Genomic DNA, 57,671 nt, shown 5'->3' on the forward strand with positions numbered 1-57,671 from the left:
ACCGGTCAGAAGACTGGCCCGCGTTGGGCAGCATCGACCACAATTGTAAAACTGGGTAAACCTCAGCCCTTCGGAGGCAAGCTTGTCGATTGTTGGTGTGTCGATCTCTCCACCGTAACACCCGATGTCCGAAAACCCCATATCATCAACTAAAATAACAATGATATTAGGCCTGGAGTCTTGGGGCGCTTTTGTCTGGGCTGGTATAGCTCCGGTGCTTAGAAGCATTACCGCAAGCATGAGAGCTGGAGATGGAAGAGAAAGGTTCATGGGAATGGTGAGGTGGATGGTCCGATCTTCGTGAGGGACTGGCTACGACGATTGAACGTCATCCTAGCTAACTCAGGTGGATTGTATAGCTTGTGGTGGAGGTATTCTTTCTCTACCAGCTGTTTCCTGATCCTTACATGAACGAAATATCGTTATCGGACTCGATGACCGTTCCATCAAATAGACAGAGATGATTTTTGCGAAGATTGGTCACATTCTCTTCGGGGTGATGGGCACTTAGAATCATTCTGCTTTGATAGCCTTCTTGAATGAGTCCGAATTTTTCATGGAAGTCCAGTCTCTTTGAGCTGTTTCCGGTCGCGGTGTTGATGACATTGATCGGGGGCAATCCTGCCTCCTGCATCAACTCCAGTTCGTAAAGCAAACCTTCGCCGTGGGGGACTCCGTAGGATCCGGCGTCACTGCCTGCGATGATCGTCACTCCGATTTGATGTGCATAGCGTAGGCTGTCCTTATGGTTTTCGATGATTTTTTTCAAGTTTGCGAGACAATCCTCATCCCAGGCCATGATCTCCGCGTGATCGATTTGTTTTTGAACGGGTGCAAATGTGGGAACCCAAGCGATGTTTTTTTCAAGCATCCGGTCGAGCTGGTCAAAACGGATGAAGAACCCGTGTTCGACGGTATCCACTCCGGCGGCGATGACGTGATCGATGCCGACATCGCCGGATGCATGGGCGAAGCTTTGCTTGCCATGCTCGCGTGCGGCCTTGGTGAAAGCGCTGAGCTCCTCCGTGTCCATTTGGGGTTTGGCCGTGACCATGCCCTTTTTGAAGTTGATGATGCTGGTTGGGATGAGTTTAATGCGATCGGCTCCTTCGGCGACCCGAGCGGCCACACAATCTGCAGCGTCAGCATGTTGCTCGAGCGGGCTCCCCATGAAACTTCCGTATCGCCCCTGATGATGAATCGCAGCACCGGGGCTGTCAATGTAGGCCGACGCCCGAGCCGCTTTATGGTGTGAGCGATAGCTTTTACTTAAAGCCAGGCCGACACCATCTTTGTCTCCGGCATCGCGCACGGCAATGACTCCAAACCGGGGAAGCATGGCAAGTCGAGGTGTTGCTTGAGAGAGCAATGCCTCGGGGCTCTGGATGAGGTGTTGTTTTCGTTTTTCGGCATCGAGTTCTGCTCCTTGAAGAAAGAGGTGGGCATGGGCTTCAATGAGGCCGGGAAGCAGCGTGTGATCCGGCATGGTGAGGTCGGGCCGATGCTTTTCTTGAACGATCGCTGCGGGGGGGGCTTCTTTTCCTGCGTAGAGGATGGATTCTGCATTATAGACCACATGCCCCATCGTGATCGCTTGAGGTGCATGGCCGGTGAGAAGGTGGCCGACCCGAATCCACCTGACGGCTTTCCCTGAACTGGTAAGTTTCTGATAGAAATGATGATCGCTGGTGTTCATGGCTTTGATCGTGTTAGGCTTGTTCGAGGTCGTCGCAAATGTCCATGATGGCTTCGGCCTGATCATATCCGGCTTCTTCCTGGGTAACTCCCTGGCTGGGTCGTCCTTCTTCAAGCGCAGCTCGTAGTTTGGCTACAAGGTTAGAGGTGGCTTCCAGTGGGCGGGGTGCTTTTTCCGGGTTGGCCAAGGCATAATCGAGGCCGTTTTCCATCGCGAGGGTGAGATAAGCATTTTCCAATTGGTGTCGGGCATGTTTGGGGGTTCCCCAGGCGAAGTTTGATAAGCCGACCATCATGTGGCAGCCATGTAGTTCGGCATCTTGACGGATCAATTGCATGCCGTCGAGACCTACGTTGATCAGGCCGTAGGTATCTGCACCAACAGGGGCGAGACCGGGGTCGATGATGATGTCATCGTTGGTTCTTGCTGCTTCACTTTTTAATCGATCCACAAAATAAGCGGCAGTTTGATGGACGTCTTCAGCTTTCAGGCATGCCTCGCTGCCCCCATGCTCTGTAAATTTTTCTGAAGCAATCACAATGACCCGGGTATCGAACTCTCTGACCAAATCAATCATTTCATCCAGTTGGTCGCGTGAAGCTGCCAGAGAATTGAGAATCGGAGCCGGGCTTTTTGTCCGGTCGTAATGGCTGAGGCCTACGCGGTGGAACTCAACGGCTGGGTTATCGAAGCTGATCGGGGTGCTGGTAGCTTGTTGGAGTGCCGGGACCAGCGTCGGGAGGAAATCGAGCATTTCCTCTTGTTTGACCTGCATGGTGGAGGTTCCATCAATATTGAGTGTCAGGTATCGGGCTCCGAGATTGGTCTGAACTTTAGCCAAGTTTTGGAACCCTTCGAGGTTACGATCTGCCCATGCACGGCGGGCCCGGGCATAGGCGTTATTGATGAGTTCACCGATGATGTTAAGTTGTTTGGACATGGTAGTTAGGGTTCTTGTTTGAAAGCTTGTGGTGTTATGGATGTTGGGTGATTCACTTTTTCTTGGCTGCAATATGATCTCTTTCGAGCCAGCAATTGGCCCATCCTGACGTGCCGCGCAGCGACTGGTCTTGTAGCGTGGGGACGTGTTTCAGGAGCTGGAGCTCTTCTGCGTCGGGCTTGAGTCGGTCATAGGCGCGTGCCCAGATGCATGCTTTGTCGGCTACTTCGCAAAGTCCGTCTCGGGTGCCGCCGCAGGGGCCGTTGCGTTGATTTTTGGCGCATTGGGACTCCGGGCAGAGAAAGGCTGTTTCGGGGAGTGAACAGTCCCCGCAGTCTTTGCATGAAAATAGCAGGTTTTTACTGAGTCGCTCGACAGCTCGCATCCAGGCAGGCCCTTGTGATGGATCCTTGGCGTTCTGACAGATGCGGGTGCATAAGGGGGCCAAGCCCTTGCCCGGCGTGAACATGAGACTGTGAAATTGTTTGGATAAACTGTAGCTGAGATCTCTCCCAGACCGATTTTCCAATGACTTGAGATAGCTGGGGTTCAGTTCGTTGGAGGACAGGCCACTTGTCTCGTCCTGATCAAAAAGATAGAATTCCTCTGGATGGGAAAATGAAAACTCACGGGCAAACTGCTTCCAGTCGTCCCCGCTGAAACTTTGTTCAATGTTCAGGATTTGATCGACCGCATTGTAGTTGTGTACACCACCGAGGTATCCGGCGTGGTAGCCAAGTCCGCGGTAAATGGCCAGTTGTTTGGCTGCGAATTCGTAAAAAAACGCACGTCCTTTGTCGGCTGATTGTTGCTGTTTCTCGGCAATGTGCAAGAGTTGGTCGTTTACGTAGACTCCGGGGATTTTGCGGGTATGAAAAATTTGAGCCACAAAGGGGTTGAGCACGTAGACGTTGCCAACGAGTGGAACCTGCTGATGACCTTGTCGCTGCATGTAGCGGAGGAGTTCGTCCATCTTGCGGGCATCGTAACCGATTTGGTTGATGATATATCTGGCCCCGTTTTCAATTTTTTTATCGAGCTTCAGGTACTGGGGGATGACTTCGCTTTCGTGTCGCTTAAAATTATTGACGACGGTACCTGTGAAAAAGCGAGTCATGCCGAGTTGGCGGGTGGTGTTGCCGGGGGCTTTGACCTTGAGCCCCTGGTTCATTTCCCGGAGCATGGTGATCAGCCCTACGGAATCGATATCAAATACGGGTTTTGCCTGCCCGTCATGACCGTCGATCGGAGAGTCGCCACTCAGAGCCAGGATGTTATGGAACCCTTCGGAATTAAGCTGCCAAGCGACACTTTCCAGCCCGTTCCGATTGAAGTCTTTACAGGAAAGGTGGATCGCCACCTCCTTGTTGTTTTCGAGCAAAGGCTTACCCAATGCTGCGGGTGCTAACATTGGATTGCCTCCGGCATTGTCCGTGATGGATACCCAGTCGATACGATCCGTTGCGGCCAGTTCCATGGCAAACTCCCGGGCCTTGACGGCTTTGATTTCCTCCATGGTTCCCCGGGTCGACACCAATTCCATCCCGATCGGAAACGAGGAGCCGGGATGTTCGGCAGAGGTGGTCAGGATCTCGCGCATTGATTGCATGGGGTGATTAAATTGTGGGTGAGGGGCAAAGAAACCGGGGGCGTTGAGAGGGGGGGCTTGGCACAGTACCCCCTAGCTCCGGGGATGCGGAGTGCTTGGACTGGTTTGGTTCGGGCCTAGATCGAGCGGACGGCGTCGATGAAATACCGGTAGTTTTCCAGTGGGACGTCTGGTGGGACGTGGTGGTCACAGAACGCAACATATCCACCTTCCTTGATTAAAGGGGCTAAGCGCTCAACTTCGGCATCGATTTCCTCTTTTCCTTTTGCCAGAATACGTTTGTCAAACCCTCCCATCATGCGGAGATCCTTACCGAAGGTTTTGCGTAGCTCCAGAACATCACTGCCGCAGGTTCCGATTTCCACCGGATAGATGATGTTAATACCACCCTCGAGCCAGACTGGGATCAGGTGGTCGAGACGCCCATCCGAATCCAAGGCAAAGAGATCCATTCCGTGCTGCTTGCAGAAATCGGTGATGCGTTTGTAATGAGGTAGAAGAAACTCACGGGCTGAATCCGGATCGATCATCGGCCCTGAATTGAAACAGATATCTTCCCAGAAATAGAGGATGTCGGGCTTGATGCCCATTTCAAAAAGCTTGCCGAGGGTTGCAATAGCGCAGTCGGCGATCGTGGTGACTATTTCTTCAAGTAGATCGGGGTCCTCATACTTAAGCATCACAGCTTCTTCGAATCCCATCCAGTTGCGTAACCACCCGAACATGCTGGTTGGTCCGACAACCAGAGGTGATTGTTTGCCATTGTCGATCCATTGTTGATAGACCTCCATGCAGTTGTCGGCAACGCGACCGGGGATCTCCGGGTCGAATTTGGGTTTGTAGTGCTTTTCCCAACTTTCCTGATCGGTTAACACAAAACGTTCAGGGTGGGGGATCGACCCCATTCGCTTTGATTGCACCACCTGAACTCCGTCGTATTGCTGAACCAGTTCGGTTTCACCACGGTCCTCCAGCTGTTGCACCTCGAAGGCTGGGAAAAGATCCAGGCAAACAGGCAGATAGGTTCGATACGAATCGTGGCCGAAGTAAGCATCGGTGGTGTTGTCGTCACTGCTGTTCCAGTGCAAGTCGGCCGGAGCCCCTTCCTCGACCCAGCGTTCGATGGTTTCGGGCCAGTAGCCCCATTCGGTCACGAAGGGTTTGTCCACGCTCTGGTAACGCATGGTGGCGAGGTAACGTTCTCTATCAGTCATAGTGGGTGTGGATTTGTCGTTTGTTTGGATGCGGTGGCGGATGTGATGGGTAGGGGGGAGACCTAGGCCTTGAGCAAGCTCAGTGCGAGGTCGGCGGCTGTCCCCGCGTCCTGGGCGTAGCCGTCAGCTCCAACCTCATCGGCAAAATCCTGGGTTACAGGAGCACCTCCGATGACGATTTTGACCGGATGTCCGGTTTCCTTGATGGCATCAATGGCATCGCGCATGGCCGGCATGGTGGTCGTGAGAAGAGCGGAGAGGCCGACGATGTTGGGTTTGTGCTCTGCAACGGCTTCGGCGAATTTGGCGGCTGGAATGTTCACTCCAAGATCAATGACCTCGATATTAGCGCCTTTCCACATCATGGATACCAGGTTTTTACCAATGTCGTGAAGGTCACCTTCGACGGTTGCAATGATGGCTTTGAAGTCGGGCTTAAATCCATCATGCACGAGGATGGGCTCGAGGATAGCCAGAGCGGATTTCATGGCTCGGGCGGCAATCAGCATTTCAGGAACGAAGATTTCGTTGTTTTTGAATCGTTCCCCAACGACCATCATCCCAGGGACGAGTCGTTCTTCGACGACGAACTGGGCTGTTTCTCCGGCATCCAGGCATTCTTGGACGAGGTCGGGAACGAGTTTGCGTTTTCCGTTGATAATGGCTTGTGATAGAGGATGTATGTGGTCCATGGCTTGTAAGATGGATGAATGGGTTGATTAAGTCTTGTGGTCTCAGATCATTCTATTGTGCTCTGGTGCTTATTGCCGGTTGCTCTTTTGACTCGTGGTTGGGGTAGCTGGCTGGGTGCGGCTTGACGGTTTCGCGATACTGACCGGGAGTGAGCCCTTTACTGTCTTGGAAGACGTTGGTGAAATAACTTTGGTCACAGAAGCCACAGCGAGATGCGATGTCAGCCAGGGTGAGTTGGCGGTCGGCCAGAAGCTCAATGGCCATGTCCACCCGGCACTGGCGAAGGAGTTGGGTAAACGAACGACCGGTGCGTTTTTTCAGGAGTCGCGAAAAATGACTGGGAGAAATACCGGCATGGCGGGCGACTTCATCACGGGAAAGCTCCTCGCTGATATGGTGGCGCATATAGTCCAGAGCCTTGGTGATCAGGATGGGGGGAGTAAAGTCGTTTTGTTTGCCAATGGTGGCCATGATGTGTTCGATACTATCGGTAAGCCATTTGGATAGTTGTTCATCGTCATCGATAGAGGCTAGGCGGGTGATGGAGCGGAAGTTCATGCCGAGCACATCGGACTGACTGGCTCCAGCCTCGATGGCTGCACGTGACATCATCACGACGAGTTCGAGCAGGAGACCTTTGAGCAGGTCGTTGCGTTCTTCTCCAGCGCTGTAGATTTGGACCAGAACTTGATTGATGATTCCCCGGGCTTCCGAGGTGTTGCCCTGGCGGATGGCTCCCAGCAGGGATGGCTCCAGATAGAGATAGAGTTCGCGGACCCTGTCGTAGGGTTGATGCTCAAGCAGAGGGATCGATGGAAAGTGGTTCATGGTAGCATGAGGTGGTTGATGTAACAGTCTTCAAAGTTGGCTTGTTGATTCAGTTCGATTGTTGTTGTTTTTTCGCGAATGGCTTCCATTTCATCCAAGGATGATTTGTCGATCAATGTGAGCATGGCACCCGCGAGGGAGGTGTTTCCTACAACCTCGATTTGTTTTGGTGAAAAGCCGGGCAATAATCCCATGTCAATGGCGTTGGCGACGTTGAGGTGCATGCCAAAGCCTCCGGCTAGATAGACCTTGCCAATTTCATCTGCTGTGAGGCCGGATACTTCAAGCAAGGTTTCAATGCCGGCTCCGATGGCCGCTTTGGCTTGAAGAATGACCGCAATATCGACCTCGCTGATTATCATGCTTCCGCGGCCTTTTGTGTCAGCCAGACATAGGGCTCGACCGTCTTCATGAACCGACCGATATGGTTCCGGCAGGGACTCCCATGCGGATGGGAGGATCCGTCCGGATGGTGAAATCAAGCCAGATCGACGGCCGTCAGCCAGAAAATCAATATAGGCGGATCCACAAATACCGCTTGCTCGTGCGAGTGGGACATTGCCGATGACTTTGGCTTCCAAGCGAGAGGCGGGGAGTGAATAGGCAAGATCGCTGATGGCACCGTGGCGGGCGCGTGTTCCACAGGATAGACCTCCTCCTTCGAATGCAGGGCCGGCCGCTGTGGCACATGCGATCAGTTGGCCCTGATGGTGAAGCACTATTTCTCCATTGGTTCCAATATCGACCAGCAGGCTGGGAGCGGAGTCATAAAGCATGCCCGTGGCATAGATGCCGGCGACAATATCAGCTCCGATAAAGGTGGCGATGCCAGGTAAAAGTTGCAAGGGTGTGTCCGCTGGAAGGTTGTTGATTCCGATCTGGCCGTTACGCATCAATTTCCCTTCGATAAATCGAGGGGTGAATGGATACACTCCGAGGGAACTTGGGTTCTCCCCTGTTAGCAAGTGCAGCATGGTGGTGTTTCCTGCAATGACACCACCCGCCAGTTGGGCCGTGGATTTTCCAGCTCGCTCACATGCTGAGTGAATCAGTTCCGGAAAGGTGGTTTCGGTTAGTGCTTGCTGTAACGCACGTAGAGTATCCGGATCACCTGAGGCCTGAATTCGGGTCAGGACATTGTCTCCCCATTGGATTTGGGCATTAAAGCCACTTGCCCGAGAGAGGATGTCACCTGTCGATAAGTCGATGATGAGCACAGCAACGGTAGTGGTTCCGAGGTCGATGGCGAACCCGATATCTTTGCCGTGGTTACACTTGTCAAAATCGAGTGAGGGCATCGGAAAAATAGGCTGATGGGCGTAGGGGATATCAATGCGAAAGCTGTCGCTGACTTGTGCCCGGTGTTCCATGCGTGAGCGCTCGGGGAGTTGGATTTGATCAAGTTTTCCAGCTTTGATCTGGCATGACTTGACGGTTGAGCCATCGCTTAATCTGACTTCACAGCCATTGCAAAGTCCACGTTTGCCACAGCGAGTATTGAGAGGAAACCCATGCGCTTCAAGATGGTCGGCAAGGGTTTGTTCCGATGACGGGTCACACGAATCGATCCGGTGGTCGTGTCCATCATCAAGATTGATTACGAGCTGACGCATGATTCAGTGGATGGTTAGGAGAGTGGGATTAGGATTTGGCACCGTGGGGGAGCGACTTCATGACTGAGAGGTCAGCTGAGTGGGCGAGTTGGTGGCCGGGCAGGATCGTTTGAAAGCGGTCTTCTGGCCACGGGCCGGTGAGCAAGTCGCGCAATAAGCCGGGGTCTCCTTGGAGTCGTTCGAATTTCCAGCCTAACCACTGAGCACAGTTTTCTGCATATTGTGCCTCATCATCCGCATCGTTGGTGCCGAGGTCAATGTATGTGGCGGTGTCGTGCATTGACCATGCTTGCTGCTCGCTTTCGATGAGAAAATCGACATCCTCTGCATCGAATTTCGGGCTTAATTCCCGACGCATGGCCTTGAGTTTGTCTGGCCCGGGAACTCGGCGTCCACGGTTCCATCCGGGAGTGTAATACATACAACCGGGGCAGCGGGATTGATGTTCGGAAAAACGGTTTTTACTGCCGAGGAAAACGGTGATGCAATCGTGAGCTCGAGGGATAATCAGTGTGTGCTTTTTCGAGTGGAGACCTGTTGTGCCGCAGCCACAGAGACCGTAGGCAAGGACGATGGCTCCGATACCGTCAAGCTCATCCAGCGCATCGATTTCGTCTTGTAAGGTTTGGCGTAGAATATCCGGTTGATCATGTAAGCCCATTTCAAAGAACCGGGTGTGCACCCGCTCGAGCGAACCATGATGTTTGATGACCAAGGGGATTTCTTTTTCAAAAACCGAACAGGCGAGCAGAGCAATGCGAGCTTGTGAACTGGATTCCATATGGCCTGGTGAGTGAAGCGTTGCGATATCCGGACGAAGGATAATCCCATCTTAAGCTCCAAGCATTCGTCCGCAATTTTTCCTATGCGGCCTTTTTATAAGTCCACCTGGCAAAAGGCTGGATGAATGCTTATGTGAGCGTTTGTTTGCGAGTTTCCTCGAAGATTTCCTGGGCTCGTTGCCGGGCCCACTTGTATTGTTCGTATTTCACGCCGAAGGGAATGGAATGATCGGAGTGCATAATGAATCCGCCGTTGACAGCTTGAGGGATTTTTTCCAGCAGTTCCTGTTCGAGATCGTTACGAGATCCCAGAAGATTGGAGACACTGATGTTGCCGTAGCAAGCCATCGTATCGGGGTGGCGTTTACGTAGTTCATTGATATCCATGCTCGCCGCGCATTCGAGAGGGTTGAGGGCTTCAACCCCAACATCGATCAATCTGGGAATCAGATCCCAGATGCAACCGTCGCTGTGCATCAGGAAACGGATTCCGTGTTGTTGTAAAAAAGCACTGATTCGTTTGTAGCACGGTTTGAGCAACGCATCCCAGGTGTTCGGGCTGATGAGCAGGGAGGTCTTAAATCCCATGTCTTCCGGAATGTAAAGTCCGTCAGGTTTCATGCCTTCATCCAGACCTCGTTGTAAAACCTCGAGTAGGAGGTCGGTGTAGGTATTGAACATATCGGCACACCACTCGGGCTCTTCCAGAACATCCATCAGAAGCTCATCCATGGCATAATGCCTCCAAGTGGCTTCCCAAGGCCCGTAGGCTGTGAAGAGGACAAAACGGTCCTGGGCATAGATCCGGTCGTATTTTTCTTTGGCCTCTTCCCATGTTGGATACTCGTCGATATGGCAGAAATAACTGGCGGAATCGATTCGGGCCGTGCCAGAGGGGTCATTCAAAATCATCTTAGGTTTGGTCTTCTGATACCAATCCTCTTCGGATTTGGTTTTGTGGTCGATGAAGTCGAGGGTTCCTCCGATACCATCTGTTTTGGTGACGGTATAGCCGGCACGGTCTTCGAAGGTGATCATGCCATCTTTTCGTGAGTGAATAATGGTTTCGAAGCGTGGTGAGGCATCAATGAACATGGATGTGATATCCCAGTCAAAGTGGTCGGCCGCAGAAACATCTGCAGGCATGCCTTCATTGATCCAAACCTCCTGTAAACCATCCCAGAGTGCGTCACTGACAGGTAGACGGTCAGGGCATTCAAAATTGAGAGCTGCGTGGATGCGTTCGCGTGATGTCATCATGATGGTTTTTTTGGTTGATCGTTTTGTCGGGCCGTTGTGGCAACAGGATTAAGGATGTTAGAGGACTGCGGTGGGTTGTGGTGGGGCTATCGAAGGGGGGCTTTTCTTGGTTAAAGCGTTTTCGGGTTTGCAGGGCTATACATTATTATTCATGATATGGTCTTTTTATTCATCTATTCGTGCGAGTGGTGGCGCGCGATCGGTGCGTGCAGGCATGTTGAGTGGGGAGATTTTGTGAACGATTAAATCATGCCTTTTGCTTGGAGTTGGCTGTCGAGAGCTGCTTGGTAGGCTTTTTTTGAAGCTTCATTTTCGACACAACTGTCAGCATAATAGATGGCTCCCATGGCTTGTCGGGATTTTGTTTTTGATCGATTGCCGTCCGCCCAGTGGGTGGTGAGTGAGTGGTGGGCGATAAGGTGACCGGCCTTGCAGGGGAAGGACATGGTATTGGCGCGATCGTAGGGAATGCCAAAATCAAGAATGGCTTGTGAAAACCCGAGAACCCCACTGGCACCGTGGGCTCGCATGCCATATTTGTGGGAACCTTGCACATAGTTAACACATCCCTGTTCCGGTTCGACATCTTCGAGGGCAAACCAAATCGTAATGGCGTGGTTTGGTGTCAGGTGAAAAAAGTATCCGTCTTGATGAGGCGGGGTTGCTTGTCCTCCTCCGGCGTGTTTGTTAAAATATTGCATATTGATCGGTCGGGATTTTTCTCCCAGGCAGATCGATGAGAGCAACGAGAGTTTGCTGTTCTCAGCCATCAGGTCGCCGAAAAATTTGTCGTGTTTCCAGACTTGCTGCAGTTGTTTCAAGGTGCTGGTATCGTTCGGGTCTTCATAATACACCTCGTTTTCCGGCATGTTTGGAACCACTTCCCGGATGAACCGCTCTTTGTTTTTATGGATGGCATCTAACTCCTGAGTATTAAAAAATCCAGGAATGGAAACATAGCCATTTAGATTGAACTCATGGTGAATTCGCTTGCTGTGTTTGTTTAATTGTTCGGTGCTTAGTAGATCAGTCATATTCGTTAATGTTTAGGGTTTCTGTTTAGGGGGGCATCCGGATTGGCCGGATAGAGGGGGCAGGTTTTTCGGACGGGGGAAACCCCGCCTAGTAGAATGAATGTTTCCAAGTGTGTTGGCGCAGTTGTTTGACGAGCTCGTTTGGAAACTTGGCTCCGTCACTGTGGTGGATGTTGAGGTCAACTTCGTGACCGTTGCGCATACCTGGAATGGTGAGCGATACGGCTTTGTGATGGAGGACAAATCGAAGTGCAGCCTCGGCCAGGCCAGTATAATAAGGAGTGCAGGTATCTTTGATCTTCTCGATTCGTTCGAGTGTGTGCTCAAAGTTGCCATCCTTGGCATACATTTGGTGACGTTTATCGTCGCCGGGCCATTGTTCGATGGTTTCTTTTGTCCAGGTTCCGGTGAGTGAACCGGAGTCGAGAGGAACCCGGGCAATGATCGCCGTGTTGGATTCACAAGCGGCGGGGAAGAGTTCTAACATGGGTTCCTGTTCGAAAATATTGAACAAAACCTGGATGGAATCGACCAGTCCGAGCTTGGCCAACATCACTCCCTGGTCTGGACGGGCATCGTGCAGGGAGACCCCGATGTGTTGAACCTTACCTTCCGATTTGAGTGTGTTCAGAGCTTCAAGCCAGTCGAGTTCGTAACACCCCTTGTGATACCATCCATGGAGCTGAATCAGATCGAGACAATCAATGTTGAGACGGCGCAGGCAGGACTCAACTTGCTCTTTGGCATAGACGAGAGGATATCGACCGCGCATGGGCGCGTCGATGTCCATTTGTTGGTTCCAGACGGCGGGGGGGATTTTGCTTGCTATATAAATCGGGTCCTTACTGTGTTGTTGCCATTGGCGAAGGGCTTTGCCGACGACTTCTTCCGAGCGACCGGCACCATAGAGAGCCGCCGTATCAACAAAGTTGATTCCTTGGGAAAAGGCGTAAAGCAGCGTATCGATCGATTCCTGATCGTCCACCTTGCCCCATGTTCCTCCGAGTTGCCAGGCTCCGAAACCGATTTCGGAGACCTGCCAGTTCGTTTTTCCAAAAGGTCTGTATTGCATGTGTTTGAATATTGGGTTGAGCTGTCGTGATGTTGTGTATTCCCGAATCATAGGCATATGAATCACTGCGTGAATTTTATATTCTTTACTATATTGTGATATAGTTAACTTTATCGTGCGTGATCCGGTTTTTGTTGCATAGTTATGGTGAGTTTTCTTCGGCGATGGCGATGAAGCCTTCGGTTTGGCCTCATTTTGATTTACTTTTCATTCACTCTGGCAGGATGGAGATGCGTATTGAAGGCCGGGGTCGGGTGAGTTTGGGGGAAGGAGAAGGAGTCTTGTTGTTTCCCCATACGGCTTTTGCTCCTTACGGTCAGCAGTATCGGGCCAAAGCCTCGGTGCAGCATTTTTCCTTGGATGAGGATTCCGTTCTACCGGCACCGTTTGATGTATTGGCGGGGCGGTCCGAGGCTGCGATCATTCGACAGGGGCCGAGGAATCTTCAACTTGAGGCTGATATTGAGCGGGCTATGACTCTGGCTGTTGCAGAGCCGAGTCCGATGCTGTCATTGATGCGAGAAGCACTGCTGACATTGATCTTGGGAGAGTTTCTAACCAAGCCGTTGCCTGACCCTTCATCTGATCGGCGGGTGGCAACCTTGATGAAATGGGCTGAGGCTCAGAGCCTCGAGAGCTTGAATGTGCACCGTTTGGCCGAGAAGGTTCATTTGACTCCGAGCGGCTTGCGCCGTCGCTTCATCAACGAGGTCCAATTGACCCCGAGCCAATTTCTTTTGAATTTAAAAATGAACGAAGCCAGCCGGCTGTTGCGTGAGACGTCGTTACCGGTCAAAGAAATTGCCCGGCGCCTAGGCTATGGCAGTTCGGTGGCCTTTCATGCTGCTTTTCGCAAGGGTAAGGGGGAGACCCCCTCGAGCTATAGAAAAGGGCACCGGACTGTCGGTTAAGGAGCCAAACGATGGGGTTTGCCAATGGCGAGGTTTAACCCTTTATCTCCGACTATATGAAAAGTTAGAATTGGCCTTTAATTTTTCATTCTGGTAATTAGCTTCCGGTAAAGACTGATGGATTCTCTTCCCCCACGTAACAATCGAGCACTTCAGGCGGTGGACCTCCTGAAGAACGAAATATTATCCGGCCAGCTCAAAGGTTTTCTACCAGGTGAACGTGAGCTGGCGAAACGCATCCGGGTAAGCCGTATTACGCTTCGTAAGGCGATGCAGATTCTCGAGAATCAAAAATGGGTCAGCCCGACAAAAGCCGGTTGCCGGAGAAAAACCCTTAAACGGCCACACTCAAAAAACAAAAAAGCCGGAGGAGGGGGACAGGGCGAAAGTGCTCATCTGGAGCTAGGGAAAACCATTGTGGTTCTGGCTCCTGTGAAATTAGATCAGATGCCGTCCAAGGAACTGTTTGATCATACACGGTTAAATTCCTATTGCTCACGGGTCGGGATCACCTTGTTGCATCGGGTTGCCGATCTTTCCCATTTAAAAAGGCCCGGCCATAGGCTCCGGGAGTTTATTAAGCAGAACCCGGCAGATTTGTATCTTTTGCAGTTAGCAACGGAGCAAACCCAGAAATGGTTTTACCAGCATGACGTGCCCAGCATTGTTCTGGGAAGCACCTGGGAGGAGGCAAATCTGCCATCGGCGGATATGCATCAGCAAGCTCTTGGTGTTCATGTGGCCCATTTGTTGACCAGAATGGGGCATCGAAGGGTTGGGATGCTGTTTCCTGATCCTGTTAAAGCGGGGATGCAGAATTTTTTGATGAACCTGCGTCAGGCAGCTCCCGAGATGGATGTTGTTTTGGCCAATGAAGATGACTCTCAGGAATCCGTTACCCGTGCACTGCAGAAACTTGTGTCCGATCCGGAGCGTCGGCCTTCGGCCATCATCTTACCCCGTGTTGCATATGCTTCGCTAGCGACGGGTTTTTTGCCCTCCCTTGGTTTGAGAATCCCCGAAGACATTTCTTTGATTTGTCTGGTTTATGATGAAGTTCTGGCCTTTTTGTATCCTCAGGTAGCAGGCTACCGCATTCCTGTGGATGCCTACCCGAAGGCCATTTTTGACCTTGCTGTTAAGTGCTTGCGGCACCCGGAAATGCGAAATGTTGAACATGCCCTCATCATCCCCGATTTTGTTCCCGGAGGGAGCTTGTCAAAGCACCCCGGTTAAAAGAAAAGGCTTGCCCTTAGAAAGTTTGCAGCTGTAGGTTGACGTAGGTTGAATGATCAAATCGGCTGATTGAGATTGATTGAGTCGGAGCATCATTCAAATAGTAAGATTATTCTAACATGATTTTGGATATGAAAATAAGATATACAATAGCGACTCTAGCTGCGTCATCATTAGTGACGCATGCGACTACCCTAATACAGTATGGATTTGATTTCACCTCTGGGACTGTAGCCTCACAAAATGGAGGTGTCGTTACTGACGATTCTGGCAATGCCCATCATGGCGGCGTTAAATTTAACACTCCCGTTTATAGCAGCAACATCCCAACAGGTACACAAAATGTCACCGGTGTTGGTTCTCTTGATGTTTCCGGTGGCCATCACACCATTGCATCCACTCAAAATGACTCGGATATTTTTAGTATTTCCGAAATGGTTGCAAACGGGGGGCTTACCGTGGAGGTTTGGGCAAACCAATCAAATAGCGGCAATGGCGGGAACGCTAAAATTATTGCCATAGGTGGTGCTTTTGATATTGAAATGGATTCAACCGGAATTTCAACCTTTGTAAATAGTTCAGGTAATGGCGTAGCATCGTTTACGAACGCACTGGCTGACCGGGCGGGCACTTGGATGCACGTCGCCGCCGTTATCGATAATTTTGTTGTGGACGGAGGTTCTCATGATTTTGACCTGAAGTTATACATCAACGGAACATTACAAGATTCTGTGGCATACAATGACGTAACGCCATCATTTGCTCTTGGCCGCCAGATAGGTATAGGCTCACAGGCGCATTCAGGGAGTGGTGACTTCAGATACGACGGCCTCATTTATGAGCCCCGTATCAGCTATGGCGCGGTAGCTCCTGCTGATTTTACGATTGTTGTTCCTGAACCGGCTTCTTCCGTTTTCCTAGGCCTCGGTGGTTTGGCGCTGATTTTACGCCGCCGCAAGTAAGGCATTGAACGAAGTTATCTTGTCTTTGAGAGGTGGTCGTTCTGACCACCTCTTTTTTTCATGGTGCGCCCGGCAGGACGCACTGGCTTATCCGGAAGTTTCTAAGAAGGTTTTTTGTTGAATGTGTTAGGTCTTTGTTTGCATCGAAGACATTTTCACTCCACCCAAGGTTTTTATTGATGTCTCCATGTAGGCAAATGAGTCGATAAAGAGTGCCTGTGTCACATCGATAAACCTAAAGTGGACTGGTAGGTTGAAAAGACCATGAGGTTTGCCGCTGAGAGGGGGTGGAGTGTGGTATAAAGGATTAGTTGTAAGAATGCTTATGACGTTGAATCATTAGATATAATATGGATATGAAATGGAAATACACAATGGCGGCTGTGGCCGCCACCACACTGACTGCCAGCGCTGCACAGGTAACCATCGGGGGAGCGAGCTCAACAGATGTTGATAACTGGACAACCAATGATACTGCGTTTGTCGACCCTTCCCCTGGACCAAGCAATGGAGGTTTAGCCTTTGATTGGGCTGATGTTACCACCAATACGGTTACCGTTGATTCTGCAAATAATGAGTTTGATTATGATTATCAGGCATCATCCGGGCATACGATTGGTCATGGTTTTTTACTCAATCAGACTTTTGACCTGAGTTTGACGACGAATGGTATCGAAGGGATGACGATTGATTTTGATTTTGAGTCGACGACACACCGGAACTGGTCTCCCTTGATTGTTGTTGATGGTGTGATGTATCGTTGGAATCACAGTAATAATTCATTCAACGGGGCATCAGCTATTACCATCGGAAATGCGACCCTTAATGCGGCAAACACTACTTGGGGCCAATTGGTTGATAGCGTTACGAACTCAAATTGGGGTGGAACACGCTTGAATGCAACCAATCCCGACATCACGGCCACTAGCGGTATTGTGCAGTTCGGATTTATTCAGTGGGGCGCTTCTAGTTCTGGTTCAGCCAATGCCCAGGGTTCCCTGACTGTAGATAATGTTGCATACGGAATCACCTACACTGCGGTTCCCGAGCCCTCTTCGGCAGCCCTTGTCGGTCTCGGTGGACTTGCCTTGATCCTTCGCCGTCGCAAGTAATTGCAAGATGATTGGTTCATTTTTATATTTAGATCGCTCCCTTGAATAGGGGGGGCTGTTTTTATTCTGAAAACTGGTTGGGGGTGAAAACCTTTAAAAAAAACTAGGATTCTCTAAAGAAAAGAGTATAAGTGAGATGCTCAATTTTGGTGAGCGATCATTGGTAACTTAAACAACATGCATAACGATGAAGATTAAATACACGATAGCGGCACTGGCCGCGACAACAATGGTGGTGAATGCGGCAAGTTATACCCTGCTCACGAAGAAAGAAGTTCTCGCGAATGTGATGTTAGGGAGTGATGTCACGAGCGGCAACGGGTGGACCATCAATGGATCTGCCACAATTACGCCAACTGCTGGGGTTGCTGGTTCTATTCATTTGACGACTACAGGGACGTCGCATTCGACTCTGGTAGGAACAACCGCTACAGCTCCGGGTGCGGCGGTTGATTGGGATTCAACGGTTTCACCCAATACGTTTACATTGGAGGTGAGTATGCGAGTGAACGATTTAACCGATGGGTTCAAATTTTGGGCTGGTACCGGTGATCGAATTTACATGCTTGATATCTACAATGATAAAGTTACCACCACCAACTCGGGAGGAGGTCTAAAAGACGTTGCCATGACCTTAAATGATGGAGAGTTTCACACTTTCCGCTTGGTCGCAGATAACACAAACCCTGGAGCTCACGTTTGGGTTGACGGTGTTCATATAGGTGATGAAGTAGGAGGTGTATTCAACTCAGGGACGAACGATAGTCGTTTTATCCTTGGTGATACCACCAGTGGTAGTTTCGGTGATGATATTGATGTAGATATTGCTTATATTTCTTACGACGCGGGTGCATTTGCTCCTGTCCCAGAGCCCTCTTCGGCTGCCCTTGTAGGTCTCGGTGGACTTGCTTTGATTCTTCGACGTCGCAAGTAATTGCACGCTGAATAGAATTTTACATTTCATGTTTTACCCGTCCTCTTCATTGAGGGCGGGTTTTTTGTGTTGGCTGGTGGGTAAAACAAACCATGAAATAATTTCTCTATGTGTGGCTGAGGGGTGTATAAATGACTAAGCACTTGTTCAGATCGCTTTTAGATAAGTGTTGCTCAATAATATGTAAAACGATGATATGAAACTAACCTATACAATAGCGGCGATAGCCGCAACGACATTGGCAGCCAATGCTGCACTCGTAGACACCTCCTGGAACGGATTATCTGGTGGAGATGGAGCAGGGGTTCAACAAGACTTCCACGGTGCGATCACTGGATTCAGTGATGTCAATAGAGCTGAAACTACTCGATCATCTGATTCAGGTGTGCAGATAGCCCAATGGGAAAACCCCGGTGTAACCAGCACGAACATGGCCGATATTGCCATGGAAGGCGGCGGTTTCCTTACTGACCTAAACTTGCAAATTGGCGACTACATTCTTCAGGACGGATCGGGTGGCAATATTCATGCCCCACAACAGACATTGAATGTAGATTCCCTAATTGGGACAGGAACAGTCGGTTTTTCTTACACTGTTGATGTCAGGTTTGGCACAACGACTTACGCTGCCGATTCATTGATTAACTTTGATCTCTGGGTGGATGGTGCGAGTGTCAATCTTCAGCAAATTGCGGCAACAGACGGAAGTACCCTCGTTTCATTTGATGTCACAGGGTTAGATGCTACATCTGCTCATACAGCAGAACTTCGTATGAAAATTCATACTACCGGCGCATTCAACAATGAAGAAGAGTGGTTTACAGCACAGGGAAACCTTGCTGTGACAGCCGTGCCAGAGCCATCATCCGCAGCCCTTGTAGGTCTCGGTGGTCTTGCTTTGATTCTTCGCCGTCGCAAGTAATTGCACGCTGAATAGAATTTTACATTTCATGTTTTACCCGTCCTCTTCATTGAGGGCGGGTTTTTTATGGTGTGCCCGGCAGGGCACACCGACTTTGCTGTGTCTTGTTTTTTTTGAGGTGAAGTCGAAATAATTTGGCCTGTAAAAAAGTCCAGTTTGTTAATTCGATATGGGGTTGTGTTTGTGCTTGTGTAACCGTATGGCGGCGCTGTCCCGAGGAAGGGGCTTGAGAAGTGATGATAGATACACGAAAGCAATTCACAGGGTTGATCGCAGCGCCATTGGCTCCAATGGACAGGCATGGACAACTTCGCCCGGAGGTCGTGGGGAAGTATGCTCGTTTTTTACACCGGCAGGGGGTCAAGGGGGTTTTTCTCAATGGCACCAGTGGCGAGGGTGTTTCACTTCGTAGAGCGGAGCGTAAAGAACTCACCCAAGCATGGGTGGAAGAATCGCCCGCGGATTTCAGCGTTGTCGTGAATGTAAGTCATACCAGCATATATCGTAGTCAGGAGTTGGCTTCGTTTGCAGCTGAAGTGGGGGCTGACGGGGTTTCGACGATGTCGGCATTTTTTTATCGTCCTGCCAGCCTTGAGCGTTTGGTTGATTATTGTAAGGGCATTGCCGAGGTTGTTCCGAACACCCCATTTTACTATTATCACATTCCCGTGATGACGAGTGTGGATTATCCAATGGTCGATTTCCTTAAGTTGGCAGGAGAGCAGATTCCTAGTTTGGCCGGGGTGAAATATACCAAAGAAAACAGAGTGGATTTTGAAGCGTGCCGTCTTGTGAATCAGGGGCAATACAATATTCTCTCAGGTTGTGATGATATGTTGGTGAGCTCCTATGCGACCGGGTGTCGTGGTTTTATTGGGAGCACCTATAATTTTGCCGCTCCGTTGTATGTGGAAATGATGCGCTTGTTTGACAACGGACAGGTCGGTGAAGCGAATCAGCTCCAAAACTATTTTGTCGAGGTGATCCAGGTGATGGCGAAATCCGGCGATTATTTTGCTGCAGCCAAACGTGTGATGCGAGAGCTTGGGGTGGAATGTGGTGGTGTGAGACAGCCTTTGACTCCTATTCCGGACTCGGAGTTTGATTCGATGATGAAAGAGCTTGAGGGCTTGGCGTTTTTTGAGAAATTGGAACAATTAAGTAAATAAGACGATGACAACAGCACAAACAGGATTGTTGATAGGAGGTGTATTGCCGGCTTTTATTTTTGGCGTCGCTGGTTTGTTCCAGAAATGGGGGAGTTCTCAGGGCTTAGGTTTGGGGGGGTATGTGGTCAGTGTCGGGATCGGTTGTTTGACGGTGGGGGCTCTGTTATGGTGCTTCACGGGAGAGCAGAACTTTTCGCTGAAAGCCGCCATTCCTTCATTCCTGCTGGGTGTTTTTTGGGCATTGGGAGTGACAGCCGTATCCTTCAGCTTGTCACGATATGGAGCTTCCTTGGCTAAAATCACTCCCTTATACAATATGAACACCTTGGTCACGGTGCTGGGAGCCTTGTTGATTTTCTCAGAGTGGAAAGATGTACATTTGCTTCGCTTGGTGCTGGGCTCTGCTCTGATTGTAGCAGGAGGGGTGCTGGTGAGTAGCTGATCAGGAGGGAGCTAAAGAAAATCAGACTCCAATTGTGGCAGCATCGCTCGCGGTGATGCTCTTTGGACGTCCGGGCTAATCGAACGGGTTCGATGCTGCTTTGGTGATGATCTGGATGATCAAGGAAAAGAAGTAGATGAAATCGGCAGGTTGAGGAGTGGTTCTGTTAAGGACCAGATGAAAGGGGCTGCACATGCTCTGTAGTCAGAGTAGCTTACCATTTGTAGATCAAACGAACTTATGAAAAAACTAGTCATGACATTCGCGCTTGTGCTGTTTGGGCTCGGAGCACTTCAGGCACAATTAAAAACGGAGGCCTTTATTAAAGATGGTAAGGCGGTACAGCTGGCCACAACAGAAGGATACCAGGAAAAAGACGGGCGCGTTTGGATCCTTTCTAAAAAGGATAAGCAAGCCGACCCTGTTTGGTCCAAACTTTCATTAGGGCGCGGCAACAATATTGTGGAGGCCCAGCTGCAATTTCACCGGCGCAGTGACCTTTATGGCAAGGGGGTGCCGTCACAAGCGTCCATACACTTTGGCTCCCGTGTCATCGTGCTCGATGGTGGTAAGGAAGGGGATATCCTACTCAAGGAAGAAGGGAAGGAGGATGTGGTCCTCGGTAAAACCGCTGATTTTATCAAAATGAAAAAGCTGTTTAAGCTGAAGGTGGCGCGTATCAACGGAGAAATCATCATCAAGATTAACAACAAGCTTGTAGGTAAGCATGACGTTAAATCTGACAAAGGTTCTGCGATTGGCAAGGTGGGTTTGGCTTGTAATCAATCGGTCATGCAGGTGATTTCATTTACAGCTCGTAGTCAGAGCTTTGAAGGAGGCGAAGTGGCTAAATAATGAACGAAAATCACTTTGTGTAGTCTGGTTCTCTATGGGGCCGGAACGAGAGGGTTGTATGAGATGTGAGATATCTATAAAAGGCACGTTATCGCAACATTTTGCTACTACAGGTGACTTGAAACGATGACGGTTTAGCTAACCAATATTACGAACAAGTCAGATCAATTAATTGAAACAACGAATAGAATAATATGAAAATGAAATATGTAATGACAACATTTGCCGCTACAACGCTGGCTGCAAATGCTGCGACAGTGATATCACTTTATGATGCCGGAACAGGAGCTTCGGCGGATGACCCACGAAACCAAGGGTGGATATTCCGTGAAGTGACAGCTATTGGCTCTGACAGTTCTGGCGATGGCATTATTGATAATTCAGTAACTCAGGGTAATGCTAACCATGGCCCTGTAATTACAGAAGGAGGTCCGAATGCTGGCGTTGGAGAAAATGCCTGGCAGCTAAGGGATCGAAATGGTGGAGGATCCTATAACCTTCCACAATTTGCGTATCAATTGGACGCTGATACAACAACTTCCATGAACGATAATGGGTTTACATTAACCGTTGCGATTGAGAACGTTGGCTCAGGAGGAGGGGTGTGGTTTGGTGTTCGGGATCCTCAGGAAAATGCCGGAGCATCTGGGATGTTTGGTAGAACTGCAAGTAGTCGAACAGCTTTCACAAGTGGAGCAAGCAATGATGATAGTATACATACGTTGACTCTCACATGGGATCCTCACGCAGGCACCATGACTCGCGCCATTGATGGTGGGGTTGGAGTAGCGACTACTTGGGGTGGATCTACTTCAAGTAATTATATTGGCTCTGTTGATGGAGGCTCCCAGCTTCTAATTGATTCTGGTAGCGGCACTCCTGTTACTGCTGGATGGAATCTTGTCAGCGCTGAGCTTTCCATTGTTCCTGAACCATCCTCCGCAGCCCTTATCGGTCTCGGTGGGCTGGCTCTGATCCTTCGCCGCAGGAAGTAAAATTTTGTTTTGTGTGTTTATAAACAAGAGAAGAGGGGTGGGCTGTAAAGCTCGCCTCTTTTTTTGTACGCCTGGCAGGGCGCACTGACTTGGGGGCTCAAGCCCCCTGCTGGCTCGGTAGAGAGAACCGCTAGCGGAAGGAAAGGTTACCATCGCGAGGTGTTGGCTGATACGGAATGAAGTGGAGACAGCCAGCCGCCAGGCTGCCCGTAGGGTGAGCCAAGCTCAGCAACGAAGCTGGAAGCAAAACACTGCCCTGACGAACAGGAACCACGGACGAGGACTCTACACCGGATGAGAAGGCCAAAAGATTCAAAGTCCGGTATCTGCACCGAAGTTGTTGATGTATATGCGGCGGGGATAAGTGGGGAGTCTTACGTTTTGTCGGTTAAAGATACGGAACCGCACGTCCGGTGTGAGAGGTGGCGGGATCGGCCCGATCTTAGGGCAACAGATCCCTCTCAAGGATGGTCCTATATAAGACCAGGTGAAATGGGTGGCTGGTGTTTGGCCGAATGGTCTAAATTAAGTTGAAGCTAGCAAGATATGTTGGCTTGTCTGTGAGGAAACATGCCGATCAGCTTTAGATATACAACACTACCCGAATCGATTTTATGATGAAAATGAAATATACAATGGCCGTGATGGCCATAACGACGATGGCTTCCCATGCTGCATTAATTCTCGAATACGATGCCAGCCTGGGGACAAACCCATCAGCTCAAGGATGGACTCATTACGAAATTCTCGAAGGGTCGATTGCTGCAGGGGCTGCAAATATGGAGGCTGGCGTGGTCGATGGTTCGGATACTGTGCTTCATATGAATGACCAGAATGCAGATGGGACCTTGAATCTTCCGGCTTTTGCCAAGGATCGGTCAACGGCACAAGATCAAGACATGTTTGACAATGGCATGCAGATGACGGTGGTTGCCAAAAACCTTGGAGGTTGGTTTATCGGTTTTGGCTTTAATGGTACGGTGTTCATGGATGCTGATAATATTGGCTCTGACAAGCGTATTGGATTTAACCTGAATAGCGCTGCAAACGATGGAGCTTATCATACTTTTGTTGTGAATGGAGCACTTGACGGTTCAAACAATTATAACTTTACACTATCTATCGATGGAGGAACTCCTACCGCGATGGCTATACAGAGCAACTCGGCTCCAACGGCTTACGATCAGGGGCTGTATCTTTCAGGTGGCAGTTCCTCTGGAACCAGTGGTGAAGCCATGTTTAAATCAGTTGTTGTGGAATCTGTCCCAGAACCCTCTTCCGCAGCTCTTCTCGGCCTTGGGGGAATTGCTTTGATCCTGCGCCGCAGGAAGTAATACCACTCCGCAAAACAGACGAGACGATTGATCGTTGTTGAGGTATTTGGAAAAGCACAGCGTGATCCATGAGAGTTCCGGATGAATGACTCCTTTGGCTTTGTTTCTCCTTAGTCATGGTGCCCGCACCATTCCTTCGTCGCGTCTTACCAAAGAACTCATTCATCTCGGCTATCGTCCCGTCTGTTTACTACTTGGTATAAAAATTTTGCTTTTGTGTGTTTATTAGCAATTGGAGAGAGGTGGGCAGTAATGCCTGCCTCTTTTCTATATTCGCTTGAATGTTCTCTCATTACTCCATCCTGACTCCATGCATCGCCAAAAATCATTACTGTTTTTCTTCTTATGGATTGGATGTCTGTGTCTGACACGTGCATCAGTTGAGACTCCTGTCATGTATTCGGCAAGTCCATCAGAGCTGAATACTCCAGCTGATTGGACCCTGCTGGAATTGGTGGCAAGGAATGCCAATGGTGATTGCTCTTTTAGTAGTTCTTCAGTGACATCTCCCGAAATTGACCGGATTCAGGTCAATTGGGCAGTCGACAACACAAGTTCGGGGAGGCGAGGGGAAGTGGGGTTGGTGCTGAATTCTGCCAGCTATGATCCCAAGGTGTCTGGAGCGATTCAGTCCATTGATTTTTCTATCAATCATGCTTATGAAATCATCTCCCCGAAAGCCCGTTTGCTGATTCAGCAGGCTGGCAAATACTATGTGAGTTCACCCCATTTTTATGCCACGACACAAACGACTACGGGGCTCCGTGCTGATGATTTTTCCGAACTGGATCTGACCGTGGTGGGCTCGACGGGAGAACTGTATGTCGCGAACTCACATCCGGATTTTACGGAAGAGGGGGCGGTGATGGTTTTTGGGATATGGGCGTTTCAGGCATCCTCGAGTCAAACTGCCGGGTCAACGACCATGGCGGCTTTTAGTTCGGGGGCCTTTTCTGTGACGCTGCATCAGCCGAATGATACGTTGCAGCCCTTTGCCGATTATACCAGGGTAGAACCTGAGGAAGATGTAGCCCCCATTTCTGCTGCTGGTTTACCCAACATCCTAGTCATCATGTGTGATGACCTCGGATATGGAGATACTGAAATCACAGGGCACCCCGCGATCAAAACACCGAACATCAAAAGCTTGCGTGAGGAGGGGGCCTATTTTACGAATTATTATTCGGCGGCGAATATTTGTTCTCCTTCCAGAGCCTCGATGATGACCGGGCGGATGCCATATCGCTTAGGGATTTATTCTTTCATCCGTGATGCAGAGGACTTTGTCCACCTCGACCACAGTGAAATAACGATCCCGCAGGTGTTAAAAAAAGTGGGTTACGAGTGTGCCAATATTGGTAAATGGCATGTCAGTCATTTGGATGCCATTACCCCGGAGCATCTTCCCACCATGCGCCACTACGGATTTAATTATTGGCTGTCGTCTGATAACAATCTTCAAATTCTCAATAAAAACGGCTGGTGGAGAAACGAAACCAAGGTCGGTACGATCAATGGCTATGCGGGCACGGTGGTTAGTGATGAGATTATCGATTGGTTGGATAATACCCGGGATGCCAGCCGTCCTTTTTTGTTATTTGCCAATTACTATGAACCGCACGCGGATTCTAAGGCTCCTGACAGTCTTATTGCGAAATATGATTCCAGGGGGGCTGGTTATGATGATGGTCCCGCCCAGTATTATGCCTGTGTGGAACACGTGGACCAGCAAATCGGGAGGATGCTTGCTCATCTCGATGCTGATGCCGGACTGAAAGAAAATACCCTGGTGATCTTTACTTCGGACCATGGTCCAAATCCAGGCTCGACGTCCAGATACGGAACGTCAGCGCCCTATCGGGGAACCAAGTACCAATGCTGGGATGGATCAACCCATGTTCCGGCGATTATCCGTTGGCCGGGGCGGGTCGCAGCCAATTCAACCATCACGGAGTCCGTGGGCAGTATCGATTTACTTCAGACTCTGGCAGCAATTACAGGAGGTGAGTCCTATCTTCCAACGGATCGGCCTCTAGATGGGACGGACTTTTCCTCATTGCTGACCGGTGTCGGGGATTTCAATCGCACAACACCTCTCCAGTGGCACTACTACAAATCCAGTGCCTCCAGTCTGGTTTCTGGCTCACCTCAGGCATCGATGCGTCTTGGGGACTACATCATCGCTGCATGGTACGACAACCCGTTCTCCTTTGGCAATGTTCGGTGGATGCCCATTGTCGGCAATAATAATGGAATCATTGAAATGGATTACATCACTGGCACGGGAACGCAGTCGGATAAAACCTTGAGTTCGACCCAAGGGACGTACCGGCTATACAACATCGCAAGTGACCCACATCAGGATACGGATATTTACAACTCTGATAACCCTGCTCACGTTGCCATGCGAGATCAATTAATAGCATCTCACCAGTCGCTTCGATTGGCTGCTCCCGGTTGGGGGTTCCGGTCGGATGCCACGGATTATAGCAGTTACACGGCATGGCGGAATTCCCATTGGAGTGGTGATGATGCCAGCAATGACTTGATTTCAGGTGCGGACGCGGACCCTGATAATGATGGGTGCAAGAATTTAATGGAGTATGCCTTGGCAACCAACCCCAAGCAACTGGATGCCGTAAGCCGTCGCTATCAGGCGGGGATTCAGCGTTATGATGTCGATGGTCTGGTCTCCTTCTATGACGGATTTGAATTTAATACCTCGAGTTCGGTTGATGCTCAACTGGAAGGGAGCTATTCTTCCAACCTTGAGGATTGGGAGAACGATCCGAGTCAGTTTATTTTGACGAACCGACTCAGAAATCCAGATGGTACCTACCGTGTCTTTTATCGGATGGTCAATCCGCTTAGCGCCAACGGGGAGGACAGGGGCTTTATTCGCTTGAGTATTTCACCATGAAAGGTCACCATCACGTTTTATAGATTAGGTGTTAGGAGAAAATATTTCAGTAGATTCTCTATGTTTGATTCTAAATCCATGAAAAGATAGTGGATGCCAAAAGGGTGTCACCGTGCATAGCAATTTCTGAACTATAGTCTATGGTTTACAGTGAGGCTTGTCATCTGGTCTATAGATGAAACCACATGATTCATGACAAACGGGATAGATGAATATGGTATCCCTTAATCATCAAAACTAGATCATTTTATCTATGAAAACATATAGCTTACTTCTATCCATCCTTTCTTTGAGCTGCTCATGGGTCACAGCTGGGGACACCAAGGTTGACGACATCCCAACACGACAGGCGGAGGATGGCACTCTTGTCTTTGCCGTCAGGGACATCCCTGCCGGGGTTCCTAAAAAGGGGCACGGAAAAGATGCCAAAAAATACGGCTATCGTATTCCTTCATTGTTAACGACATCGAAGGGCTCGGTTCTCGCCTTTAGTGAGCGGCGGCTTGGGCTGCACGATCACGCCCAGAATGATATCGTGCTGAAACGCTCAACGGATGGAGGTAAAACCTGGGGCAAAGAGATTGTAGCTGTCGAGGACGGCATGAACTCGATTAACGACCCGTTAACTGTCCAGTTGTCAGACGGTCGCATTATGATGATGTATGCTCGTTTTCCGTATGGCAGGCATGCACGTGCATCCGGATGGATTCAAATGGCGGAGCCTGGCTATGATGATCTGAAACTTAATATTTTGACCTATATCACTTTCAGTGACGATGATGGTCTGACTTGGAGCGAACCCCGGGATATTTCCCGCGCAGTTAAACAGCCTCATTGGTTGAATGCCAACACGCCGGGGGCGATGATTCAACTTAAAAAGGGCAAACATAAGGGACGGATTCTTGCGTCTCTTTGGGGCGCCGTTCCTGTTAAGGATAAGGATGGTAAGGTCACACGTAACTGGGAAATTGTTGTCGCTTATAGTGACGATAACGCTAAAACTTGGAAACGCACTGAATCATTGAAGGATCCCGAGAAGGGGTTTCCGAACGAGTGTCAGATCGCGGAAGCCTCCAATGGAGATCTGGTGATCGTTTCACGCAATCAAGCGGGAGCAAAAATGCGCAAAAAGAGTATTTCCAAGGATAGTGGCATGACGTGGTCGGTGATTAAAACAGATCCAACCCTCGCTTCTGCCCAGTGTATGGGATCGGTGATCAGCGGTCCTGAAAAACCTGATGGGTCATGGGACCTGTATGCCAGCCACCCCGCACCTCAGTCGAGGGTGGATGGACGGATATCGATTTCGACCGATCACGGGAAAAGCTTTCAAATTAAAAAAATCATCAAAGGGTATTTTGGCTATTCTGTGATGCAAATATCTCCGGATGGAAAAAATCTCCTGTGTTTATATGAGACGAAAAAAGTGAGAGAAATTCGTTTTCTCTCGATTTCTTTGGATCAACTCAAATAATCATAGCCTCATGAATGTAAAGAGATACTTGTTGGTTGGAGCGATGGTTGCATCCATCCCTTGTGCGGTTGCAGAAAAGCCTAACGTTGTGGTTATCGTTGCTGATGATATGGGATATGGCGATCTTGGATTTACAGGGCACCCTCATATCAAAACACCCCATCTCGATGCTTTATCGAAAGGTGGGGCAAGCTTTCAGCATTTTTATTCACCAGCACAAGTGTGTTCGCCCACTCGGGCAGCGATGATGACGGGTAGAATGCCGCATCGTCACGGGATCTATAGTTTTATCGGCGGTAGCTCTGGCAACCTGACTCATCTGCCTAAAAAGGAGGTCACCTTGCCGCAATTACTTAGAAAAAATGGCTACCAAACGGCAATCATCGGGAAGTGGCATTGTTCGCTGCTCCAGGTGCAAATGAAAAACGACCAAATCCCGTCGATGGATCACTACGGGTTCGATTATTGGTTCTGCTCGGATGATAACGCTAAAATTCTCGATAAACCGGGCTGGCTCCGTAATGGGAAGAGTGAAGGGGCCAAGTCAGGATTGGCTGCCAATGTTGTTGGTAAAGAAGCCGTGCATTGGCTGAAAAATGTCCGGAACCCCGAAAAGCCGTTTATCCAATTTGTTCATTTTTATGAGCCTCATTGGTATGTGGAGGCTCCCAAAGAAGATGTTCAAGATTACTTGAAAGCCGCCACCGCCAACCGCTCAGAAGCCATTTATTTTGGAGCAATCACCAATGTTGATCGTGAGGTCGGACGGATCACCGGAGCACTAAAAGAGTTGGGGCTGATCGATAATACGCTCATTCTTTTTTCATCGGATCACGGACCAGCGAAGCTAGGGAAGGGGAAAGCCGATCGAAATTACGGTACCGCGACTCCCTACCGCGGTAATAAATACGGCTTATGGGACGGATCGATTCACGTCCCTGGAATCGCACATTGGCCGTCCAAGGTGAAAGCCGGACTAAACGTGACGACCCCGGCTGGATCGATCGATTGGTTGCCAACGATTTGTGAAGTGACCGGAACCGCACTTCCCGGATCTTTAGAGCTCGATGGGCAGAGTTTTTATTCCTTGCTTCAGGGGAAGAAGATGTTGCGCAAAAAACCATTGCAATGGCACCACTATAACACGAATGCCAAGAATCGTCCTAACCCGAATGCCGTTCTACGTCGTGGCGACTATGTGATATGCGGGTTTTATGACCCTGAGACCCAACTGAGAGCGGCAAGCTGGAAAGTGAAACACATTGAAAAAATCAAGAATGGTAAGCTCGTGAAGTTTGCGCTTTATGATATCACTAAAGATCCCCAGCAGACAAAGGATATTGCAACAAGTGAACCCCAATTATTTAAGGCAATGCTTAAGGAGTTGGTGGAGTCACATCAACAATATCAAAAAGAAGCGGTTGGTTGGAATGGCGTAACACCTGTTTATCCATAACCTTTTCATTAGCATTAAATGATTCCTGTAAAGTTCTATCAATTATCTGCCGTTGTTGCGGTGGCATTGGCTCTTGTCACCCTGACCTCTCAGGCGAAACAGAAACCGAATGTTCTTTTTATCGCTGTAGATGATTGGAATGACTGGGTTGGTTGTCTTGGCGATCAGCAAGCCAAAACGCCTAACGTCGACCGACTCGCCGCACGGGGTATGTTGTTTGCGAACGCCAGTTGTGCTGCCTCTGTCTGTAACCCGTCACGTGCCGCCGTGATGAGTGGTTTGCGTCCGTTTACCACGGGCGTTTATGAAAATGCAACACCTCTGCAGACTCAAATTTCAGCGGATCACCTGACCATCGCCAAATACTTCCGTAAGCATGGCTACATGGCGCACGGATCAGGCAAGCTCTATCACGATCAGATTGGCGGACATCTGCATGATGATTTTGATCATTACCACTTTTGGAATGAGCATTACCGTAAGTGGGGATGGGAGTTAGGCTACTCACGTTTTCCTGATCCTGAACCTGTGAAACGTCCATTTGCCAAGATTACAAAAAAAACAAAACGTAATTTTGATTTCGGACCGATTCAAGGAAAGGAGGCTGACATGCCTGATTTTAAATCCACCACCTATGGTGTCGATTTTCTAAAGAAGAAGCATGAGAAGCCATTTTTCCTAGCGATCGGGGAATTTAAGCCTCACCTGCCATGGTTTGCGCCGAAGAAATACTTCGACATGTATCCACTGGATAAGATTCAGCTGCCACCGACAAAAGAGGGAGATTTGGACGATTTACCCAAAATTGCGCTTAAACGCACCAACGATAAGGCATCCAAACACCATCTTGTCAAAGAGCTGGGTGAATGGAAAAAAGCGATTCAAGGTTACCGTGCTTGTATCTCATTTTCAGATGCTCAAATTGGCAGATTGCTCGATGCTCTGGATGCGTCACCCTATAAAGATAACACCATTATTGTTCTCTGGTCGGACCACGGTTACCACCTTGGTGAAAAAGATCATTGGCATAAACGGACCCTCTGGGAGCGCTCAGTGCGTGTTCCTTACATCATCGTTGCTCCGGGCGTTACCAAGCCCGGCAGTGTGACCCACGCTCCAGTGGATCTGATGTCGGTCTATCCAACTCTCCTTGAATTGGCAGGTCTGCCAGCTTATGAAAAAATCAAGGAAGAAGGTGTCTCGGTAGCTCCCATTCTCAAAGATCCTACAGTAGAATGGCCGCATTATGCACTGTGTACTCACGAGCGTAAAAATCATACAGTCCGATCAGAGCATTATCGATACATTCGCTACCAAGATGGCAGTGAAGAGCTATATGATCACCGCTCAGATCCTAACGAGTGGACGAACCTTGCAATCAATCCCTCTGATGAGGTTAAAGCGCTTATTGATGATCATGCCAAGTTTCTTCCCAAGTCCGAAGCACCTGTCGGACCAAGCTACTATGGTGGAACAGCCTTAATGCGTCTCACGGGAGATACCTATGACTGGAAACTCAAGTCAGAGGTTCGTGGGGATGGTGAATACAAAAATGCAAACAAACTGAAGTCCAAGGCGTGGAAAACCGCGGCTGAAAGCCAGTAATCAAATCAATCAATGACAAAATGAGAACCTATTTAATGATCGCTGTAGCTTCAGCTGCAATGCATATAAGTTACGCAGCTAAGCCAAACGTGCTGTTTATTGTATCCGAAGACAATAGTGAACACATTGGGTGCTACGGGGAATCCCGCGTGCATACGCCCGCATTGGATAGTCTGGCGGCATCAGGTGTCCGGTATACGAGAGCTTATGTTCCTTACTCGGTGTGTAGCCCGTCGCGTGCAGCATTTTTGACCGGCCTCTACACCCGGCAAACGGGTCATATCGGATTAGCCACCCATCGATTCTCTTTTTACAAGGATTTCAAGACGATGCCGTCGTATTTCAAAGATGCTGGATATTATACCGGTTTCCTCGGCAAGATTCATGTCAATCCGGAACATACGGTAACGAAATATGTCGATCACCAGGCGATTACGACAAACAATTTTGGAAAAACAATCAGCATAGAAAAATATGCGGCCGAGGCAAAAAAGGTGATGGTGAGTGCTGCGAAAGCAAAGAAACCATTCATGCTGATTATCAATTATCCAGATGCGCATCGAAAGTTTGTGGGTAAATCGAAGAATGGTTACCCTACGAAACTCGTAAAGAAGCCGGTGAAGCCATTTCCCTGGATTGGGTCGGACAGTCCGCATTTACGAGAAGAAATCATGAACTACTTCAACTGCATGAACCGGCTGGATGAGGGGATTGGTATGGTTTTGAAAGACATGGATGAACTAAAGGTTCGGGACAACACTCTGATCATTTACATTGCCGATCATGGTGCAGATTTCCCTCGAGCCAAAGGCAGCTCATATGAGTGTGGAGTTCGTATTCCGATGATCGTCAACTACCCGAAGTCGTTTTCCAAAGGTAAGGTAGAAAACCAAATGGTTTCGACCATCGATATTCTGCCCACGATGCTCGACGTCTGTGGTTTGAAGGTTCCCACAGACCTCCCAGGGAATAGCCTCTACGATGTCGACCAAGGAAAGATCAAGGGGCACCGTTATATTCACACGTTTACAACGGGCTCTGCACCTAGTTTGCAGTATCTTCAATTTTCGATCAGGGGTGATCGTTACAAGCTGATTTATAACCCATATCGCCATGAAAATCTCTTGGCGGCATCTCGATACAAAAACAGTCGCTTGCCAAAGGATCAGCACGTTAAAACCTTTCTTTTCCCTGATGAATACGAACTCTTTGACCTCGAAAACGACCCGTATGAGTGGAAAAATCTAGCTCGTTCACCTGAATACCAGACAAAGAAAAAGGAACTTATGGCTGCAATGAAAGAGTTCCAGAAGGAAATCAAAGACCCGTTTGTTGATAAAAAGAATCTTGATCAGTTTGAAGCCGAGCAAATCAAACATCAGAAAATCAATTATCGTAAGAAAGGTTTTCGCTGGCCACACTTGGAGATGTTCGAAGAAGCGAACCGTTAAACGAATAATCATCAACGACCATGACTTGGAAAGTTTACCTATCAGGAGAGATTCATACACCTTGGCGTGAAGAATTAGAGAACGCAGTTAAGGCACTAGGACTGCCCGTTACCTTTTATGCTCCGGTCACAGATCACGCTGCCAGTGATGACTGTGGTGCCAAAATACTAGGGGCGGAAATGAATCCGTTCTGGCATGACCGTAAAGGTGCAGGACTGAACTCCATCAGAACTCAAACACTGCTTGCACAAGCCGACATCGTGGTGGTTAAATTCGGAGATAAATATCGTCAGTGGAATGCTGCCTTTGAAGCGGGGATCGCTTCCTGTCTTGGTAAACCTCTGATTGTCATTCACCCAGATGAATTTCAGCACGCACTGAAAGAAGTCGATTCTGCGGCTCATGCTGTTACCGATGATTGTTCCAAGGTGCCTCGGCTATTACGCTATATCATCGAAGGCACCCTTGAATAGGGGCTCCGTCTAAAAATCAACCCATTCAACAATTTTCAACGATGAGAAAATACTCACTTTTTACCGCGGTCTTGCTGATATCAACACTCTCCCTCTCTGCTAAAGAATCGGAAGTAAAGCCTGACAGTAGCCCTGTTTTTCAGGCTAAAATCGATCAACTTGGCAGTCACCAATACCAATGCTACCGCGAGCCAGTTACTGTAAAAACGAACTCCGGTCGGGTCGTGGTGGGCGTGCACGCTGGTAACCGACTCAGTTGGCCTGAGCGTTCAGGGCAAGACTTGGTGGTTCGTTACTCTGACGATCAAGGTAAGACTTGGAGTTCGCTCATTGTGGCTGCGGAACATGGCAACTTTTCCTGTCAAAGCCACGGGTTGGTTTATGATGCACAGAAAAATCGACTTATGTTCCTCTACGTTACCTACAATTGGGATTATAGCTCAATCAAAGGTCGTGGCTACGGGGCTACGAAAGATATTTACCAACAGCTTCACGATGAAGGTAAGCCAGCGATGAGTGCATACATGGTTTTCTCTGATGACGACGGCAAAACCTGGAGCAAACCTAGAGACCTATCAGACATGGTAGGGGGGGATGCCCATTTTGGGGCAAGTGAGGGGCGACAACTCACCGTGGGAAAACATGCAGGTCGGCTTGTGATAGCAGGTGGAGATAAACGCAATATGAACCCAACCGGGAAGGTGATCAACAAAATCGTCGGTGTTTGGATCAGTGATGACCACGGTAAAAACTGGAGATTTTCGGAAATTGAAACCGGTTTCGGGATGGGGATGTCTTGTGAAGCGAGAGTCAGCGAACTCAGTGACGGAACTCTGGTTTACAATGCTCGCATGAGCAAAGCCAATCTAGGCCGGATGATTTCCTTTAGTAAGAATGGCGGAGAAACCTGGAGTGGGACTGCGGTTCAAAAAACGTTGTCGTCAGCCAAATCCAATGGGTGCACCATGACTCTTCGTGACAAAGACGGCAAATTGACGAATACACTTTGGTTGTCTGTTCCTGTCGGCAAGCTGAATAATTGCACCCTTTTCATCAGCGAGGATGGAGGGGAAACCTGGCTGAGGAAAACTCAACTGGTTTCAGGGCAGCATGTTAAATACTCAGCGATGGTTCAACTGGATGCTGATACAGTCGGACTCTTTTATGAAACCTCTCACTATAAAGATATTGAGTATAAGAGGTTATCCATTCCTGACTTAATGAAGTAACCTTCCCAATCCATCTAATCATGAAAGCTATATTCCTGCTAGTGACTGCCATGCTATGCGGATCTCTTTTGACTTCGGCAAAAGATCATACCGCATATAAGGTCGTCACCATCGCTTCAATGAAAGATCTTTCGGTCCAGGGGCACCCAGATCGAGCCGGGCAATACAAGTATCTACGTGAACCCAATGCTGTCGTCACAAAAAGTGGGACACTTCTGGTTGCTTATGGTCCACACCACACCAAGGGCAAGAACGACCGGGCCCATCAGGATATTCTTCTCAAACGTTCATCTGATAGTGGTCAAACGTGGTCCGAGAACACCTTGATCGCCGATTATGGGATGGATTCTGTTTTGCCAACTGTTCTGGTCTATGATGAGGAAAAAGATCGGGTTCTCTTTGTTTACAATATCATTTTCAATGATCCTGAAAGAAAGGAGAGTAAGCCATGTCAGCAGTTTGTGATACACTCAGATGATGAGGGGGAAACGTGGTCGAAACCTCATGAAATTTTACCAGACATAGGGGGGATCTGTGTTTTTGGTGGGGGCAATGGTTTTCAAGTGAAATATGGTCCCAACAAAGGTCGTCTAATTATCTCCGGAGGAGTTGGTGGCAAAGTGAAGTATTTCTACAGTGATGATCATGGCCAGACTTGGCAAACCGGGACATTCGTTAACAAAGGCCGCAAGGAGGGAACCGGTAGCGAAACTGCCGACGGAACGCTACTCATGTATCATCGGGGCATGGGCTTCGGACTAATCGAAAACCGTAGCTCGGACGGTGGAAAAACGTGGACGCCCCCTAGGAAGGTTTGCCTGGATATGTGGGGACAGTGCAATAACTCAGCTCTTAGCATTCAGCATAAGGGTAGAAGCCTTATCATTCTTGGAGGGCCCATCGGTCCCGAAAATGCTGATAAACTGGCGCTAGAAAGCGAAGCAAAAAAGCTCATACGGGGAAAAGAGGACTCCAAGCAATCAGCTCGTAGTAATGGCGCCATCTTCATCTCAATGGATGGAGGGAAAAGCTTTCCGGTCAAAACCCTCGTCGCACCCGGTTGGACTTTTGGCTATAACGCATTGGTTCATCTCCCTGATGGTAAGGTGGGCTTTGTGTTCGAGGGTGCATATGGAGGGCAGAGTTGGCAAGGAGTGAAACGAGACCATAATACGGGTGTATCTCTAGGAATTTACATGGTCATTGTCGATCTCGATCAAGCTCTTGCCCAACCGTTAAAATAATTGAATATGAAAAAAATAATAACCAATATCCTGGCTCTCTGTATTTCGGCATCATTGCATGCGGGCGAGCGACCGAATATTCTGTTGATTGTTTCCGAAGACAATGGTCAGGAGCTTTCCTGTTATGGTGACTCCAATGTCAAAACACCCCACTTGGACAGCCTGGCTCAGAACGGGATGCTTTTTGAAAGCGGCTATGTCACACAGGCGGTTTGCAGTCCGTCGCGAGGCTCGATTTTTACCGGCCTCTATCCGCATCAAAATGGTCAGATTGGTTTGGCAACCCACAAATATGCAATGTTTAAGAAATGGCCGACTACGTATTCGAAACTGCAAAAGGCCGGCTACTACACAGGGATGCTCGGTAAAACCCACATTAACCCCAAATCGATTGTTGAGGATTATATTGATTTTCGGGCCATTCCCCAAAGCAATTTTGCTAAAAAGAATTTAGCTGCTTATGCCCAGAAGTCCGCTGAGTTTTTTAAGAAGGCAGGAGATAAACCGTTTTTTCTGACGGTCAATTATCCGGACGCCCATCATCCATTGCAAAACCAGGTCCAGGGACGCCCGGCCAAACCTCTTCGCCCTGATGAGGTGGGAGCAATCCCCTATATCGGAGCAACGAATAAACGCATGCATGAAATTGTGACGGCTTATTACAACTGCATGATGCGCCTCGACGATTGTGTGGGGGAATTGCTCGAAGCCTTGGAGAATAGCGGCAAAGCGAACAACACGGTGGTCATCTATATCGGAGATCATGGTGCTCAGCTTCCCCGTGGTAAAATCTTTGCTACCGAAGCGGGTATGAAGGTCCCGTATATCATTAAGTGGCCGGGTAAAATCCAGGCAGGAGTCCGATCCAAAAAGTTGGTATCTACCATTGATTTGATGCCGACTTTCTGTGACCTGGCAAAAACGGAAAGGCCTGATGGCTTGCCGGGGCGTAGTCTCGTGCCTCTGGTTACGGGACAACGTCAAGAGTGGCGAGAGTATCTTGCATATGAACGCAACAGTGATGCGGTGAATTTGTATTATCCTCAGCGTGCGTTGCGTGATGGACGTTATAAGTTGGTCTGGTCGCCGCTGGCCGCACAGAATATTCCCGATAATGGTGCTGTTGATTATGTGACTCAAAAGAAGTGGCAGAAGTGTTCTTATAGTGAGGAGGAGCTCAAAAGCTTACCTGCCAGGGTTCAAGAGGTTTATCACACATGGATCAACCCTTCGGAATATCAACTGTATGATTTGAAAAATGATGAGTGGGAGTTCGAGAATCTCGCAGGGAACCCCGAACATGAGCAGATCGAAAAAAGGCTCAGAAAGAAGCTGATGGAATGGATGAAGGAAACCAACGACTGGGCATCAAACCCGGAATTGCTGAAAAAATTGACGGAGGAAAACAATGCCGTTAAAGCGTCAGGAAAAGGCAAATACCCCAAAGAGGGGTGGCAATACCTCAAGTATATTCATCCCGACAAGGTGAGCCAAACGAAGTGATTAGATATCCTTAAAAGCTAAACGCATTCGTCCAAACTTCCCTGAGTCTGTGCACCTTGAGGAATCGATGATGATCGCACATTATGAAAAGATTGAAAAAACAGCTATGAAATTCCGGACCACAATATTATCGATTCTGTTTGTTTGCCTCTGTCACGGCCAGACTGACGTTCACCATGAAGGCAAGGTATCCACCATTGCCTTTGGTTCATGTAACAATCCACGACTGAAAACCAAGCCACTCTTCGACACGATTGCGGGTGTGGATCCTGATGTTTTTATCTTTCTTGGGGATAACATCTACGGTGATACCGAGGACATGGAGGTGTTGAAAAAGAAGTATGCGGAACTCGAAGCTGTCGAGGGGTATCGACAACTGCGTGACCAGACCGTGGTGTTAGCTACTTGGGATGATCACGACTACGGAGTCAATGACGGAGGAAAGAACTACCCCATGAAAAAAGAATCAGAGAAGCTGTTTCTCGATTTTTTTAATGAGCCTCATGATTCGGCACGCAGGAAGAGAAAAGGTGTTTATGCTTCCTATACTTTTGGACCGGTCGGGAGTCGCTGTCAGGTTCTTCTACTTGATACCCGTTATTTTCGTGACCCATTACCCAAAGTTCCCAAAAAGGATAGGAAGGGTTCGGCTGCGGGGTGGTATCGACCCACTCGGGATACAGACAAAGAATTACTGGGAGAAAAACAGTGGAAATGGCTAGAGCAGCAATTGCAGGTTCCTGCTGATGTTCGAATCATCGCCAGCAGCATTCAAGTTTTAGCCCATGAAAAAGGCATGGAGAATTGGGGGAATGTTCCGCATGAACAAAAAAGGTTATTTGAACTCTTAAAGAAATATAAGGCAAATCATACGTTCGCCATTTCTGGGGATGTCCATTTTGCCGAGTTGTCTAAAATGGATTTGGGAACCTACCCATTTTATGATTTGACGAGTAGTGGTTTGACTCATTCCCACACTGCATGGGCGAAAATGGAGAACTCCTTTCGGCTGGGTAAGGCCTTTGCCGGGCAGAACGCAGGGGTGATCGAAATCGATTGGGAGAATAAATCCCTCTCATTCAATATTCTGAATCGTCAGGCTCAACGGGTGATCCAACATCAGGTTCCTTTTTCAGAGCTGCAATTTAAATAATCGAATGAATCCATTTTTTCTCAGTCTTGTTTTAGCCGCTTTTTCAGCAGGAGTGATTTTTTCAGCTCCGGACAAGGCTGATTTTTACGTCTCACCTCGTGGAGATGACTCCAATGATGGAAGTCTGGCCTCACCATTCCTTACGCTGGACCAGGCTCGGTTGGCTGTCCGTCAGCTTAAAAAGAAACAGAGAGCGGGGGAGATTACTGTCTATTTGCGTGAAGGGGTATATCGCTTCGATCGAACGCTCACTTTTGACCTGCACGATAGTGGCAGTAAGGATCTGGCCATTACCTATGCATCTTATCCCGGAGAAACAGCGGTGATCAACGGGTCAAAACCTATTCGAAATTGGACGAAGCTAAAGGCCCCGAAGATACTCCCGGAGAGGGTTCGCCATCTAAGCGACCAGGTGTGGGTGTATGAGCACCCGGACTTGAAAAAAGACTGGTATGTGAGTCACTTGTTTCAGGGCGATCGAATGCTACCTCGTTCCCGCCAGGGGTTTACTTACGACAACCCATACTATGCTGAACCCGGAAAATCGAGAGCTGCGCCCAAGTTCAGAAAACTCACGCCAGAGGAAATACAAAATCAAGATTATTACAGCAAAAGCAGATCTGAACTTGTGCGTAAGGGAGTTAAAGGTGACGGGAAAGGCCGCTTTGAAGTCAGCGAACTTTGCGCCTATTTGTTTTACCCGAAAGGTGCGATTCGCCAGTGGCACAACTTGGAGGATATCGAATTGTTTTTGTTTACCCGGGCGGAATGGTTGCATGAGATTCGAGGACTCCAGTCGGTTGATCCTGAAAACCGCCGTGCGTTTTTTGATTTTCCTTCGAAATTTTCCACTGAGATGCGTCGCTGGCGAATGACGCATCCTGAGAAATACCCTTACGAATTTTTTGTTGAAAATGCCATTGATTACATGGACGAGCCCGGGGAATGGTGTGTGAACAGCAAAACAGGAACTCTTTACATGCTGTCGGACTCCCGGCCTGTAGGTGTTGAGGCGGGGTACTTAACCGAACTCATCAAAGTTGAGGGGGAGGTTGAAGGTGTAGCCGAGGGAGCGTACAAGCCAGGCTTTGAGGATGTCCCCGTTCAGAATCTTCATTTTAAGAACCTTTCGTTTGCCAAGGGGAATGGTTACCGTGAACGTCGGCAAAACCTCTACACGCATGTCGCTTACGATTTGTATGACAGCCCTTCGGCGATGGTTCGGTTCCGCGGTGCTCAAAACTGTTCGATCTCTGGCTGCGAATTGAGCCATGGCGGGGGATCTGGTATTCGGCTAGATCTTTACGCCCAGAAGAATGTGGTCAAAAATAACAATGTGCATCACCTGGGGCGTGCGGGCATCACTCTGATCGGTTACACTCCGGGTTTGAAGGATGTAAACCGAAACAATGTCGTGTATAACAACCATGTTTATATGATTGGCCAGACGCAGCTTTCATCACTTGGTATTGGGGTGATTCAAAGTGGACGCAACCATGTTACTCATAATACAGTGCATGATTTTCCATTCATGGGAATTGCGACACTTGGTCACTGGACATTCAAGACGAGCATGGCACTCAACGGTCAACTTTGGGGGGGAGAGCAGGGGTTTGAGCGTCCAGGATTCAGCTCGATTTTACGTCAACCTGAAATGAAGAAACGGGGGGGAGGGCTCTATGATTATCTCCATTCCCGGGAAAACCTGATCGAATACAATGAGATGTATCGTGGCTGTTACGCTCTGGGCGATGTAAACCCGATGTATATCAATACCTGTGGCGGAAAGAATGTGATTCGTCGTAATTTTGCTCACGATTCGATCAGCCACAGTCATATCGGAACTGCGTTTCGAACGGATGGTGGTTCGATTGATAATATCATGGAAGAAAACGTTGCTTATAACTGCGTCGGGGGAATCGTGGTTAAAAGTAAGGGGAATCAGTATACGAACAATTTTATTGTGGCTGATGACCCAGCCGCTGGACAGCGTCAGGGGTTGCTCAAGATGATTGTTCATCAACCCCAGAAGGTATTTCAGACGCGAACCCACCGCAATGTAATCTACACAACTTTACCAGTGCGTGGCCGTAACGTAAAGTTCCCAACACTCAGGCATTGGTTCCCGCTGATCTCTGTCAGAATGCAGAATAGTGCAGGAAATAAAGATGAGATCGCCGCAGTAGAAAAACAACAGGATCCAGCGAGGATGAATAGGAATATTTTCTTCAGTACAAAAGGGAGGCCCGGAAAGCTGCCTCCCATTGTCGGACCGCACTCTGCTTTTCTTGACCCACAGTTTCGTGACGTGAAAAACTATGACTTCACGATTCAGAACAAAACCTTACTTGAAAGATATAAGATCAAACAGATCGATGTGTCAAAGATCGGTTTGACCCGGGAGTTCCCGAAGAGATTTAGGAAATACCGACTGAATGACGGAAGCGTCAGATCGGTCAGGGTGAGCCATTGTCCAAAGTACAGAGCTCCCCATAAGAAGTCATTCACAATACTCAAATGAATAGGATGAAGATATTACCCATACTGATAAGTGTCTGTTGTGTTGCCTCAGTGTATGCAGAGGTCACCATGCCCGAAGTATTTGCAGACCATATGGTATTGCAGCGCAATCAAAAGGTGAATGTCTTTGGCAAAGCATCGCCTGATGAAAAAGTAAGTGTCGAATTTGCTGGGCAAAGGGTCACGGCAAGAGCTGATAAACAAGGGAAGTGGATCATTCAGCTACTGCCCATGAAGGCCTCGGCCCAGGGCAGGAAATTGCTTGTCAAGGGGGAGAATACCTTGGTCTTTGAGGATGTTCTTGTTGGTGAGGTCTGGCATGCCAATGGCCAATCCAATATGGCGTGGCCGTTAAAAGCGATGCGAGGTTTGGCGAAGCCCTATTTGGACAAGGCGGATGAACTGAATATCCGCTTCTATAACCGACAACGGCAACTGTCACCCAAACCGGTCTACAATGAGAAACAGCTCGAGATTTCGAAAAATAAAAAACTGTATGTCGGAGGATGGGAAATAGGTTCAAAACAAACGGCTCCGAACTTTTCAGCCGTGGCGTATATCTTTGCTCAAGCGATGTATAGGGAATTGAACGTTCCGATTGGTATCTTGCACACCGCAGCTGGAGGCTCACCTACGGAGGCGTTTATTTCTCATGACACCTTGATGGCGAACAAGCGCACTGCTGCCTTGGTCCGGGGTTGGCCATATTCCAAGGAGTGCAGCACGCCACAGGCGAAAAATAATTTTAAGAATGTCCTCAAACCAGGAGAGAAGATCAAATTTGGTCAATTTGAGTATCATCATCCGTGGGAGCCGAGTATTCTTTTTGATTTGGGAGTGGCTCCTTTGATTCCTTATACGATCCACGGCGCGATATGGTATCAGGGTGAAACGAACCAGAAAAACCCGGATTTACACAATTTGCTTTTTCCGATGATGATCAACGATTGGAGGCAGCATTGGGGATTGGGCGATTTTCCGTTTTACTACGTTCAATTGCCTTCAGTGGATCGCCCCACCTGGCCGCTTTTCCGTGATGGACAACGTCTGACTCTGAAGAAAATGAAAAATATCGGGATGGCCGTGACCATTGATACCGGAGATTCGAGAAATAAGAAAAACGTACATCCCGCAGATAAAATGGAAGTTGGGGAGCGCCTAGCTTATCTAGCCATTCAAAATAACTTCAAAGGCAACAAGGTTCAGGCAACGGGTCCTTTGATTCAGTCCGCTCGAGTTGATGGCAAGTTGGTCCAACTGCATTTTAACTATGCTCAGGGATTAAAATCTGTGGATGGAGAACCCTTACGTTATTTTGAGCTCGCTGGAGCAGACGGTCAATATCAAGCCGCTGAAGCGACGATCAAAGGAGGGCGCATTCATTTGAAGAGTAAGGTCAAAGCTCCTAAGTCTGTTCGATATGGCTGGCTGCCATTTCCAGACCCACGACCGAATTTGGTGAATACGCTTGGACATGCAGCCTCTCCGTTCGAGATCGAAATTACCGATTGATGAGAATGACGGGCCCGCGTCCATGATGCCGGATGATAGGATTGCTGATCGACCACCATAGCAGTTGACTTTATGAAGACATTGATACCTTTTTACGTAGTAATCGGCACGCTTTTGCCTGTGGGAGTATTACCTTCCCAAGCCAAGGAGCATGAGCCGGAAAAACCGCTCCGGGGAGTGGAAGATGTGTTTCTCGCTGGAATTACACAACTTGAAGAAGTTCCAGATTCAAAGACACGATACGGTCAATTTCGTGAACCCGGGGTGATTGTGACCAAATCAGGTCGGCTGGTCGTGATCACTCAGGCTAGAGATCATTCAAAATGGCCGGACCGTTCAGGTCAGGATTTGGCGATTCGGTGGTCGGATAACCTTGGCAAGGATTGGAGTAAAGCCCATAGGATCGCGGAACATGGAAATCATTCCATTTGTCCGCAGAGTGTGGTTTATGACCGGCAGAAAGATGTGTTGCATGTCCTATATAACGTTCACCACTGGGATTTTTCCGTTGGTAGATCCGGATACAAGGAACTCAAGAAAGCCGGGAAGGTCGTTAAGGATAATTGCAAGCAGTACCATATTCAGAGCGGCGACGGTGGTGAGACTTGGACTGAGCCCCGCGATATTTCGGCAATGATGCAGTCGAACCAGACTGTGGTCGTTTTTGGTTCGGGTAGGGGGATTCAATTACAACATGGTCCCCATCAAGGACGACTGGTGATTTCAGGAGGGACTCGATATCCCAAGTGGGGAAATAACGCTTTTTACTCCGACGATCATGGTAAAACCTGGAAGGTGAGCGAGCGGGTTCCGAAACCTGACGGGGAAAAAATTGGTGCCAGAAACGAAGCCAAAATAGCAGAGCTCCCCGATGGTAAGCTGGTCATGCATTGCCGTTCCATGCCGAGCAGGGTGCGGGCGTATTCGAAAGACGGGGGCGCGACATGGTCTCCTTACCAATGGGACCGAGGAGTTGCCATGGCGAGTTGCAATGGCGCGTTGATCAGCCACAGGGACCCTGAATCTGGCAAGCATTATTTAGTGGCGGCTGGACCAGCAGGACCCGGACGTATGAATGGAATGGTTTGGATCAGCGAGGATGGAGGCCAGACCTGGCCATACCGGAAGCTGCTCATTCCCAGGTCGATAGCCTATGCCAGTATGGCATCATTGCCGGATGGTAGCATTGCGATGGTGTATGAGTCGGAAGTCTATTTGCACGGCAGCTACAAACACCTCCGGATGTTGAAGTTCAAGGTGTCGGATGTATTGGGGCATTCGGACCCGATGCCTAAGGATCGGTTTGACCCCAACGAGGGGACATACACGAACCCTTGATTCACGGAAAGAATTTCAGACTAACACGAAGGTGAATCGATAACGAACATATGTGACGCGTGGTGGTCACGTTTAAGCCAACAACTAGAAATATAGCCAATCAATCCAACAATGACTTTTAACTGCCTATCTAAAAACCGCTTCATCAGCAGGGCTGCTATTTTCTTTTTTGCTGTATCATTGTGTCTGAACGCCCAGGAAGGAATCATTACTCCGGGTAAACCCAAAAGAGGAAACCGCCACCCCGCATTTGCCAAGGTGGTGGATGACCCAAGCCTGCCGCGCGTTCTTATCATTGGTGATTCCATTTCGATTGGATACACGGCGCCCGTTCGCGCACAACTCGAGGGTGAGGCAAATGTACACCGGATCCGAGCCAATGCTGGTAACTCCGGTCGAGCCATTGGGAAATTGGATCATTGGCTCGATCCGAAAAACGGGGCTTGGGATGTGATTCATTTTAACTTTGGCTTGTGGGACTTGTGCTACCGGAGCCCTCAATCCAAAAACCAAGGGAACCGTGACAAGGTTCATGGCAAACTAACCCATGATATCCCAACCTATAGCAAGAATTTGGAGACCATTGTCAAGCGTTTGAAACAAACCGGTGCGACGTTGATTTTTGCCATGACCACCCCCGTGCCCAAGGGGGAGGCTGGTCGCAAGCTTGGTGATGATCTCCTCTACAATGAGGCAGCTCGAAAGGTGATGCAAAAGCATGGTGTGATCATCAATGACCTTTATGCTTTGGCGGCTCCATCGATGAAGCAGTGGGGCAAGGCTCCGGGTGATGTTCATTTCAAACCTCAAGGGTATGTGGCGCTCGGAAAACAAACTGCGGAGGTGATTCGTCGAACTCTCCCGAAAAAAACAAAGTAGTGAAAACCATGATGAAATCAAAGATATCCATTAGCTTGTTCCTTGGATTGGCTGTCATGCCTTTTTCGGTGTTGGCTGAGGGTCAGACACAGCCAACATCCCCCCGTCCCAATATCTTGTTCATTGCCTGTGATGACATGAATGATTGGGTGGGGTTTCTGAACGGGCATCCTGATACCATCACTCCTCACATGGATCGCCTGGCCAAGCGGGGCATCGTGTTTGAGCGTGCCTATTGTGCTTCTCCGATTTGTGGGCCCTCGCGGGCGTCTGTCTTGACTGGTCTCAAACCTGAAACATCCGGAGTCTACAACAACAAGGGGACATATGTCGATTATGTGCCTGATGCGGTCACTTTACCGAAATTCTTTAAGAACAACGGGTATCTCGTGATGGGGGCCGGCAAGATCAACCACGCCATGGGTTGTGTGGTGCCGGATAACTACCATGAATTTGGACCGGATGCAGGCGCTATTGGGGGACCCTTCACCTGGGAGGAACTCAATATGAATCCCGGAAAAAAAGTGGAGCGTAAAGATATTGCCGGAATTTCTGATGAATTGCAGAGCGGGATTGTAAAGAATGTTTACCCTGGCAAGGAAATCGATCGCGGAAGCCTCAAGCATACATTGCCACTCAATGGAATTGATAATCGAACCGATCGCCCGGCGAATGGCTACAATACTTTTGACTGGGGGCCGGTTACGGTTGAGGACGATGAAATGCCTGACGGGAAAATGGCATCCTGGGCGAAGAAAAAACTGGAAGCAAATTACACGGTCCCTTTTTTCATGGCCGTCGGCTTTTATCGACCACACCAACCATGGTACGCACCGCAGAAGTATTTCAAGCCATTTGAAGGCAAGCAACTTGCCCTACCTCCCACGCTGGCCAGGGATCTTGAGGATTGTGGTGAAGCTGCAAGGCAATACGCACACTATCCGTGGTCCGGGTCGTTTGCAACGGTACAGAAATACAATCAGTGGCAGGATGCCATCAGAGGGTACTTGGCTTCGATCCACTTTGTGGATGCCCAGGTAGGGAGACTATTGGATGCCTTGGATGCGTCACCTTATGCTGACAATACAATTATTGTCCTCTGGTCTGATCATGGATGGGAACTTGGCGAGAAAGAGCACTGGGGGAAACATAGCCCATGGGAGGGTTCCATGCGTGTTCCCATGATCATTGCTCCTCCGAAAAAGATGAATATTGCCTCAGGTAGAAGCAAGGGACTGGCCTCTCTTTTGGATCTCTATCCTACTTTAGCCGACCTTTGCGGGCTGTCTGTTCCCAAGGAACTGGACGGGAAGTCACTTAAGCCCGTCATTGAGGGAGCCTCAGAGCGTGTGCGCGATCACATTGTCACATCCCTTGGGCGTTCAACATTTTGCATTCGGCAGGGAGATCGTAAGCTGATCCGATACTATGACGGTTCCGAGGAATACTATGACCTGGAGAAGGATCCGAATGAGTTCACCAATTTGATTACAGACGCCGCGCGAATGAAAGAAATTGAAGTGCTGCGCCAACTTGCTCCAGAGGATCAACGCTACCTTCGATTGATTCGATATGGGCAATACAAAGCGGTTGTCGATAAACATGGAAAGATGGAGTTATTCGATATGCTTCATCCTAAAAGTGGAATTGGTGAGCATACGGAAGTATCCAAATCCAAACCCGAGATGGTTAATAAGATCAAAAGCTATCTCAAGCAATATACTGGGAACGAACGTTATCTGACCATCCCTGAAACCCATTCGAAAAGCGAATGATGGATCTTGGACGTCAGAGCTTGGGCTGGTCTTTTATAGGGCCGGTTTGTTTTCCTTAGCTTTGCAGCGGATTGTGCTAGCCTTGCATTTCGATTGATTCCAGCTGACGACACTTTCTTTGTTAACTGGAACGTTTAGCCCTACGATAGAATAAAGAAAATGAAGATATTTGCGACTGCATTGATGTGTTTGGTTCCTCTTGTTGTTGGTGCCCAAGAGAAGAAGTCGAAGCCGACATGGAAGGATTACCGAGCTGCTCGTGATGGTATGCCCTATACCCGTCTTGCCGAAGGGGTGGAGGGGCAGATGATCATGAAGGCTGGCACGATGATCTCGGATTACAATATCCAGGGGACATTTCAGCCGAGTTTTACAGTTGCTGCGAATGGTGACTACCTGGTTTTTACCCAGGGGCGTATTGACTCGGATGCGGATAAAGCCCCCAAGGTGCTGTTGATGGTTCGAAGCCGTGATGGTGGGAAAACCTGGAGTCCACCTACGATTATAGCCAAGCCCAAAGGGTCGTTTTTCTGTGTCAATAGTTTTACGGATTCCAAGACCGGGCAAATTCATGTGCTGTTCAAGAATAACAAGGCGTGGCAGATTACGAGTCACGACAACGGGAATACCTGGTCGGACTGGGATTCAAAGGATGTGAGTAAAGGTTTTGGTATCGGGTCGGAAATCTGGAACCAGAAACGGGTGAACAGTAATATCTTTCTTGGGCAGGCGATCAAACTTGCGAACGGTGAGAAGAATGGTCGCATTGTGTTAGGTGGTATTCATAAATACAATAAAGTGGATAAATGCCCGGTTGCCGTCTGGAGTGATGACCAAGGGGTGACATGGCAACATGGAGAGGGTGTTCCTGATTTTACAAGTCATCGAGGGATGAGTGAACCTGCGGTGGTAGAGCTAAGTGACGGGCGCTTGATGATCATCACTCGTGATGGGGAGCGCATAAAACGGCGTTATAGCATCAGTCAGGATTTTGGACAGAGCTGGGGGCCTATTCTCAAAGCCGAGGATCTTCCGGCTCCAGGGTGTTTCGGTAGTGTTTGTTCTGCTACGGTGGAGATTGATGGGAAAAAACAGCATGTTCTTTTGTTCGCATCACCTGCGAACAAGAAACGCAGGGATGGAAGAGTTTATTATAGCCTGGATGATGGTAAGCATTGGAAAAACAAGGCACTCGATAAAGGCTTGTTTTCTTATTCTACGATTACACATGTGCCAGAAACGAATGCAGACGGATCGTTTGTTGTTTGCTACACAAAAGGCTGGCATGGATCCCGTGGAATCTATTTCGTAAAGCTCAAACTCGACTGGCTGTTCGCCGATGAACCGAAAGCACCTGGTCCTCCAGACCAAGCATCCGAAATTCAACTACGATGATGAAAACTCAGAGGCATCTTTGTATCCTCGGCCTATGCTGTGTGATATTTACTCCTTTTCTGATAGCCGCTGAAAAGCCGTTGCTCCAAGGTTTGGTGTTACGAGGCTATCCTGGTATGAGGGTTGCCCCTGTGAGAGGAAAGCGAAGCACTTTTGTTCCTCCCGTCAAGGGGGTGGATGCTACGCTTGTTTTTGCGGAATGGGCTGACATGCAGCCAGAGAAATTTGGGCCGATTGCCGATGACAATGTCGTGGACCGGGCTTTGGTTGCTGTTGCCCAGTGGAATAAGCAGCATCCCGACCAAAAACTGCGAGTGCGTCTGCGAACTTTTTCTGGAATATATGCTCCCGACTGGGTGCTGGATCACGCGGGTTCGGTAGAGGTCGATTACCGGAAGAAGGTGCCGGCTAAGCCTGTGATTCGATCGACTCCCAAATTTTGGACCGCGGCATATGCCGAGGCTTGGGTGGATTTTCAAAAGAAGATGGCCGCTCGTTATGATTGTCATGACTTGCTAGGAGATGTATCGATTTCAGGGAATATGACCCTGCACACCGAGGTGATGTGGCGGCAACCCGGTTTCCCCAACGTTTTGCCAGCTTTGATGAAGGCTGGCTTGACCAGAGAAAACGAGCTTGCATGCCTGAAGGCCGACATTACCCGCTTTATGGAAATATGGGATCATACACCGGTTGAAATGACCTTCAATACACGCCGAAAGTATGTTCTTGATTCATCAGGCAAAACAAGGAGTCAGGGATCTGATGTCGAGTTTGTCACGGAGTTGATGAACCACATGGCAAAAGAAGGAAAGAGACTGAATAAAAAGTACATGATTGGGAACCATTCCCTGTCTGAAAATTCAGTTCTTTTGAATAAAAGGGATCAGGATGCCAAGCATGTGTTGTATGCCTTGAAAAAGGAGCACCTTAAGCGACAAACTCCGCTCTATTTTCAAACCGAAGTATTCAGCGCCCATATTGCCGGAGGTCTGATCCGCGAGGGGTTTCGGATTGGGGCGACCCTCGTTGAATTGCCCAATGATATGACAAAGGCGCAAATTCTGACACCTGAGATACAAGCATTAAGAACCGAGTTGAAGAAACAAGCGAATCAATAGACCCCGCAGCACCAACAATCCAAACATTTTAAAGCATGATGAAAATGAATCGAAAATCTATTTTTCTGATCAGCGCCGTAGGCGCTCTTCTGTCAGGAGCTCAGGCCTCCGAAACGACCTCCATAGAACTGGAAAAGACCCTTTTTGTTCGAGGAAAGCTGGAAGTGATGGAACCCGGGGGAGAGGGAAAAAAGAAAATTGTAAAAGAGCACAAAGATCAGTGGGGCGTAAAGCGATACCGGATTCCACATCTGACCTTGACTCCATCAGGTGAGTTAGTGGTGGCAATTGTTGGTCGGTGTAGTGTTGGGGGCGACCATGGTAAAAGTACCACATTTTTTGCTGTTTCAAAAGATGAAGGGAAGTCGTGGAACTATATTCGTCATAACACAGATTACGAGAATAAGGAGAGCCGGCCCAAAACCGATTTCCCTCTCACCGAGAGAACTCAAGAAACGCAAGTCGTTTGGTACCCTGCAATGAAAAAATATGTGGCGACTTACCTCACTAAAAATGCTGCATGGTTTACCACGTCCAAAGACTTAAAAGTGTGGACGGCTCCTACAAAGGTGCGCTTCCAAGGTGATGAGAACTGTAAGTTTTGGCCATCACCAGCATCCCTGCAAGTCGATCAGGATGGATCATTGATGTTTGCCATCACGGGAGATGAAACGATTGATGGCAACAAACAACGCTTTGCCCGTATTTTGTGGACGAAGGATTTAAAGACCTTTGAGAGCTCACCATCCATGCCTTGTAAAGGTAATGAGACAGCGGTGTGTCCTGTGGGTGATGGAAAATATTTTGTGACGACTCGAATTTCACCGAAGCGCCTGAATATGACTTATGACCGAAAGTCTCAAAAATGGTCGAAGCCCGTGCCTTTTCCTCAACCTGCGCATTGGCGTTGTGAGGTGGATGTGATTAACGCTAAAGGCGTTTTGTATATGACCACACCTACCAAGGGGCGATCACGTGGGACTTTGTATCGCAGTCATGACAAGGGAAGCACTTGGGGGAAAGTGGCTCTACTCACTGAGGGGGCATTTGCTTACAGCTCACTGGTGTTATTGAACGACAGCACACTCGGGATCGTGGCCGAGCGTGAAAACGGCGATATTGTCTTTCAGAAAGTGAGTATAAAAAAATAAGGAGCGCAATCAAAACGTAATCACACTTCGGATACTCTTGCCTGCATGCATTAAATCGACGCCATGGTTGATGTCAGCTAGAGAGAGCCGGTGGGTTACCATCGGCTTAAGGTCGAGCTCACCCGTGATGGCTTTGTCAACATACGCGGGCAGTTCAGAACGTCCTTGAATACCTCCAAAGGTGCAGCCAAGTATTTTTCTGCCTCCGAGAACAGCGGTGGGATGAATCGAGATACGGGCTTCATTCGGAGTGTTTCCTAATAAACAGCAGGTTCCCCAAAGTGGATGGGAGGCATCAATGGCAGATTGCATGGCTGGAATGGCGCCAGCCGCTTCAAAGGTGTAATCACATCCACCTTGGGTCATCTCCGTGATTATTTCAGCGGCAGGTGTGGATTCTTGGGTTGGGTTGATGACATCGGTTGCTCCAAATTGTTTGGCGAGATCAAATTTTCCAGAGTTGAGATCCACCGCAATGATACGTTTTGCACCTGCGATTTTTGCTCCTTGTATGGCTGCTAGACCGATACCTCCCAGACCGAATACGGCTACCGTGCTGCCGGGTTTTACCTGTGCGGTTTTCCATACCGCCCCGAGACCGGTTGTCACCGCACAGCCTAGGAGGCAAATTTCGTCCGACGGTGCGTCAGGAGCAATTTTTGCAAATGAGATTTCCGGGGCAACTGACCATTGAGAAAATGCAGAGCAGCCCATAAAGTGGAGGATTTCTTTTCCCTGATAAGAAAACCGGGATGTCCCATCCATCAACACGCCAAGTTTTTGGGTCGGCATGATGGTGTCACAGTTATTGGATTTTCCCGTGGTGCACGGCTCACAGTGACCACACTCGCTCTTGTAGAGTGGGATGACTTTGTCACCTGGTTTTAACAGAGTAACCCCTTTGCCTATTTCGCGGACAATACCACAGCCCTCATGGCCGGGAACAAAGGGGAACTTTCTCCACGGTTCGGCACCAGATGCTGAATGGGCATCCGTGTGGCAAATTCCACAGGCTTCCATTTCGACTAGAACTTCACCGTCTTTTGGACCTTCGATATCAATGTCTAAGACTTCGAGGGGCTTGCCTGGTTCAAAAGCGACTGCGGCTTGGGTTTTCATATTCAATCCGATTTTTGAGACTATGAGCGTGCTGCGTTCACCTCATCGATCATCCAAGTTAGCAAGTGTTCTCGGATTTCCTTGCAATGGCTCTCCGTAAGGCCTCGTGGGTCAGCTCCTATAATGCCGTAAAGCGGGTGAGAAGGATCTCGTCGTTGAGGTCCTGCCGGGTTTGTTTCTTCGATGATCTCGTCAGAGAGCTCGCTCAAATCAATCATTTCTGGTTCAAGCGATTTGAGAAGTGATGTTTCAAAAAGACCACCGTGATCGGGTGCGATTGGCAGATTCGGGCAGCTGTCTGGGTTCAAAATGATGAGCTTCATGGCACGCCATTCAGATTCCCACGCTTCTTTCAAATCGTTTAAAATTTCTCCTTGGACCGCTGCAAAATGTCCTGTGAGAATGACGGCGTGTTTCACCCCTAATTCCTCAAGCCTCGATAAGGTTTTAAGCAGTAAGCGCAGGAGGATATCACAGTCTTCCTGATCAAGCAGGATGGTCCAAGGATGACTGGAGATGGATGCGTAGGCTCCATAGTGAAGAGGTGGAAGAGCGACGCCACCCAGATCATTAGCTGCTAGTTTGCAAAGTCCGCTGGACGTGAGCGCATCAAGCCCAACCGGTGCGTGCCAACCATGCCATTCAATAGCACCCAGAGGTATCCATGCAATGGGTGCCTTTTCCATGGCTTGATAAATTTGGCGGGGGCGTAGGCGAGATAGATCAGGTTGACTCATCGTGGAGTGATAGGCTATTGAACTTAACGAGAAAATCGAGAACTCTGTGATTGAGATTCAGTTGAAAATGGGGGACTTGAATATTCTAGCAAACGCGCCCGCGCTTGTGATAGCCAATATGACCGCGCGGAGCTGGTCCTACCCAACGCTCATCCGCAGGGTCGCTCGCTAATTGATAGCGCGTGTCGGATGAAATGCGGATGTGGTCACTTTGGTTATCCAGTGATCCATGGACCAGTTTCATGGAGAACGTAAGTAGGTCGCCCATTTCAAATTTTGGCGAGGTGAGCCATCGACCTCCTAATTTTTCTCGAAGTGAGACTGGGTTTTTTGAAAGCCAGCCGCCCCACACTTTGTTGTCAGTGGTGGCTTCTAAATCCAATCCGTCGGGCAGAGGTCGGTTAGAGCAGTAATCATCGACATCACGGCTGAGATAGGGGGCGAGTTTTTCTTCATGCTTAAGTGAGTTTTCCAGAATCATCAAACCTCCGGTTCTCATGTCGATGTCACTCCAGGGAACCCAGGAGGTAAAGAGCTTGTGTGTGCCTCGGCTCATGTAAACGAGGTCACAATGTGCGACGGTCCCAAAACCAGGAGCCATGGATCTGTACCAGATTTGATCATAGTGCAGGCAGGGACCTCCGAGGAATGCCGAAAAGAAGTCCATGATCTTTCCTTCATAAAGAACATTTTTGATGTCTGGCACTTCATCAACAATGCCATCCAAGGTGGCGGATCCCTTGTCTTTGTCATCGATACCTTTGAGGAGGTCTGGATGGGGGATGGCATCCATAGGGTTGGTGCCGGAGGCAAGAAAGCCGTGGTGCTGCATGCGAGAGGTCAGTTGTTCACGGATCGCCACTATTTCAGGACGGTTCCAGAAACCTTTAATATAGAGGTAGCCGTCTTGTTGGTAAGCACGTTGACATAATTCGACATCCTGAATGGGATCTCCATGGAATTCATTGAGAAAGCCAAATGCTTCAGGCGATGTGTCGAGTTCATAACCACGGCTTTTCGGAATCAATCCAGATTCGAAGGTAACACCTTGAGGGACTTGGAATAGGGGGTTAGTCGTATGAATCATAATGAAGTAAAATGAGGGGTTTGAATGAGTTTGGCATACTTGTTACACAGATGGTACTGGGCTCAATCCATGGCTTATTTGCTGATGGTTTTGTTTGTGTAACTCCGTCACCTTAAGCCATTTTTCTCAGCATCGACAACCGATCGGCTGTGGACTTTTTTTTAGTCCATGATAATTTGTCTGAACTTCGGCTCCGATTTCGTACTTTGCTTGAAGAATTACCTGTGATGAGTGCATTTGAAAAACAGAGAGTCAGCGACCAAGTAGCAGAGGTTCTTTGCTCGAAAATAGGCAAGGGCGTTTGGCCGGATTATCTACCAAGCGAGAGATGGTTGAGTGATGAGTTCGGGGTATCCCGGGATCAGATACACTTCGCCATTCTGAAGTTGCGCGAGCGGGGAGTGATCGCATTGGAGAATCGGAAGAATCGGGTTCTCAGTTCCAATGAAGTCAAAAAAGGTTTGGATAAGGTGGTCGTGGTCACGCCGCATGGTTTATTGGACGCAAACCATGGATTTTTGTACTGTATTGATCATCTGCGCAACGCGCTCGGTGGCAAGGGCGTGCCCCTCTATGTCGAGACCTCGTCAATGCTCGGAAAATCAGTACCTGACAAGCGCTTGAAAGAAGTGGTGTCGAGGCATCAGAATGCCGTTTGGCTTCTCCACCGGGCATCTCCTGAGGTGCAGCATTGGTTTCAGGACAAAGGACTTCAGGTTGTTGTCCTGGGCACGGCGGCTGAGGGTGTGCATTCGCCTTTTCTTGATGTGGATCATACTGCTGCGGTTCGGCATGCTTTGGGCGTCATGAGGCGAGCAGGCCATACGCTGGAGCGGGTGTTGTTTTTGCGCCCATCAAATCAACTGGTCGGTGTGCGGAGCATGGAATTGGGATACCGGGCAGAAATGGCGAGCTTGGGGCTTGCCCCCTGTGCGGTATCATATCGAGATTACGATCGTGGTCTGGAGCAGAAGCTAAGCTCCCTTTTTTCCAATGCCTCGTTGATTGACGGCGTAGTGGTTACTTCATACCGGGCCGCTATATTTACCTGTGGATGGTTAGCTGTTGAGAAAGGGTTGATCGTCGGGCGGGACCTTTCCTTGCTATGCCTTTCTGATGGGCCGGCACTGGCATTATTACACCCCTCGGTGGCGTATTATTCGATGCGTAGTGATCGTTTTTCCACGAAGCTGGTGAAGGTCGTAACTAATATACTGAAAGGTCGACTTGGCGAAGCTGTGCAAGTTCAATTGATGCCCGATTACGTCAAAGGCGATTCCATTTGCCACATTAGGTAGGTGAGCCAAAGGCGCATTCAATCTGGGGTCTCTCATGTGTTCATTGCCCCTTATGGTTTCGGTTTCGGGATTACCGCACATTTTACAAATGCTAGATGGGGGCTTATTTCTTTAAGCTCTTTCTCAGCTCCGGGTAGTCAATTTTAGCATTGTGGCGTTTGTCCACGGGAATGTGCGTGACGTTTAGGAATGCTTCGACGGGGGAATGCGGAAGTTGAGATTGTAATGCCTCCTGCTGCTTATGCGTGAATTCTCCCTCAACGACCAGGGTGACTCGGCCTTGATGCATCAGAAGTGCACATCGACGAACGCTAGGAAAATTCGTGGCTGCGCATTCGATGCCGAAGGGATAGATCGGGGACTGACCGGGGCTGTTGATGGCCGCGCTGCATCGACCCATCAGCCAGACCCGCCCGCTTTGATCTCTCCATGCAGCATCGCCCGTGCGATGCCATACGGTGGAATGATCGCTCAGAACGTGGATTTTACTTTCTTCGTTGCCTTGACCATGAAGATAGCCTTTGAGAACGTGGTCGCCGGTGACCACGATTTCGCCAATCTTGCCGTGAGGCAATTCAAGAGCATTGAATGCGGCCTCGTCCATCGGCCCGATTTCTTTTCCCGATTGATCTGGTATGATACGAAGTTGGGTAGCGCTGACGGGGTGGCCGACCAGCAGCCCTTTACCTGACACCATCTGATTCCGGTCATGTTCGGAGGTATCTTGCCAGCGAATGTGGGCAATGGGTTCTGCTTCTGTCGATCCAAAGACCGTGACCACTTGCATGCCGGGATGGGCGGATTGAATTTCACTGAGAAGGTCGGGGAAGACAGGGGCGCCGCCGGTGTAGATGGATGCGAATGCTGGCATCATCCGGTCCCTGTGAAGTTGGGTGAAAAAAGCAGGGGAGGCAGCACAGCGAGTCACATTGTGTTTGTTGCATTGATCAAAGACAGCTTGAGAGTCGACCCTAGCAGGATAACGTAAATCGGTATGGGCAATCACAGAGGTCAGTCCAGAGGCAAGGTTGGCCAGCGCAAAGACGGGGAGTGTGATGAGGTCGACCTCTCCGTCCTGCAAATCGAGCGATGCAGCGAGGGCCCTGTGCTGGGCCAGGAGGAAGCCGTGAGTGCGGCACGCGGCTTTGGGCATCCCCGTGCTCCCGCTGGTGAAGGTGATGAGTGCCGGGGTATCCGGGGCGGTATCTACTGGGGTTGATGGGGTGCTTGAGGTTGGTTTCCAAGCTTTACTGCTCGGCACCCAGCCTGAGCTATGATAGTGCTTGGGGATCTGACGTATCTCAGGAATGGTGATTCGGAGGAGGTGCGCTTTGCCTGTACCAATAAAGGCTTGTGCTTGATGAAGTGACAGACTGTTGCGGATCATTGTTTTGCCTGCCGAGGGGTCGATGAACATCACAGTAAGCCCGGAATGGAATGCCGACAGCAAACTGATGTATAAAGGAATACTGACTGCTTGCAAAATCAGCACGGTATCGCCCGGCGATAGTCCGTCATGGCGTAGCTGATCCGACCCACTACAGACGAGCTTGTAGAGCTCTGCATAGCTGACTGCACGCTCTGCATCAATGAGGGCAATACGGTCCGGGTGGAGCTCGGCTCTTCGGGCGAGATGGGTGACTAAGTTCATGCTGGGGTAAAGTTCTTAGTCATCAGTGCGTAACGGCGAAACACTTCGGCCGAGAACCGTTGGCTAATGCGTAGGGATGAATTACTTTCATACTGGAGGGCGTGGATCGCTTCGCTGTAACCCTTGGATTTTGCTTTTTGTTGCGCTCTGGCTACAAGCACGGTCCCCAGCCCCGAGAGTGTTCGGTCCGGAAGGGCTGCGAGGGTTTTGACGATGACAGCGGGGGCTTGTTGATATTTGTGGGCTTCCAGATCAGGGATGCAGAAGACATAACCGACGAGTTTGCCGTCGCGCTCGGCCAGTAAGATCAGTTCAGGATCGATGTGCTCTTGGGCCGACCTGTATTTTCCGACGAATGATGCTTGATCCAGTGGGGTGTAGAGAAAGTTGTTGGAAAAACTGATGAGGCTCAATCGAAAGATGGCGGTCAAATCTTCTTCGAACCGTTCAGGGCGGATACTACGGATTGTGACGCCTCGTTGCTCAAGGCGTTTTTCCAGGGATGGAAATGTCGGTTGGTCGGGGGTGAGTTGGATTAAGGATGAGGAATATTGGGATAGGATGGAGAATCCGGCTGCTTCGAATGTCGTTTTGAAATGTTCGGGTTCTTGTGGCTCCATGAGGAACGGGGGGCGGCCACTGGACTCGAGAACGAGTCGGTGTCTGAGCCATGTATTTCCATTCATCGGTCCCACCACGGTAGAGCAGTGGTGGTATTGGTGAAGGTAGTCGGCGCAGTGGGAGAGAAATTCGACGGATGCGGGTGAGCTGTCGATGAGGCACTCGCCGATGGTTCCAATGGGATGGCCTTGATGAATAGGTGTGTGATCAAACCACAGCCCGGCGGATAGGTCCCCATCACGGGCGATGACGCTTGCTCCCTGAGCAAAGATCGAGTCATAAGCAGAGGTTCCGTTCTTTTCAGTATGAGTGATGAATTTCATGATAGAATGACAAGTGTAATCAACATGTTGGCTATCGATCCAATGGCGGCCAGCAGGCTGAGTTTGATCCAGTGATAGATTGTTGCTTGTCCGGTCGGTTCTCTCCAGTGAAAATAGAGCCATGCAAGAACTGGAGCAATCAGAAGGACCGGGAGGTAGTGCTGCATGGGCACCTTGATGAATAGCGATGGGGTAAGTACCAGAACCGTGAGAAACATACCCGGCCACATGTTTGGTCGTTTTTGGTGAAGGTGCTTTTGAGTGCCCGTGTTCAGCATGTAGATAATGATGGCGAGAGTGCAGATGAAACCAAACTGGGACTCGGTGTAACCTAGGCTCTGGCCTCGTCCGAGCGTAAGCCAGGCAAGCGAGGGGATGGAAATGGCTAGAATCACATCGATGGAGTGGACGAACACTTGCTCCCTGGTGAGTCTGTGTTGCACGATAATGTGGCGGATGAATAAAAGGATCGTTGCTAGCAAACAAGGAATTCCTCCAAGAGTGAATGCTGCAAAGCTGTAAAGTAAGGCCGTGAGAATGGCACCACCATTGAGGGTGTGTTTATGGTGGGTGGCTAGTAAGACGGCGAGTAGTATCATCAAAGCTGTGGAACGTATGAGCAGCTGATGACCCGATAATCCAGTGTAGTAGTCCAGAAGTAGGAACGCCCCAATCGGGATGAGTAAGTTGTCGATTCCGTGTCCTGAGGCTCCTTCCACCGCTGTGGTGAACAGAGCGATATTGAGCGCTAATAAGATGACCTGCGCAATGGGGAGGTGAGTCAAGGTGTAGAGGGGGAGAGCTGTGCAAAGAGCCGCGGTGATAAAGAAGGCAATTGAGCCTTCCAGCGTTTTACTTGCTCCGGCGGTTTGGTAGTATTGTTTGCCGAGCTTGCTTCCAGCCAATGCTCCAGCTGAATCGGCAAGCGTGAGGAGTAATAACGAGATACAATACAGGACCGGTTGATCCCAACTTAATGTAAATAACCAAGCCACGGCGGCAGGGAAGAGTAATTCTCCAATT

At 49.2% G+C, this 57,671-nt stretch carries 49 protein-coding genes (2 of these 49 running past the window's edge); 30 read left to right on the forward strand and 19 right to left on the reverse strand.

Features of this window, described 5'->3' with window-relative positions:
• From HW115_RS00695 to HW115_RS00750, 12 genes are all read right to left on the reverse strand, one after another.
• Window positions 1–270, reverse strand: the beginning of a protein-coding gene (locus tag HW115_RS00695) for an arylsulfatase (protein WP_227021196.1). It extends 1,509 nt beyond the left edge of the window; the window shows 270 of its 1,779 coding nt (coding positions 1–270); it begins with the start codon at window positions 268–270; the stop codon falls past the left edge of the window.
• Between the two features lie 133 nt (window positions 271–403).
• A complete protein-coding gene (locus HW115_RS00700; protein ID WP_178930657.1) occupies window positions 404–1,696 on the reverse strand; it encodes an amidohydrolase family protein in 1,293 nt (430 codons plus the stop codon).
• Between the two features lie 13 nt (window positions 1,697–1,709).
• Window positions 1,710–2,636, reverse strand: a complete 927-nt coding sequence (locus tag HW115_RS00705) for a pterin-binding domain-containing protein (RefSeq protein ID WP_178930658.1) — start codon at window positions 2,634–2,636, stop codon at window positions 1,710–1,712.
• Window positions 2,637–2,688: 52 nt separating this feature from the next.
• On the reverse strand, window positions 2,689–4,245 hold the full coding sequence (locus tag HW115_RS00710; protein ID WP_178930659.1) for a methylenetetrahydrofolate reductase C-terminal domain-containing protein: 1,557 nt from the start codon (window positions 4,243–4,245) through the stop codon (window positions 2,689–2,691).
• A gap of 116 nt (window positions 4,246–4,361) precedes the next feature.
• Window positions 4,362–5,459, reverse strand: coding sequence for a uroporphyrinogen decarboxylase family protein (locus HW115_RS00715; RefSeq protein WP_178930660.1), 1,098 nt, complete (start codon window positions 5,457–5,459; stop codon window positions 4,362–4,364).
• A gap of 62 nt (window positions 5,460–5,521) precedes the next feature.
• The gene (locus tag HW115_RS00720) at window positions 5,522–6,151 is read right to left on the reverse strand and encodes a corrinoid protein (protein ID WP_178930661.1); all 630 of its coding nucleotides are present in this window, start codon (window positions 6,149–6,151) and stop codon (window positions 5,522–5,524) included.
• A gap of 52 nt (window positions 6,152–6,203) precedes the next feature.
• On the reverse strand, window positions 6,204–6,980 hold the full coding sequence (locus HW115_RS00725; RefSeq protein ID WP_178930662.1) for a helix-turn-helix transcriptional regulator: 777 nt from the start codon (window positions 6,978–6,980) through the stop codon (window positions 6,204–6,206).
• Window positions 6,977–8,593: an ASKHA domain-containing protein gene (locus HW115_RS00730; protein ID WP_178930663.1), complete on the reverse strand. Its 1,617-nt coding sequence runs from the start codon at window positions 8,591–8,593 to the stop codon at window positions 6,977–6,979. The genes HW115_RS00725 and HW115_RS00730 overlap by 4 nt, the downstream gene beginning before the upstream one ends.
• A 28-nt stretch (window positions 8,594–8,621) precedes the next feature.
• Complete coding sequence (locus tag HW115_RS00735; RefSeq protein WP_178930664.1) at window positions 8,622–9,374, reverse strand: DUF1638 domain-containing protein; 753 nt, start codon at window positions 9,372–9,374, stop codon at window positions 8,622–8,624.
• 130 nt (window positions 9,375–9,504) lie between these two features.
• Window positions 9,505–10,635, reverse strand: coding sequence for a uroporphyrinogen decarboxylase family protein (locus HW115_RS00740; RefSeq protein WP_178930665.1), 1,131 nt, complete (start codon window positions 10,633–10,635; stop codon window positions 9,505–9,507).
• 242 nt (window positions 10,636–10,877) lie between these two features.
• Window positions 10,878–11,669 (reverse strand): phytanoyl-CoA dioxygenase family protein, encoded by a 792-nt coding sequence (locus HW115_RS00745; RefSeq protein ID WP_178930666.1) that lies wholly within the window; start codon window positions 11,667–11,669, stop codon window positions 10,878–10,880.
• A gap of 88 nt (window positions 11,670–11,757) precedes the next feature.
• Window positions 11,758–12,741 carry an aldo/keto reductase gene (locus HW115_RS00750; protein WP_178930667.1) on the reverse strand — a complete coding sequence of 328 codons (984 nt, stop codon included), beginning with the start codon at window positions 12,739–12,741 and terminating at the stop codon, window positions 11,758–11,760.
• Between the two features lie 119 nt (window positions 12,742–12,860).
• Here HW115_RS00750 and HW115_RS20015 point away from each other — a divergent pair, with 119 nt between their 5' ends.
• From HW115_RS20015 to HW115_RS00805, 11 genes are all read left to right on the forward strand, one after another.
• Window positions 12,861–13,652, forward strand: a complete 792-nt coding sequence (locus HW115_RS20015) for a helix-turn-helix transcriptional regulator (protein WP_178930668.1) — start codon at window positions 12,861–12,863, stop codon at window positions 13,650–13,652.
• A gap of 117 nt (window positions 13,653–13,769) precedes the next feature.
• A complete protein-coding gene (locus tag HW115_RS00760) occupies window positions 13,770–14,888 on the forward strand; it encodes a substrate-binding domain-containing protein (protein WP_178930669.1) in 1,119 nt (372 codons plus the stop codon).
• A gap of 131 nt (window positions 14,889–15,019) precedes the next feature.
• Window positions 15,020–15,850 carry a LamG-like jellyroll fold domain-containing protein gene (locus HW115_RS00765; protein ID WP_178930670.1) on the forward strand — a complete coding sequence of 277 codons (831 nt, stop codon included), beginning with the start codon at window positions 15,020–15,022 and terminating at the stop codon, window positions 15,848–15,850.
• Between the two features lie 356 nt (window positions 15,851–16,206).
• Window positions 16,207–16,962, forward strand: a complete 756-nt coding sequence (locus HW115_RS00770; protein ID WP_178930671.1) for a PEP-CTERM sorting domain-containing protein — start codon at window positions 16,207–16,209, stop codon at window positions 16,960–16,962.
• 187 nt (window positions 16,963–17,149) lie between these two features.
• Window positions 17,150–17,896 carry a PEP-CTERM sorting domain-containing protein gene (locus HW115_RS00775; RefSeq protein WP_178930672.1) on the forward strand — a complete coding sequence of 249 codons (747 nt, stop codon included), beginning with the start codon at window positions 17,150–17,152 and terminating at the stop codon, window positions 17,894–17,896.
• A gap of 196 nt (window positions 17,897–18,092) precedes the next feature.
• Window positions 18,093–18,818 (forward strand): PEP-CTERM sorting domain-containing protein, encoded by a 726-nt coding sequence (locus HW115_RS19655; protein ID WP_227021197.1) that lies wholly within the window; start codon window positions 18,093–18,095, stop codon window positions 18,816–18,818.
• A gap of 236 nt (window positions 18,819–19,054) precedes the next feature.
• Complete coding sequence (locus HW115_RS00785) at window positions 19,055–19,987, forward strand: dihydrodipicolinate synthase family protein (RefSeq protein WP_178930673.1); 933 nt, start codon at window positions 19,055–19,057, stop codon at window positions 19,985–19,987.
• Window positions 19,988–19,991: 4 nt separating this feature from the next.
• Window positions 19,992–20,429, forward strand: coding sequence for a hypothetical protein (locus tag HW115_RS00790; protein ID WP_178930674.1), 438 nt, complete (start codon window positions 19,992–19,994; stop codon window positions 20,427–20,429).
• Between the two features lie 240 nt (window positions 20,430–20,669).
• Window positions 20,670–21,284 (forward strand): hypothetical protein, encoded by a 615-nt coding sequence (locus HW115_RS00795; protein WP_178930675.1) that lies wholly within the window; start codon window positions 20,670–20,672, stop codon window positions 21,282–21,284.
• 194 nt (window positions 21,285–21,478) lie between these two features.
• Entirely contained in the window at window positions 21,479–22,279 is an 801-nt protein-coding gene (locus HW115_RS00800) for a PEP-CTERM sorting domain-containing protein (protein ID WP_178930676.1), read from the forward strand.
• Window positions 22,280–22,902: 623 nt separating this feature from the next.
• On the forward strand, window positions 22,903–23,613 hold the full coding sequence (locus HW115_RS00805; protein ID WP_227021198.1) for a PEP-CTERM sorting domain-containing protein: 711 nt from the start codon (window positions 22,903–22,905) through the stop codon (window positions 23,611–23,613).
• Window positions 23,614–23,771: 158 nt separating this feature from the next.
• Here the strand turns inward: HW115_RS00805 and HW115_RS00810 are convergent, their stop codons facing one another.
• Window positions 23,772–23,984 carry a hypothetical protein gene (locus tag HW115_RS00810; RefSeq protein WP_178930677.1) on the reverse strand — a complete coding sequence of 71 codons (213 nt, stop codon included), beginning with the start codon at window positions 23,982–23,984 and terminating at the stop codon, window positions 23,772–23,774.
• Window positions 23,985–24,007: 23 nt separating this feature from the next.
• On the opposite strand from HW115_RS00810, the gene HW115_RS00815 reads away from it, so the two are divergent.
• The 18 genes from HW115_RS00815 (at window position 24,008) to HW115_RS00900 (ending at window position 49,812) form a co-directional block, all read left to right on the forward strand.
• Window positions 24,008–26,533, forward strand: coding sequence for a sulfatase family protein (locus HW115_RS00815; RefSeq protein WP_178930678.1), 2,526 nt, complete (start codon window positions 24,008–24,010; stop codon window positions 26,531–26,533).
• A 253-nt stretch (window positions 26,534–26,786) separates the two neighbouring features.
• Window positions 26,787–28,007, forward strand: a complete 1,221-nt coding sequence (locus HW115_RS00820; RefSeq protein WP_178930679.1) for a sialidase family protein — start codon at window positions 26,787–26,789, stop codon at window positions 28,005–28,007.
• A 10-nt stretch (window positions 28,008–28,017) separates the two neighbouring features.
• Window positions 28,018–29,463: a sulfatase family protein gene (locus HW115_RS00825; RefSeq protein WP_178930680.1), complete on the forward strand. Its 1,446-nt coding sequence runs from the start codon at window positions 28,018–28,020 to the stop codon at window positions 29,461–29,463.
• 18 nt (window positions 29,464–29,481) lie between these two features.
• Window positions 29,482–31,068, forward strand: coding sequence for a sulfatase (locus HW115_RS00830; protein ID WP_178930681.1), 1,587 nt, complete (start codon window positions 29,482–29,484; stop codon window positions 31,066–31,068).
• Window positions 31,069–31,088: 20 nt separating this feature from the next.
• Entirely contained in the window at window positions 31,089–32,519 is a 1,431-nt protein-coding gene (locus HW115_RS00835) for a sulfatase family protein (RefSeq protein WP_178930682.1), read from the forward strand.
• A 20-nt stretch (window positions 32,520–32,539) separates the two neighbouring features.
• Complete coding sequence (locus HW115_RS00840) at window positions 32,540–32,992, forward strand: YtoQ family protein (protein ID WP_178930683.1); 453 nt, start codon at window positions 32,540–32,542, stop codon at window positions 32,990–32,992.
• 41 nt (window positions 32,993–33,033) lie between these two features.
• Window positions 33,034–34,221, forward strand: coding sequence for a sialidase family protein (locus tag HW115_RS00845; protein ID WP_178930684.1), 1,188 nt, complete (start codon window positions 33,034–33,036; stop codon window positions 34,219–34,221).
• A gap of 20 nt (window positions 34,222–34,241) precedes the next feature.
• Window positions 34,242–35,465 carry an exo-alpha-sialidase gene (locus HW115_RS00850; RefSeq protein ID WP_178930685.1) on the forward strand — a complete coding sequence of 408 codons (1,224 nt, stop codon included), beginning with the start codon at window positions 34,242–34,244 and terminating at the stop codon, window positions 35,463–35,465.
• Between the two features lie 6 nt (window positions 35,466–35,471).
• On the forward strand, window positions 35,472–36,968 hold the full coding sequence (locus HW115_RS00855) for a sulfatase family protein (protein ID WP_178930686.1): 1,497 nt from the start codon (window positions 35,472–35,474) through the stop codon (window positions 36,966–36,968).
• Between the two features lie 106 nt (window positions 36,969–37,074).
• A complete protein-coding gene (locus HW115_RS00860; RefSeq protein WP_178930687.1) occupies window positions 37,075–38,121 on the forward strand; it encodes an alkaline phosphatase D family protein in 1,047 nt (348 codons plus the stop codon).
• A gap of 4 nt (window positions 38,122–38,125) precedes the next feature.
• Window positions 38,126–40,642, forward strand: coding sequence for a right-handed parallel beta-helix repeat-containing protein (locus HW115_RS00865; RefSeq protein ID WP_178930688.1), 2,517 nt, complete (start codon window positions 38,126–38,128; stop codon window positions 40,640–40,642).
• A 68-nt stretch (window positions 40,643–40,710) separates the two neighbouring features.
• Window positions 40,711–42,153 (forward strand): sialate O-acetylesterase, encoded by a 1,443-nt coding sequence (locus HW115_RS00870; RefSeq protein ID WP_178930689.1) that lies wholly within the window; start codon window positions 40,711–40,713, stop codon window positions 42,151–42,153.
• Between the two features lie 72 nt (window positions 42,154–42,225).
• Window positions 42,226–43,491 (forward strand): sialidase family protein, encoded by a 1,266-nt coding sequence (locus HW115_RS00875; RefSeq protein ID WP_178930690.1) that lies wholly within the window; start codon window positions 42,226–42,228, stop codon window positions 43,489–43,491.
• Window positions 43,492–43,602: 111 nt separating this feature from the next.
• Window positions 43,603–44,370, forward strand: a complete 768-nt coding sequence (locus HW115_RS00880) for an SGNH/GDSL hydrolase family protein (RefSeq protein WP_178930691.1) — start codon at window positions 43,603–43,605, stop codon at window positions 44,368–44,370.
• 8 nt (window positions 44,371–44,378) lie between these two features.
• Window positions 44,379–46,145 (forward strand): sulfatase, encoded by a 1,767-nt coding sequence (locus tag HW115_RS00885; RefSeq protein WP_178930692.1) that lies wholly within the window; start codon window positions 44,379–44,381, stop codon window positions 46,143–46,145.
• A 159-nt stretch (window positions 46,146–46,304) separates the two neighbouring features.
• On the forward strand, window positions 46,305–47,540 hold the full coding sequence (locus tag HW115_RS00890; protein ID WP_178930693.1) for a sialidase family protein: 1,236 nt from the start codon (window positions 46,305–46,307) through the stop codon (window positions 47,538–47,540).
• A 116-nt stretch (window positions 47,541–47,656) separates the two neighbouring features.
• On the forward strand, window positions 47,657–48,661 hold the full coding sequence (locus HW115_RS00895; RefSeq protein ID WP_227021199.1) for a hypothetical protein: 1,005 nt from the start codon (window positions 47,657–47,659) through the stop codon (window positions 48,659–48,661).
• A gap of 35 nt (window positions 48,662–48,696) precedes the next feature.
• Window positions 48,697–49,812 carry a sialidase family protein gene (locus tag HW115_RS00900; RefSeq protein ID WP_178930695.1) on the forward strand — a complete coding sequence of 372 codons (1,116 nt, stop codon included), beginning with the start codon at window positions 48,697–48,699 and terminating at the stop codon, window positions 49,810–49,812.
• A gap of 9 nt (window positions 49,813–49,821) precedes the next feature.
• Here the strand turns inward: HW115_RS00900 and HW115_RS00905 are convergent, their stop codons facing one another.
• The 3 genes from HW115_RS00905 to HW115_RS00915 form a co-directional block, all read right to left on the reverse strand.
• On the reverse strand, window positions 49,822–50,931 hold the full coding sequence (locus HW115_RS00905; RefSeq protein WP_178930696.1) for a zinc-binding dehydrogenase: 1,110 nt from the start codon (window positions 50,929–50,931) through the stop codon (window positions 49,822–49,824).
• A 20-nt stretch (window positions 50,932–50,951) separates the two neighbouring features.
• The gene (locus HW115_RS00910) at window positions 50,952–51,668 is read right to left on the reverse strand and encodes a creatininase family protein (RefSeq protein WP_227021200.1); all 717 of its coding nucleotides are present in this window, start codon (window positions 51,666–51,668) and stop codon (window positions 50,952–50,954) included.
• 85 nt (window positions 51,669–51,753) lie between these two features.
• The gene (locus HW115_RS00915; protein WP_178930698.1) at window positions 51,754–52,755 is read right to left on the reverse strand and encodes a phytanoyl-CoA dioxygenase family protein; all 1,002 of its coding nucleotides are present in this window, start codon (window positions 52,753–52,755) and stop codon (window positions 51,754–51,756) included.
• A 227-nt stretch (window positions 52,756–52,982) separates the two neighbouring features.
• Here HW115_RS00915 and HW115_RS00920 point away from each other — a divergent pair, with 227 nt between their 5' ends.
• Entirely contained in the window at window positions 52,983–54,053 is a 1,071-nt protein-coding gene (locus tag HW115_RS00920) for a substrate-binding domain-containing protein (protein WP_178930699.1), read from the forward strand.
• A gap of 103 nt (window positions 54,054–54,156) precedes the next feature.
• Here the strand turns inward: HW115_RS00920 and HW115_RS00925 are convergent, their stop codons facing one another.
• The 3 genes in view from HW115_RS00925 to HW115_RS00935 are tightly spaced (each overlapping or abutting the next) and all read right to left on the reverse strand, a layout consistent with a single transcriptional unit that may run on beyond the window.
• Complete coding sequence (locus HW115_RS00925; RefSeq protein WP_178930700.1) at window positions 54,157–55,704, reverse strand: AMP-binding protein; 1,548 nt, start codon at window positions 55,702–55,704, stop codon at window positions 54,157–54,159.
• Window positions 55,701–56,648, reverse strand: a complete 948-nt coding sequence (locus HW115_RS00930; RefSeq protein ID WP_178930701.1) for a GNAT family N-acetyltransferase — start codon at window positions 56,646–56,648, stop codon at window positions 55,701–55,703. The genes HW115_RS00925 and HW115_RS00930 overlap by 4 nt, the downstream gene beginning before the upstream one ends.
• A protein-coding gene (locus tag HW115_RS00935; RefSeq protein WP_178930702.1) for a diacylglycerol/polyprenol kinase family protein crosses the window boundary here: on the reverse strand, window positions 56,645–57,671 show its 3' portion. 155 nt of this gene lie beyond the right edge of the window; 1,027 of the gene's 1,182 nt are visible here — the last part of the coding sequence; its start codon lies beyond the right edge, outside the window; its stop codon occupies window positions 56,645–56,647. Before HW115_RS00935 ends, HW115_RS00930 begins: the two co-directional genes overlap by 4 nt.

Source organism: Oceaniferula marina, assembly GCF_013391475.1.
GTDB classification, from domain to species: domain Bacteria; phylum Verrucomicrobiota; class Verrucomicrobiia; order Verrucomicrobiales; family Akkermansiaceae; genus Oceaniferula; species Oceaniferula marina.

Coding starts and splice junctions, on each gene's coding strand:
- HW115_RS00700 (WP_178930657.1), bottom strand. CDS start 1,696: ATGAACACCAGCGATCATCATTTCTATCAGAAACTTACCAGTTCAGGG.
- HW115_RS00705 (WP_178930658.1), bottom strand. CDS start 2,636: ATGTCCAAACAACTTAACATCATCGGTGAACTCATCAATAACGCCTAT.
- HW115_RS00710 (WP_178930659.1), bottom strand. CDS start 4,245: ATGCAATCAATGCGCGAGATCCTGACCACCTCTGCCGAACATCCCGGC.
- HW115_RS00715 (WP_178930660.1), bottom strand. CDS start 5,459: ATGACTGATAGAGAACGTTACCTCGCCACCATGCGTTACCAGAGCGTG.
- HW115_RS00720 (WP_178930661.1), bottom strand. CDS start 6,151: ATGGACCACATACATCCTCTATCACAAGCCATTATCAACGGAAAACGC.
- HW115_RS00725 (WP_178930662.1), bottom strand. CDS start 6,980: ATGAACCACTTTCCATCGATCCCTCTGCTTGAGCATCAACCCTACGAC.
- HW115_RS00730 (WP_178930663.1), bottom strand. CDS start 8,593: ATGCGTCAGCTCGTAATCAATCTTGATGATGGACACGACCACCGGATC.
- HW115_RS00735 (WP_178930664.1), bottom strand. CDS start 9,374: ATGGAATCCAGTTCACAAGCTCGCATTGCTCTGCTCGCCTGTTCGGTT.
- HW115_RS00740 (WP_178930665.1), bottom strand. CDS start 10,635: ATGATGACATCACGCGAACGCATCCACGCAGCTCTCAATTTTGAATGC.
- HW115_RS00745 (WP_178930666.1), bottom strand. CDS start 11,669: ATGACTGATCTACTAAGCACCGAACAATTAAACAAACACAGCAAGCGA.
- HW115_RS00750 (WP_178930667.1), bottom strand. CDS start 12,741: ATGCAATACAGACCTTTTGGAAAAACGAACTGGCAGGTCTCCGAAATC.
- HW115_RS00760 (WP_178930669.1), top strand. CDS start 13,770: ATGGATTCTCTTCCCCCACGTAACAATCGAGCACTTCAGGCGGTGGAC.
- HW115_RS00765 (WP_178930670.1), top strand. CDS start 15,020: ATGAAAATAAGATATACAATAGCGACTCTAGCTGCGTCATCATTAGTG.
- HW115_RS00770 (WP_178930671.1), top strand. CDS start 16,207: ATGAAATGGAAATACACAATGGCGGCTGTGGCCGCCACCACACTGACT.
- HW115_RS00775 (WP_178930672.1), top strand. CDS start 17,150: ATGAAGATTAAATACACGATAGCGGCACTGGCCGCGACAACAATGGTG.
- HW115_RS19655 (WP_227021197.1), top strand. CDS start 18,093: ATGAAACTAACCTATACAATAGCGGCGATAGCCGCAACGACATTGGCA.
- HW115_RS00785 (WP_178930673.1), top strand. CDS start 19,055: ATGATAGATACACGAAAGCAATTCACAGGGTTGATCGCAGCGCCATTG.
- HW115_RS00790 (WP_178930674.1), top strand. CDS start 19,992: ATGACAACAGCACAAACAGGATTGTTGATAGGAGGTGTATTGCCGGCT.
- HW115_RS00795 (WP_178930675.1), top strand. CDS start 20,670: ATGAAAAAACTAGTCATGACATTCGCGCTTGTGCTGTTTGGGCTCGGA.
- HW115_RS00800 (WP_178930676.1), top strand. CDS start 21,479: ATGAAAATGAAATATGTAATGACAACATTTGCCGCTACAACGCTGGCT.
- HW115_RS00805 (WP_227021198.1), top strand. CDS start 22,903: ATGAAATATACAATGGCCGTGATGGCCATAACGACGATGGCTTCCCAT.
- HW115_RS00815 (WP_178930678.1), top strand. CDS start 24,008: ATGTATTCGGCAAGTCCATCAGAGCTGAATACTCCAGCTGATTGGACC.
- HW115_RS00820 (WP_178930679.1), top strand. CDS start 26,787: ATGAAAACATATAGCTTACTTCTATCCATCCTTTCTTTGAGCTGCTCA.
- HW115_RS00825 (WP_178930680.1), top strand. CDS start 28,018: ATGAATGTAAAGAGATACTTGTTGGTTGGAGCGATGGTTGCATCCATC.
- HW115_RS00830 (WP_178930681.1), top strand. CDS start 29,482: ATGATTCCTGTAAAGTTCTATCAATTATCTGCCGTTGTTGCGGTGGCA.
- HW115_RS00835 (WP_178930682.1), top strand. CDS start 31,089: ATGAGAACCTATTTAATGATCGCTGTAGCTTCAGCTGCAATGCATATA.
- HW115_RS00840 (WP_178930683.1), top strand. CDS start 32,540: ATGACTTGGAAAGTTTACCTATCAGGAGAGATTCATACACCTTGGCGT.
- HW115_RS00845 (WP_178930684.1), top strand. CDS start 33,034: ATGAGAAAATACTCACTTTTTACCGCGGTCTTGCTGATATCAACACTC.
- HW115_RS00850 (WP_178930685.1), top strand. CDS start 34,242: ATGAAAGCTATATTCCTGCTAGTGACTGCCATGCTATGCGGATCTCTT.
- HW115_RS00855 (WP_178930686.1), top strand. CDS start 35,472: ATGAAAAAAATAATAACCAATATCCTGGCTCTCTGTATTTCGGCATCA.
- HW115_RS00860 (WP_178930687.1), top strand. CDS start 37,075: ATGAAATTCCGGACCACAATATTATCGATTCTGTTTGTTTGCCTCTGT.
- HW115_RS00865 (WP_178930688.1), top strand. CDS start 38,126: ATGAATCCATTTTTTCTCAGTCTTGTTTTAGCCGCTTTTTCAGCAGGA.
- HW115_RS00870 (WP_178930689.1), top strand. CDS start 40,711: ATGCCCGAAGTATTTGCAGACCATATGGTATTGCAGCGCAATCAAAAG.
- HW115_RS00875 (WP_178930690.1), top strand. CDS start 42,226: ATGAAGACATTGATACCTTTTTACGTAGTAATCGGCACGCTTTTGCCT.
- HW115_RS00880 (WP_178930691.1), top strand. CDS start 43,603: ATGACTTTTAACTGCCTATCTAAAAACCGCTTCATCAGCAGGGCTGCT.
- HW115_RS00885 (WP_178930692.1), top strand. CDS start 44,379: ATGATGAAATCAAAGATATCCATTAGCTTGTTCCTTGGATTGGCTGTC.
- HW115_RS00890 (WP_178930693.1), top strand. CDS start 46,305: ATGAAGATATTTGCGACTGCATTGATGTGTTTGGTTCCTCTTGTTGTT.
- HW115_RS00895 (WP_227021199.1), top strand. CDS start 47,657: ATGAGGGTTGCCCCTGTGAGAGGAAAGCGAAGCACTTTTGTTCCTCCC.
- HW115_RS00900 (WP_178930695.1), top strand. CDS start 48,697: ATGATGAAAATGAATCGAAAATCTATTTTTCTGATCAGCGCCGTAGGC.
- HW115_RS00905 (WP_178930696.1), bottom strand. CDS start 50,931: ATGAAAACCCAAGCCGCAGTCGCTTTTGAACCAGGCAAGCCCCTCGAA.
- HW115_RS00910 (WP_227021200.1), bottom strand. CDS start 51,668: ATGAGTCAACCTGATCTATCTCGCCTACGCCCCCGCCAAATTTATCAA.
- HW115_RS00915 (WP_178930698.1), bottom strand. CDS start 52,755: ATGATTCATACGACTAACCCCCTATTCCAAGTCCCTCAAGGTGTTACC.
- HW115_RS00920 (WP_178930699.1), top strand. CDS start 52,983: ATGAGTGCATTTGAAAAACAGAGAGTCAGCGACCAAGTAGCAGAGGTT.
- HW115_RS00925 (WP_178930700.1), bottom strand. CDS start 55,704: ATGAACTTAGTCACCCATCTCGCCCGAAGAGCCGAGCTCCACCCGGAC.
- HW115_RS00930 (WP_178930701.1), bottom strand. CDS start 56,648: ATGAAATTCATCACTCATACTGAAAAGAACGGAACCTCTGCTTATGAC.